This is a genomic window from Rhodococcus sp. HM1 (assembly GCF_023218075.1).
GTDB lineage: Bacteria > Actinomycetota > Actinomycetes > Mycobacteriales > Mycobacteriaceae > Rhodococcus.
The window spans coordinates 57672-115342 of record NZ_JALPTB010000008.1; the positions used below are offsets into that span (position 1 = coordinate 57672).

52 protein-coding genes (1 of these 52 only partly in view) are annotated in these 57671 nt (G+C 69.2%); 40 read left to right on the forward strand and 12 right to left on the reverse strand.

Going from position 1 to position 57671, the window contains the following annotated elements; all coding sequences use genetic code 11:
* Positions 1-190 precede the first annotated feature (190 nt).
* From M1M07_RS06740 to M1M07_RS06855, 24 genes are all read left to right on the forward strand, one after another.
* Entirely contained in the window at positions 191-583 is a 393-nt protein-coding gene (locus M1M07_RS06740) for an SAV_6107 family HEPN domain-containing protein (protein ID WP_248673638.1), read from the forward strand.
* Positions 584-767: 184 nt separating this feature from the next.
* The gene (locus M1M07_RS06745; protein WP_197254121.1) at positions 768-1187 is read left to right on the forward strand and encodes a DUF3040 domain-containing protein; all 420 of its coding nucleotides are present in this window, start codon (positions 768-770) and stop codon (positions 1185-1187) included.
* 486 nt (positions 1188-1673) lie between these two features.
* Positions 1674-2105 carry a division/cell wall cluster transcriptional repressor MraZ gene (gene mraZ, locus M1M07_RS06750; protein ID WP_068160088.1) on the forward strand — a complete coding sequence of 144 codons (432 nt, stop codon included), beginning with the start codon at positions 1674-1676 and terminating at the stop codon, positions 2103-2105.
* A gap of 244 nt (positions 2106-2349) precedes the next feature.
* Positions 2350-3375, forward strand: a complete 1026-nt coding sequence (gene rsmH, locus M1M07_RS06755; protein WP_197254123.1) for a 16S rRNA (cytosine(1402)-N(4))-methyltransferase RsmH — start codon at positions 2350-2352, stop codon at positions 3373-3375.
* 3 nt (positions 3376-3378) lie between these two features.
* Positions 3379-4155, forward strand: a complete 777-nt coding sequence (locus tag M1M07_RS06760; protein ID WP_231611088.1) for a hypothetical protein — start codon at positions 3379-3381, stop codon at positions 4153-4155.
* A 134-nt stretch (positions 4156-4289) separates the two neighbouring features.
* Positions 4290-6059, forward strand: a complete 1770-nt coding sequence (locus M1M07_RS06765) for a penicillin-binding protein 2 (RefSeq protein ID WP_248673673.1) — start codon at positions 4290-4292, stop codon at positions 6057-6059.
* A gap of 235 nt (positions 6060-6294) precedes the next feature.
* Positions 6295-7881 carry a UDP-N-acetylmuramoyl-L-alanyl-D-glutamate--2,6-diaminopimelate ligase gene (locus M1M07_RS06770; RefSeq protein WP_248673639.1) on the forward strand — a complete coding sequence of 529 codons (1587 nt, stop codon included), beginning with the start codon at positions 6295-6297 and terminating at the stop codon, positions 7879-7881.
* Positions 7878-9419: a UDP-N-acetylmuramoyl-tripeptide--D-alanyl-D-alanine ligase gene (murF, locus tag M1M07_RS06775; RefSeq protein ID WP_197254127.1), complete on the forward strand. Its 1542-nt coding sequence runs from the start codon at positions 7878-7880 to the stop codon at positions 9417-9419. The genes M1M07_RS06770 and murF overlap by 4 nt, the downstream gene beginning before the upstream one ends.
* Positions 9416-10495, forward strand: a complete 1080-nt coding sequence (mraY, locus tag M1M07_RS06780) for a phospho-N-acetylmuramoyl-pentapeptide-transferase (protein WP_197254128.1) — start codon at positions 9416-9418, stop codon at positions 10493-10495. The genes murF and mraY overlap by 4 nt, the downstream gene beginning before the upstream one ends.
* A gap of 4 nt (positions 10496-10499) precedes the next feature.
* A complete protein-coding gene (gene murD / locus M1M07_RS06785) occupies positions 10500-12023 on the forward strand; it encodes a UDP-N-acetylmuramoyl-L-alanine--D-glutamate ligase (protein ID WP_197254130.1) in 1524 nt (507 codons plus the stop codon).
* Positions 12024-12097: 74 nt separating this feature from the next.
* Positions 12098-13561 carry a putative lipid II flippase FtsW gene (gene ftsW / locus M1M07_RS06790; protein ID WP_248673674.1) on the forward strand — a complete coding sequence of 488 codons (1464 nt, stop codon included), beginning with the start codon at positions 12098-12100 and terminating at the stop codon, positions 13559-13561.
* Positions 13558-14700, forward strand: a complete 1143-nt coding sequence (gene murG / locus M1M07_RS06795) for an undecaprenyldiphospho-muramoylpentapeptide beta-N-acetylglucosaminyltransferase (RefSeq protein WP_248673640.1) — start codon at positions 13558-13560, stop codon at positions 14698-14700. The genes ftsW and murG overlap by 4 nt, the downstream gene beginning before the upstream one ends.
* Positions 14697-16229 carry a UDP-N-acetylmuramate--L-alanine ligase gene (gene murC / locus M1M07_RS06800; protein ID WP_197254134.1) on the forward strand — a complete coding sequence of 511 codons (1533 nt, stop codon included), beginning with the start codon at positions 14697-14699 and terminating at the stop codon, positions 16227-16229. Before murG ends, murC begins: the two co-directional genes overlap by 4 nt.
* A 77-nt stretch (positions 16230-16306) precedes the next feature.
* Positions 16307-16960, forward strand: a complete 654-nt coding sequence (locus M1M07_RS06805; protein ID WP_197254158.1) for a cell division protein FtsQ/DivIB — start codon at positions 16307-16309, stop codon at positions 16958-16960.
* 195 nt (positions 16961-17155) lie between these two features.
* Complete coding sequence (gene ftsZ / locus M1M07_RS06810) at positions 17156-18343, forward strand: cell division protein FtsZ (protein ID WP_197254136.1); 1188 nt, start codon at positions 17156-17158, stop codon at positions 18341-18343.
* Positions 18340-19086: a peptidoglycan editing factor PgeF gene (gene pgeF, locus M1M07_RS06815; RefSeq protein ID WP_248673641.1), complete on the forward strand. Its 747-nt coding sequence runs from the start codon at positions 18340-18342 to the stop codon at positions 19084-19086. Before ftsZ ends, pgeF begins: the two co-directional genes overlap by 4 nt.
* On the forward strand, positions 19083-19823 hold the full coding sequence (locus tag M1M07_RS06820) for a YggS family pyridoxal phosphate-dependent enzyme (protein ID WP_197254170.1): 741 nt from the start codon (positions 19083-19085) through the stop codon (positions 19821-19823). Before pgeF ends, M1M07_RS06820 begins: the two co-directional genes overlap by 4 nt.
* Before the next feature lie 32 nt (positions 19824-19855).
* Complete coding sequence (locus M1M07_RS06825; protein ID WP_197254171.1) at positions 19856-20527, forward strand: cell division protein SepF; 672 nt, start codon at positions 19856-19858, stop codon at positions 20525-20527.
* 111 nt (positions 20528-20638) lie between these two features.
* Entirely contained in the window at positions 20639-20929 is a 291-nt protein-coding gene (locus M1M07_RS06830; RefSeq protein ID WP_072813817.1) for a YggT family protein, read from the forward strand.
* A 255-nt stretch (positions 20930-21184) separates the two neighbouring features.
* On the forward strand, positions 21185-22036 hold the full coding sequence (locus tag M1M07_RS06835; RefSeq protein ID WP_197254173.1) for a DivIVA domain-containing protein: 852 nt from the start codon (positions 21185-21187) through the stop codon (positions 22034-22036).
* Between the two features lie 43 nt (positions 22037-22079).
* Positions 22080-22301 (forward strand): hypothetical protein, encoded by a 222-nt coding sequence (locus M1M07_RS06840; protein WP_197254175.1) that lies wholly within the window; start codon positions 22080-22082, stop codon positions 22299-22301.
* A gap of 315 nt (positions 22302-22616) precedes the next feature.
* The gene (gene ileS, locus M1M07_RS06845; RefSeq protein WP_248673642.1) at positions 22617-25793 is read left to right on the forward strand and encodes an isoleucine--tRNA ligase; all 3177 of its coding nucleotides are present in this window, start codon (positions 22617-22619) and stop codon (positions 25791-25793) included.
* Positions 25794-25877: 84 nt separating this feature from the next.
* The gene (locus M1M07_RS06850; protein ID WP_248673643.1) at positions 25878-27215 is read left to right on the forward strand and encodes a DNA polymerase IV; all 1338 of its coding nucleotides are present in this window, start codon (positions 25878-25880) and stop codon (positions 27213-27215) included.
* A 135-nt stretch (positions 27216-27350) separates the two neighbouring features.
* Complete coding sequence (locus M1M07_RS06855) at positions 27351-27848, forward strand: hypothetical protein (protein WP_197254233.1); 498 nt, start codon at positions 27351-27353, stop codon at positions 27846-27848.
* Between the two features lie 89 nt (positions 27849-27937).
* Here the strand turns inward: M1M07_RS06855 and M1M07_RS06860 are convergent, their stop codons facing one another.
* Positions 27938-28828 (reverse strand): hypothetical protein, encoded by an 891-nt coding sequence (locus M1M07_RS06860; RefSeq protein ID WP_231611116.1) that lies wholly within the window; start codon positions 28826-28828, stop codon positions 27938-27940.
* Positions 28829-28954: 126 nt separating this feature from the next.
* Here M1M07_RS06860 and lspA point away from each other — a divergent pair, with 126 nt between their 5' ends.
* The 6 genes from lspA to rarD all read left to right on the forward strand — a co-directional run bounded on the left by lspA (position 28955) and on the right by rarD (position 34382).
* Positions 28955-29554, forward strand: coding sequence for a signal peptidase II (gene lspA / locus M1M07_RS06865; RefSeq protein WP_197254179.1), 600 nt, complete (start codon positions 28955-28957; stop codon positions 29552-29554).
* 17 nt (positions 29555-29571) lie between these two features.
* Positions 29572-30480, forward strand: a complete 909-nt coding sequence (locus M1M07_RS06870; protein WP_197254234.1) for an RluA family pseudouridine synthase — start codon at positions 29572-29574, stop codon at positions 30478-30480.
* 9 nt (positions 30481-30489) lie between these two features.
* Entirely contained in the window at positions 30490-31134 is a 645-nt protein-coding gene (locus M1M07_RS06875; protein ID WP_248673675.1) for a hypothetical protein, read from the forward strand.
* Positions 31135-31199: 65 nt separating this feature from the next.
* The gene (locus tag M1M07_RS06880) at positions 31200-31547 is read left to right on the forward strand and encodes a hypothetical protein (protein ID WP_197254180.1); all 348 of its coding nucleotides are present in this window, start codon (positions 31200-31202) and stop codon (positions 31545-31547) included.
* 176 nt (positions 31548-31723) lie between these two features.
* On the forward strand, positions 31724-33400 hold the full coding sequence (locus M1M07_RS06885; RefSeq protein ID WP_248673644.1) for a hypothetical protein: 1677 nt from the start codon (positions 31724-31726) through the stop codon (positions 33398-33400).
* 55 nt (positions 33401-33455) lie between these two features.
* Positions 33456-34382 carry an EamA family transporter RarD gene (rarD, locus tag M1M07_RS06890; RefSeq protein ID WP_248673645.1) on the forward strand — a complete coding sequence of 309 codons (927 nt, stop codon included), beginning with the start codon at positions 33456-33458 and terminating at the stop codon, positions 34380-34382.
* Between the two features lie 19 nt (positions 34383-34401).
* On the opposite strand, the gene M1M07_RS06895 is transcribed toward rarD, so the two are convergent.
* The 4 genes from M1M07_RS06895 to M1M07_RS06910 form a co-directional block, all read right to left on the reverse strand.
* The gene (locus M1M07_RS06895) at positions 34402-34785 is read right to left on the reverse strand and encodes a hypothetical protein (protein WP_248673646.1); all 384 of its coding nucleotides are present in this window, start codon (positions 34783-34785) and stop codon (positions 34402-34404) included.
* A 423-nt stretch (positions 34786-35208) separates the two neighbouring features.
* Entirely contained in the window at positions 35209-35973 is a 765-nt protein-coding gene (locus tag M1M07_RS06900) for a hypothetical protein (RefSeq protein WP_248673647.1), read from the reverse strand.
* Between the two features lie 785 nt (positions 35974-36758).
* Positions 36759-38072, reverse strand: coding sequence for a hypothetical protein (locus M1M07_RS06905; protein ID WP_248673648.1), 1314 nt, complete (start codon positions 38070-38072; stop codon positions 36759-36761).
* Complete coding sequence (locus tag M1M07_RS06910) at positions 38069-38428, reverse strand: hypothetical protein (RefSeq protein ID WP_248673649.1); 360 nt, start codon at positions 38426-38428, stop codon at positions 38069-38071. The genes M1M07_RS06905 and M1M07_RS06910 overlap by 4 nt, the downstream gene beginning before the upstream one ends.
* Before the next feature lie 219 nt (positions 38429-38647).
* Here M1M07_RS06910 and dnaE point away from each other — a divergent pair, with 219 nt between their 5' ends.
* From dnaE to M1M07_RS06925, 3 genes are all read left to right on the forward strand, one after another.
* Complete coding sequence (dnaE, locus tag M1M07_RS06915; RefSeq protein WP_248673650.1) at positions 38648-42184, forward strand: DNA polymerase III subunit alpha; 3537 nt, start codon at positions 38648-38650, stop codon at positions 42182-42184.
* Between the two features lie 114 nt (positions 42185-42298).
* Complete coding sequence (locus M1M07_RS06920) at positions 42299-43687, forward strand: NAD(P)/FAD-dependent oxidoreductase (protein ID WP_248673651.1); 1389 nt, start codon at positions 42299-42301, stop codon at positions 43685-43687.
* Positions 43688-43755: 68 nt separating this feature from the next.
* Complete coding sequence (locus M1M07_RS06925; RefSeq protein WP_248673652.1) at positions 43756-45333, forward strand: FMN-binding glutamate synthase family protein; 1578 nt, start codon at positions 43756-43758, stop codon at positions 45331-45333.
* Positions 45334-45343: 10 nt separating this feature from the next.
* Here the strand turns inward: M1M07_RS06925 and M1M07_RS06930 are convergent, their stop codons facing one another.
* Complete coding sequence (locus M1M07_RS06930; RefSeq protein ID WP_248673653.1) at positions 45344-45568, reverse strand: hypothetical protein; 225 nt, start codon at positions 45566-45568, stop codon at positions 45344-45346.
* 117 nt (positions 45569-45685) lie between these two features.
* On the opposite strand from M1M07_RS06930, the gene M1M07_RS06935 reads away from it, so the two are divergent.
* Positions 45686-46120: a nitroreductase family deazaflavin-dependent oxidoreductase gene (locus M1M07_RS06935; protein WP_248673654.1), complete on the forward strand. Its 435-nt coding sequence runs from the start codon at positions 45686-45688 to the stop codon at positions 46118-46120.
* A gap of 31 nt (positions 46121-46151) precedes the next feature.
* Here the strand turns inward: M1M07_RS06935 and M1M07_RS06940 are convergent, their stop codons facing one another.
* Positions 46152-47411, reverse strand: a complete 1260-nt coding sequence (locus tag M1M07_RS06940; protein ID WP_248673655.1) for a M23 family metallopeptidase — start codon at positions 47409-47411, stop codon at positions 46152-46154.
* Positions 47412-47570: 159 nt separating this feature from the next.
* Here M1M07_RS06940 and ilvA point away from each other — a divergent pair, with 159 nt between their 5' ends.
* Complete coding sequence (gene ilvA / locus M1M07_RS06945) at positions 47571-48923, forward strand: threonine ammonia-lyase IlvA (protein WP_197254205.1); 1353 nt, start codon at positions 47571-47573, stop codon at positions 48921-48923.
* 49 nt (positions 48924-48972) lie between these two features.
* Here the strand turns inward: ilvA and M1M07_RS06950 are convergent, their stop codons facing one another.
* Both M1M07_RS06950 and M1M07_RS06955 read right to left on the reverse strand, forming a co-directional pair.
* Complete coding sequence (locus tag M1M07_RS06950) at positions 48973-49275, reverse strand: hypothetical protein (protein WP_248673656.1); 303 nt, start codon at positions 49273-49275, stop codon at positions 48973-48975.
* Positions 49276-49330: 55 nt separating this feature from the next.
* Positions 49331-49921 (reverse strand): TetR/AcrR family transcriptional regulator, encoded by a 591-nt coding sequence (locus M1M07_RS06955; protein WP_248673657.1) that lies wholly within the window; start codon positions 49919-49921, stop codon positions 49331-49333.
* 110 nt (positions 49922-50031) lie between these two features.
* On the opposite strand from M1M07_RS06955, the gene M1M07_RS06960 reads away from it, so the two are divergent.
* Positions 50032-51540 (forward strand): MFS transporter, encoded by a 1509-nt coding sequence (locus M1M07_RS06960; RefSeq protein ID WP_248673658.1) that lies wholly within the window; start codon positions 50032-50034, stop codon positions 51538-51540.
* A gap of 7 nt (positions 51541-51547) precedes the next feature.
* Here the strand turns inward: M1M07_RS06960 and treZ are convergent, their stop codons facing one another.
* The gene (gene treZ, locus M1M07_RS06965) at positions 51548-53296 is read right to left on the reverse strand and encodes a malto-oligosyltrehalose trehalohydrolase (protein WP_197254213.1); all 1749 of its coding nucleotides are present in this window, start codon (positions 53294-53296) and stop codon (positions 51548-51550) included.
* Positions 53297-53401: 105 nt separating this feature from the next.
* Between treZ and M1M07_RS06970 the strand changes: the two genes are divergently transcribed.
* Positions 53402-54040, forward strand: a complete 639-nt coding sequence (locus M1M07_RS06970) for a TetR/AcrR family transcriptional regulator (RefSeq protein ID WP_197254215.1) — start codon at positions 53402-53404, stop codon at positions 54038-54040.
* A 30-nt stretch (positions 54041-54070) separates the two neighbouring features.
* On the opposite strand, the gene M1M07_RS06975 is transcribed toward M1M07_RS06970, so the two are convergent.
* Complete coding sequence (locus M1M07_RS06975; RefSeq protein ID WP_248673659.1) at positions 54071-54484, reverse strand: YchJ family protein; 414 nt, start codon at positions 54482-54484, stop codon at positions 54071-54073.
* Positions 54485-54548: 64 nt separating this feature from the next.
* On the opposite strand from M1M07_RS06975, the gene M1M07_RS06980 reads away from it, so the two are divergent.
* Positions 54549-55169 (forward strand): FHA domain-containing protein, encoded by a 621-nt coding sequence (locus tag M1M07_RS06980; RefSeq protein WP_197254225.1) that lies wholly within the window; start codon positions 54549-54551, stop codon positions 55167-55169.
* 21 nt (positions 55170-55190) lie between these two features.
* On the opposite strand, the gene M1M07_RS06985 is transcribed toward M1M07_RS06980, so the two are convergent.
* Positions 55191-56093 carry an alpha/beta fold hydrolase gene (locus M1M07_RS06985; protein ID WP_248673660.1) on the reverse strand — a complete coding sequence of 301 codons (903 nt, stop codon included), beginning with the start codon at positions 56091-56093 and terminating at the stop codon, positions 55191-55193.
* A 110-nt stretch (positions 56094-56203) separates the two neighbouring features.
* Between M1M07_RS06985 and M1M07_RS06990 the strand changes: the two genes are divergently transcribed.
* Positions 56204-56692 carry a TIGR00725 family protein gene (locus M1M07_RS06990; RefSeq protein WP_248673661.1) on the forward strand — a complete coding sequence of 163 codons (489 nt, stop codon included), beginning with the start codon at positions 56204-56206 and terminating at the stop codon, positions 56690-56692.
* A gap of 121 nt (positions 56693-56813) precedes the next feature.
* Positions 56814-57671, forward strand: the 5' portion of a protein-coding gene (locus M1M07_RS06995) for an ATP-binding cassette domain-containing protein (protein WP_248673662.1). Its footprint extends 105 nt past the window's final position; only the first 858 of its 963 coding nucleotides appear in the window; its start codon is at positions 56814-56816; the stop codon falls past the right edge of the window.

Consider the following 57671-nt stretch of genomic DNA (forward strand, 5'->3'; position numbering starts at 1 on the left):
CGATATGTCGGTGGGTCCAGCTATATTGAATACGTCGAACGCATGTTCGACAACGGTGATCCGGTGATGTTCGAGGGAAGCGAACATCCCCGGATCACCCACCCGAGTCACGGGGAGGTGAGTGATGGTCGTGCCACAGGTTGCCGACGGGGGAGCAGGGTTCGGACGTCGAGGCTGCGTAACGCGTCCGGTGTCCTCGCGGGCGGCGACGATGCTGCGCCGGGCCGACGAGTTGCTGTCCGAGGCCGCCGGGACCCGCGACGCCGCGGAACGCTTCCAACTCGCCTACCTCGCCGCGCTGCGGGGAGCGGGGGCCGTGCTCGCGGTCGCCGAGGTTCGCGCCGGTCAGGTGGTCCGGCGCGCCCGGACCCGAAACGCGTGGGTGCTCATGGCGAAGGCGGATCCGGGATTCGCGCGCTGGGCGTACTTCTTCGCCGACCGCTCCGAGACCCGGGCTGCGATCGAGTCCGGCATCACACGGACGCTGCCGGCCGACGAGGCCGACAGGTTCTACGGCGAGGTCGGGTCGTTTCTCCACGAGGTGGAGGATTGTCTCTCCGATCGTGTGACCGTTCCCGAGTGAGCGCGGGACCTTCGGCGCCGGGCCGCGGGGACGTTCGGAAGCCCGTGCGGGACTCCGTGTCGGAGTTGGTGGTCCAGCGCATGATGTACTCGTATTATGAGAATCAGGCGGCCGTCAAAGTCGGCCCCCCGTCGTTTCCACCGGAGGAATCGGCGGCCACCGTTTTAGTGCCGGGGGAGGTACCGTGCCACTCTCCGAGCACGAGCAGCGCATGCTCGATCAGATCGAGAGCGCGCTCTATGCTGAGGATCCCAAGTTCGCCTCGACCGTCCGAGGCAGTCGGTTGGGCATGGCAGGCAGCCGTCGACGGCTGCAGGCCGGTGCGCTGTTCGTAGTGGGTCTGGCGTTGTTGATCGCGGGTGTCGCCCTGCCGGTGAAGCCGGGCGGGTTCCCGATCATCAGCCTGCTCGGCTTTCTTGTGATGTTCGGCGCGGGCGTTCTGCTCCTCGTCGGAGGTCGGCGCGGAAAGCCGCTCGGTGATGCTCCTCGCGGGGGCGGATCCGGTTCCGGGCAGGGAACCCGGGCCCGAGGGAACCGCAAATCCACCGGTGGGTTCACCCATCGGATGGAGGAACGCTTCCGGCGGCGTTTCGAACAGGAATAGCTGCGAGTTCGCCCACGAGTAGAAGGCAGTCCGCGAAACGGCGCGACCCCATGTAAAGGGGTCGCGCCGTTCGTCGTCTCGGGGATGCCGCGACGTGCGTCACGTGCGTGCCGGGCGCGATGCGCGCATCGCCCCGTATTTACCCCTCGGATTCACCCCACCCGACTCCTCCCACATCGCCCCACCGAGCTGCGGGACGCCTCCGAGTCGGTCCGGAGCGGTCGCATCGACCTGGGGTTTTCCGGTGTCGATCGGAGCCGGCCGGGGACGCGCACGGCCGGTGGCTGCCGCGGAGACCTGCCGACCCGAAAACGCCCCACTCCACCCCACCTCCGTTGAGCAGCGATTTCGGGTGAAACGCCCGGCGATTCGGGCCCGTAATTGGTTGAACGTGGGGCAAAGTGGGGTACTGTGGGTCGCGGCGGAGCGGCTCGGGTTGCCCCGCCGGAGACGAATGGTCCGGCCGACTAGGGCGGGGGGTGGCGAGTGTTTCTCGGCACCCATACCCCGAAGTTGGATGACAAGGGTCGGCTCACGTTGCCGGCGAAGTATCGAGACGAACTGGCGGGAGGGCTGATGATCACCAAAGGGCAAGACCACAGCCTGACCGTGTTTCCGCGCGACGAGTTCGCGGCGCTCGCGGAGCGGGCCGCTGCCGCGTCGCGCAGCAATCCGCAGGCGCGCGCATTCCTGCGCAGCCTCGCGTCCGGCACCGACGAACAGCGACCCGACGCGCAGGGCCGGATCACGCTCTCCGCGGCACACCGCAAGTACGCCGGGCTCACCAAGGACTGCGTCGTGATCGGGGCGATCAAGCACCTCGAGATCTGGGACGCGACGGCGTGGGAGACCTACCTCGCCGAACACGAAGAAGAGTTTTCGGAGGCGAGGGACGAGGCGCTGCAAGACATCCTGTAAACCGCTGCTTCGGTCGCGCGGCGAGTGCCGCGAGGCCTCTGCCCGAGGCCGACCCTGACGCACTTCCCCAGCGCCAGGTTCGGCAACGGAGCCCTGACGCACTTCCCCAGCGCCAGGTCCCCGAATCGGACAGAGACCTCGATGCATTCGCCGCCCGCGTATCGGCACGCCGACGACCGTCCACCGATCGAACCCCACGTCTCGATTCGTTTCCCGAATCGACCGAACAGGAAGCGCAGGAAACATGGTGGACGGCGAGGACGACGCGAAATCCGGTGCAGCCGGTGACGTCCCCGCCGAAGGTTTCGCGCATGTTCCCGTGCTGCTCGAACGCGCCGACGAGCTGCTCGGTCCGGCGATCGAGGCGATGGGCCCCGGTGGTGAGGGTGCCGTGTACGTCGACGCGACCCTCGGTCTCGGCGGGCACTCGGAGCACTTCCTGCGTACCTACCCGGGATTGCGTCTGATCGGTCTCGACCGCGATCCGGACGCCTTGGCCATCGCGAAGGCGCGCCTCGCGCCGTTCGCGGACCGGACCGATTTCGTCCATACCCGCTACGACGGGATCGCCGACGCGCTCGAAGAGTGCGGACTCGATCGGATCGGGTCGGTCCACGCGATCCTGTTCGATCTCGGGGTGTCCTCGATGCAGCTGGACGAGGCCGGCCGGGGCTTCGCGTACTCGCAGGACGCGCCGCTCGACATGCGGATGGACCCGACCGTCGGCATCACCGCCGCCGACGTGCTCAACACGTACAGCCACGGCGACCTCGCCCGCATCCTCAGCACCTACGGGGAGGAGCGGTTCGCGGGGAAGATCGCCTCCGAGATCGTGCGGACGCGCGAGAAGACGCCGTTCCGGACCAGCGGGCAGCTCGTCGAACTGCTCTATCGGACGATCCCGGCCGCGTCGCGCCGCACCGGCGGTCATCCCGCCAAACGCACGTTCCAGGCGCTGCGGGTGGAGGTCAACGCCGAACTCGACTCGCTCCGGGCCGCTGTGCCGGCGGCTCTCGACGCGCTCGCCGTCGGCGGGCGCGTGGTGTTCATGTCGTACCAGTCCCTCGAGGATCGGGTGGTCAAGGCGGAGCTCGCTCCGCGCTCGAAGTCCCGGAGCCCCGAGGGGCTGCCCGTGGAACTGCCCGGGATGGGACCGGAACTGAGAATCCTCACCCGGGGTGCGGAGAAGGCCTCCCCACAGGAGGTGGAGCGCAATCCACGCTCGGCGCCCGTACGCCTGCGTGCCGCAGAACGAATCGCCAGGAGGTAACCGATGACCGTTCAGGTGGCATCCCCGCTCCGTCGTTCGGCGCGATCCACGGCGGCGCAGCGCGCGTACCAGCGGCGGAACCAGCGCGCCGCCCACCTCGGTGTGACCGGCGAGTCGCGGGGCGCGACCACGGCGACGCAGCAGCCCACGGTGGCGACCCGGATCCCGTTCGTCGCAACGATCCTCGCGCTGCTCGGCGTCGGCATGGCCGTCACGCTGCTGCTGACGACCCGCGCGGCGGAAGACTCCTACCAGCTCAGCGCCGCCCGGGCGCACAACGAGACCCTGCGGCAGGAACGCGCGGTTCTGCAGCGCGACGTGGAAGCCGGGAACTCGGCGCCCGTGCTCGCGGTGAAGGCCGCCGAACTCGGCATGATTCCGACCGGGGAGGTCGCGCGCCTGGTCGTCGGTGAAGACGGCTCGGTCCGGGTCGTGGGGACGCCGACCGCGGCGAACGGCGCACCGGCGGCGCCGTTGAACGCCCCGACCGCGGCCGACCGCACCGGGCCCGCGCCGCTGGCCGGCAGTGCGGGAACCGAGAATCCGCGGCCGCTGTCGCTGGGTGGTGACCGATCGGAGAACCCGGCCCCGGTGCCGGCCCCGGCACGGGCGGAAGCCCCCGCGCCCGCGGTGGCACCCGCACCTGCACCGGCAGCCGCACCTGCGCCGACGGAGCCCGCCGCCACGCCGGAGACCGGTAATGCGGCCGTCGCGCCGCCGCAGGCGGAACAATTGATGCCCGTGAACCCGACGACGCAGTCCGAGGACGGGCGCCGGTGAGCCGAGGCGCTCAACCTCGCAGGCCCTCGAGCAGCCGCACACCCGCACCCCGCCGCCCGGCCCAGGCCGGACGTGCGGGGTCTCGCCGGACTGCGGCCGCGACGTACACGACCGAATTCGGATTCCGGAACAGGATCGGGCGCGCCGCCATGTTCGGCGCCCTCGGGCTCACCGCCGCGATGCTGCTGTGGGTTCAGGTCGTGCAGGCCCCGAGTCTCACCGCGGAAGCGGCGAACCAGCGCACGACGCGTCTGGTCGAACCCGCCACCCGGGGGACCATCGCCGATCGCAACGGGGCCCCGCTGGCCTACACGATGGAAGCGAAGGCACTCACCTTCCAGCCGCAGCGCGTGCGCGCCGAACTCGACGAAGCACACGCGAAGGACCCGTCGAAACCGGAAACCGGCGAATACCTGAAGGGCGTCGCGAAGACGGTGCACGAAGCCCTGGGCGACGCCGCACCCGAGAAGGACGTGCTGGCAAAGCTCGAGAGCGACGAAACATTCGTCTACCTCGCGCGCGGCGTCGATCCCGGGGTGGCCGCGGCGATCGTCGACGAGTACGACAAGGTCGGCCTCGAACGCCAGGACATCCGCCTGTATCCGGGTGGGTCCCTCGGCGCGAACATCGTCGGTGCGACCGGCTGGGACGGTCACGGCCTGCTCGGCCTCGAATCGTCGATGGATTCGGTCCTGGCCGGCACCGACGGTTCGTCGACCTACGACCGGGGATCCGACGGAGCCGTGATCCCCGGCAGCTGGCGCGACCGTCAGGCCGCCGTCGACGGGTCGGCGGTCGAACTGACCATCGACGCCGACATCCAGTACTACGTCCAGCAGCAGGTGCAGCGTGCGAAGGAACTGTCGGAGGCGAAGAACGCGTCCGCGGTCGTCCTGGACACGCAGACCGGCGAAGTGCTCGCGATGGCTAACGACGGCACGTTCAATCCGGCCGTCGGCATCGACAAGCAGCCCGACGCGCAGCTCGGCAACCTCGCGGTGAGCTCGCCGTTCGAACCCGGCTCGGTCAACAAGATCATCACCGCCGCGGCCGCCATCGAGGACGGGGCGACCACGCCCGACGAGGTGCTGCAGGTACCCGGCTCGATCACGATGGCCGGCGTCAGCGTCAAGGACGCGTGGGACCACGGGGTCGTGCCGTACACGACCACCGGTGTCTTCGGGAAGTCCTCGAACGTGGGCACGCTGATGCTCGCCCAGCGGGTGGGGGAGGACCGTTTCGCACAGATGCTCGAGCTGTTCGGGCTCGGTCACCGCACCGATGTCGGATTGCCGGGCGAGTCCGACGGCCTGGTCCCCAGCCGGGAACAGTGGTCCGGCGGTACCTTCGCGAACCTGCCGATCGGGCAGGGACTGTCGATGACGCTGCTGCAGATGGCCGGGATCTACCAGACCATCGCCAACGACGGCGAACGCATCGCACCGCGCATCGTCCGCGCGACGATCGCCCCCGACGGCACCCGAACCGAGACACCCCGACCCGAACCGGTCCGGGTCATCGGGGCGCAGACTGCCGCCACCGTCCGGGACATGTTCCGCTCCGTCGTGCAGGACGACACCGGCAACCAGCGCGGCACCGGCACACCCGCGGCGATCGAGGGCTACCAGATCAGCGGCAAGACCGGCACCGCCCAGCAGATCGACCAGAACTGCAAGTGCTATTCGAACTCCGAATACTGGATCACCTTCGCCGGAATCGCCCCGGCCGACGACCCGCGGTTCGTGATCGGGATCATGCTCGACGCGCCGAAGCGCAGCGCCGACGGCAGCGGTGGTCAGTCCGCGGCACCGTTGTTCCACAACATCGCCGCATGGATGTTGCAGCGTGAGAACGTGCCGCTGTCGCCCGACCCGGGCAGCAAGCTGATCCTGCAGGTCGACTGAGCGGTGACCCTGTTCGAACGGCGGTGCCGGTGTCGGTAACGTGTCACGGCGGGAAGCGTCCCGTCACCGCGGACGAACAGCGACCGGCAGGCCGCTGCGGCAGAGCGAGAGGAACCTGGTGCCTGTGCCCCCGAGTCCGGATCCGTCCCCTCCCACGGAGGGGCTGAGACCCGAACATCCACCGGCGACTCGGCTCCGGGAGCTGGCAGACGCGGTCGGCGCCCACCACACGATCGTGGTCCCGGACGATTACGGGGGCACCGCCGATCCGGCGGACACCGTCACCGGCATCGACCTGCGTGCCCAGGCCGTGCAACCCGGCGACCTGTTCGCGGCGCTTCCCGGAGCCCACGCGCACGGCGCCCAGTTCGCCGCGACCGCACTCGAACGCGGCGCGGTCGCGGTGCTCACCGATTCGGCGGGACGCGACCTCGTCGCCGCGACGGTCACCGCCCCCACGCCCGTCCTCGTGCACGACGACCCGCGGTCGGTGCTCGGTGCGGTCTCCGCCGCCGTCTACGGCCACCCCTCGCGCCGGATGCAGGTCATCGGCATCACCGGCACCTCCGGCAAGACCACCACCGCGTACCTCGTCGAAGCCGGGCTGGTCGCCGCCGGCCGCTCCACCGGGCTCGTCGGGACGGTCGAGACCCGCATCGCGGGCCGTCGCGTCCCCAGCGCGCTCACCACCCCCGAGGCACCGCAACTGCACGCGCTGTTCGCCGCGATGCTCGAACGCGGCATCGACACCGTCGTGATGGAGGTGTCGAGCCACGCCCTGGCTCTCGGCCGGGTCGGCGGCGTCGGATTCGCGATCGGCGCGTTCACCAACCTGTCGCAGGACCACCTGGACTTCCACAAGGACCTCGACGACTACTTCGCCGCGAAGGCCCTGCTGTTCGCCGCGGGGTCGCCGCACAGCGCGGCACGGGCCGTGGTGTGCGTCGACGACGAGTGGGGTGTCCGGATGGCCGAGATCGCTCGCGCCGCCCACCCCGGCCCCGCCGACCCGAGCGCTGTCGCCACCGTTGCCACGTCCCCGACCGCACCGGCCGCGGACTGGACCGCGACCGCTGCGACCGCCGAGACCGACGGCTCCCAGTGCTTCACCCTGACCGGACCCGACGGCACCGCGCACCGGGTACGGGTTCGGCTGCCCGGCCACTACAACATCGCCAACGCCGCCCTGGCCACCGCGGTGTGCGCCGCCGCCGGTGTCGACCCGGACACCGCCGCCGAGGGCATCGCGTCGGTGTCGGTCCCCGGCCGGGTCGAACTCGTCGACCGTGGCCAGGACTTCCTGGCCGTCGTCGACTACGCGCACAAACCGGCCGCGCTGGAAGCGGTGGTCGCCACCCTGCGGGGCCGCAGCAGCGGACGCATCGCGGTGGTCGTCGGTGCCGGGGGGGACCGCGACCGCGGCAAACGCGCCCTCATGGGCGCCGCCGCGGCCCGCGGCGCCGAACTCGTCGTCGTCACCGACGACAACCCGCGCACCGAGGATCCCGCGACCATCCGCGCGGCGTTGCTCGACGGAGCCCGTTCGGTGCCGGACGCCGAACGCGGCGAGATCCTCGAGATCGGCGACCGCGCCGCCGCGATCGAAACGGCGGTCCGCTGGGCCCGCCCCGGCGACATCGTGCTCGTCGCCGGCAAGGGACACGAGCGCGGCCAGGAGATCAACGGGGTCAAGTACCCCTTCGACGACCGGGAGGTGCTGGCGGACGCTCTCGAGCGTCTCCGGGCCCTGCGCCCGGCACACGCAGCCGACGAATCCGGCCGGAACGGCACGGGCGTCACCCGAGATGGAGGAACAGCATGATCCCGATGACCCTGGCCCGCATCGCGGAGGTCGTCGGTGGGACCCTGCACGACGTGGACGACCCGTCGACGGAGGTGACCGGCACCGTCGAGTTCGACTCGCGGCGGATCGGCCCGGGTGGGCTGTTCCTCGCGCTGCCCGGCGCCCGATCCGACGGACACGACCATGCTGCTGCGGCCGTCGCCGCAGGTGCGGTCGCCGTGCTGGCCGCCCGGCCGGTCGGCGTCCCGGCGATCGTGGTGCCCCCGGTTCCGCGGACCGAGACCAACTCGCTCGCCTTCGAACACGACACCGACGGCTCCGGCGCGGCGGTCCTCGCGGCCCTCGGCCGGCTCGCGCGGGCCGTCGTCGACGACCTGACCGCCACCGGCCTGACCGTCGTGGGCGTCACCGGGTCCGCCGGCAAGACGTCGACCAAGGATCTGCTGGCTGCGGTGCTGGCGCCACTCGGCGAGGTCGTCGCCCCACCCGGATCGTTCAACAACGAACTCGGCCATCCGTGGACGGCACTGCGCGCCACCCGCGACACCCGCTACCTGGTGCTCGAGATGTCGGCGCGCGGCCCCGGCCACATCGCGGCCCTGGCCGCGGTGGCACCCCCGCGCATCGGCGCCGTGCTCAACGTCGGCACCGCGCATCTCGGCGAGTTCGGATCGCAGGAGGTCATCGCGCAGACCAAGGGTGAGCTCGTCGAGTCGCTGCCGTCGGTCGCCGACGGCGGTGTCGCGATCCTCAACGCCGACGACCCCCTGGTCGTGAAGATGGCCTCCCGCACGAACGCCCGCGTCGTCTTCGTCGGCAGCAGTCCCACGGCCACGGTGCGCGCCGAGAACGTGCACCTCGACGACTCGGCGCGCGCGTCGTTCACGCTCGTCGTCACCGATCCCGACGCCGAGGGCGGCCGGCGCAGCGCCGACGTCACGCTGGCCGTGCACGGCGAGCACCACGTCGGCAACGCGCTGACCGCCGCCGCGACCGCCCTCGAATGCGGCGCGACCCTCGAACAGATCGCGGCCGCGCTCGGCGGTGCCGCGCCCGTGTCGGCGCACCGCATGGCGGTGCGGACCCGCGCCGACGGTGTCACCGTCATCGACGACGCCTACAACGCCAACCCCGATTCGATGCGGGCCGCGCTCAAGGCGCTGGTGACCATGGCACGCGCCGGGGACACGCCGCGGCGGACGTTCGCGGTGCTCGGCGAGATGGGGGAGCTGGGCGACGACTCGGTCGTGGAACACGACCGCATCGGCCGCCTCGCGGTGCGCCTCGACGTCACTCGGATCATCGCCGTCGGCGCGACGCGCCCGGTCCGCGGCCTCTTCCAGGGCGCGGTGATGGAAGGATCCTGGGGCGAGGAAGCCAGCCACGTTCCGGATGCGGACGCGGCGATCGCACTTCTCGAAGACGAACTCGAACCGGGCGACGTCGTCCTGGTGAAGGCGTCGCAGTCGGTCGGCCTGTGGTCGGTCGCGGACGCGGTTCTCGGTGCCGGAACCGGGAACACTGATTCTGGTGTGGAAACGGAGGCTGCACGGTGAGACAGATCCTTTTCGCTGCCGGCATCGCGCTGGCGGTGTCGATCCTGCTCACGCCGGTGCTGATCAAGGCGTTCACGCGGCAGGGCTTCGGCCAGGAGATCCGCGTCGAGGGGCCGCAGAGCCATCAGGCCAAGCGTGGCACCCCCACGATGGGTGGCGTCGCGATCCTCGCCGGCCTGTGGGCCGGGTACTGGGGATCGCATCTGATCGGTCTCGGATACGACGCGGAGGGCCCGACCGCGTCCGGTCTGCTGGTGCTGGGCCTGACCACCGCGCTCGGCGGCGTCGGATTCCTCGACGACTTCATCAAGATCCGCAAGCAGCGCAACCTCGGACTGAACAAGACCGCCAAGCTGGTCGGCCAGCTCATCGCCGCGGTCGCGTTCGGCATCCTCGCGCTGCAGTTCCGCAACGACAGCGGCCTGACCCCCGGCAGCACGCATCTGTCCTACGTCCGCGACATCGCCACGGTATCGATGGGCTCGGTCGTCTTCATCCTGTTCGTGTACCTGTTGGTCAGCGCCTGGTCGAACGCGGTGAACCTGACCGACGGCCTCGACGGTCTCGCGGCCGGCTCGATGAGCCTGGTGCTCGGCGCCTACGTCATCATCACGTTCTGGCAGTACCGCAACTCCTGTGTCGCCGAACCGGGCAAGGGCTGCTACGACGTGCGTGACCCCCTCGATCTGGCGCTGCTGTGCGCGGCCGGCGCCGCGGCCTGCATCGGGTTCCTGTGGTGGAACGCGGCCCCGGCCAAGATCTTCATGGGCGACACGGGTTCGCTCGCGCTCGGAGGCATGCTCGCCGGCCTGTCGGTCACCACCCGCACCGAGCTGCTCATGGTCGTCATCGGTGCGCTGTTCGTCGCCGAGGCCGCGTCGGTGGTCATCCAGGTGGCCGTGTTCCGGTCCAGCCGCAGGCGCGTGTTCCGGATGGCGCCGTTCCACCACCACTTCGAGCTCGGAGGCTGGGCCGAAACCACGGTCATCATCCGGTTCTGGTTGCTCGCGGCCATCGCCTCGGCCGTCGGCATGGCCCTGTTCTACAGCGAATATCTATCGGCGATCGGGGACTGACGCGGTGACGCACGAACTGGAATGGCTGCGCGGGACCCGGGTGCTCGTCGCGGGCGCCGGGATCTCCGGACGTGCCGTCGTCACCCCGCTCACCGACCTCGGGGCGCAGGTGACGGTCACCGACCGCAACGCCGAGGCCCTCGAACGCTGCCGTGAACTCGGCGCCGACACCGTCGGTCTCGACGAGCTCGTCGCCGAGGCCGAGGCACATCCGGAGGCGCTGCGCCGGTTCGCGCTCGTGGTCACGAGCCCAGGGTTCGCGCCCGACGCGCCGCTGCTCTCGCACGCCGCCGGTGCCGCGGTCCCGATCTGGGGCGACGTCGAACTGTCCTGGCGGATCGACCGCGCCGAGATCTACGGTCCGCCCCGCCGCTGGCTCGTGGTGACCGGAACCAACGGCAAGACCACCACCACGATGATGCTGCACGCGATCCTCGAGGCCGCCGGTCTGGCGTCGGTGGCCTGCGGCAACATCGGCCTGCCGATCCTCGACGCGCTGCGGCGCACCGAGCCGCGCGCCGAGGTCCTCGCCGTCGAACTGTCGTCGTTCCAGTTGCACTGGGCGCCGTCGGTGCAGCCCGAGGCAGGGGTCATTCTCAACATCGCGGAGGACCATCTGGACTGGCACGGCGGCATCGAGGGATACATCGACGCGAAGGCCCGCGTGCTCACCGGCACCGTCGGGGTGCTCGGCCTCGACGATCCGATCGCCGGGGGCCTGCGCGACCGGTCCCAGGCCGTCGTCACCGTCGGATTCACCCTCGGCTACCCGCAGCGCGGGGAACTCGGCATCAGCGGCGATGTCCTGGTGGATCGCGCCTTCGCGGATTCGGCCGTGTTGGCGGCCGTCGCCGACGTCTCGCCCGCCGGGCCCGCCGGGCTGTCCGACGCGCTGGCCGCCGCGGCGCTCGCCCGGTCGATCGACGTACCGGAATCCGCGGTCCACGACGGCCTGCGCCGCCACCGGGTCGGGCCGCACCGCGCCGCGCCCGTCGGTACCGTCGACGGCGTCGAGTACGTCGACGATTCCAAGGCCACCAACCCGCACGCGGCGCGCACGTCGCTGCTGGCGCGCGAGAGTGTGGTCTGGGTGGCCGGTGGGCTGCTCAAGGGTGCCCAGGTCGACGACCTCGTCGCGGAGGTTGCGCCGAGGCTGCGCGCGGCGGTGTTGATCGGCCGTGACGCCGACCGGATCGCCGAAGCGCTGGCGCGACACGCCCCGCAGGTCCCCGTCGTCCACGTCGACACGCGCGACGATGGATCGGTGACCAGCCCCGAGTCTTCCGGCGCCGTGCGCCGGGTCCCGTTGCCGGGTGCCGACGGCCCCGCCGCGATGCAGGTCGTGGTGCGCGAGGCCGCGGCGCTGGCGTCGCCGGGTGACGCGGTGCTGCTGGCCCCGGCCGCGGCGTCGCTGGACATGTTCGCGGACTATGCCGAGCGCGGCCGCAGCTTCGCGGCGGCCGTCGAGTCGCTGCAGGGCGTCGAACAGCAGGGTTCCGAACAGCACGGGGGCGGGTCGGAGGGGTGACCACCACCGCGCCCGGCGGTTCGCCGGCATCCACCCAGACCGCCGCGACCGCGCGAGGCCGCGTCGGGCAGTGGATGGCCCGGCCGCTCGCGTCCTTCCACCTGGTCGTCACGATCGCGGTGCTGCTCACCGTGCTCGGCCTGGTGATGGTGCTGTCCTCGTCGAGTGTCGAGGCGGTCGCCAGCGACGGATCCGCCTACGGTCTGTTCACCTCCCAGGTGATCTTCGCGATCCTCGGTTTCGTGGTGTTCTACATCGCGCTGCAGGTGCCGGTGCGGATGCTGCGCAGGTTGTCGTTCCCGGCGCTGGCTGCGACCGTCGTGATGCTCGCGCTCGTGCTCATCCCCGGCATCGGCACCGAATCGCAGGGCACGCGAGGCTGGTTCGTCATCGCCGGCATCTCCATCCAGCCGTCCGAGCTGGCGAAGATCGCGTTCGCGGTGTGGGGCGCGCACCTGCTCGCGACGCGCCGCGGCGAACACAGCACGCTCAAGGACATGCTGGTCCCGCTGATCCCCGCGGCGCTGCTCGTGACCATTCTGATCGTGCTACAGCCCGACCTCGGCACCACCGTCTCCCTCGCGATCATCGTGCTGGCCCTGCTGTGGTTCGCCGGCCTGCCGCTGCGCGTGTTCCTCGGGATCGTCGGCACCGCAACCGCACTGGCGGTCGTCCTCGCCCTCACCGCCGGATACCGCTCGGCGCGTGTGCGAGCGTTCCTCAACCCCGGCGAGGACCCGCAGGGCATCGGCTACCAGGCGCGGCAGGCGAAGTTCTCCCTCGCGGACGGCGGTATCTGGGGCCGCGGCCTGGGACAGAGCCGCGCCAAGTGGAGCTATCTGCCCAACGCGCACAACGACTTCATCTTCGCGATCATCGGCGAGGAACTCGGCTTCCTCGGCGGGGTCGCGGTCATCGGCCTGTTCGGTCTGTTCGCGTACGTGGGCCTGCGCATCGCGATGCGCTCGGTCGATCCGTTCCTGCGGCTGCTCACCGCGACCGCCACTACCTGGATCATCGGGCAGGCGTTCATCAACATCGGTTACGTCGTCGGACTGTTGCCGGTGACGGGCCTGCAGCTCCCGCTGGTGTCCGCCGGCGGTACGTCGACCGCGACGACCCTGCTCATGTTCGGGTTGATCGCGAACGCCGCACGTCACGAACCGGAGGCGATCGCGGCGCTGCACGCCGGTCAGGACGGCCGTTTCGGCCGGTTGCTGCGCCTCCGCAAACCGGAGGCGTACCTGCCGATCCGGGCGGCGGCGACGCGGGCGCCCGGACCCCGGCGCGGCTCCGCTCCGGCTCGGGGCCGGGCCGAGCGCGACACGAAAGCGCGCGCTGCCGACCGGCGCACGGGCCGCACCCGTGCTGCGAACGACACCCAGCGGGGGACCGGCCGCACAGCCGAGGACCGGACGGCCAAGGGACGCACAGCTAACGACCGCACGGCGAACGGCGGTCGTCGATCGAACGCCGCTCGCAGGTCGAACGGCGACGGCAGAGACCGAAGAACCGGAGAGCGAGGAAATCGTAGGTGAGTGGGGAGCAGTCCGCCCTGTCCGTGGTGGTGGCCGGCGGGGGCACCGCCGGGCACATCGAACCCGCCCTGGCGGTGGCCGACGCGATCCGGGCGCTGGTACCCGATGCGACCGTGACGGCGTTGGGCACCGAACGCGGCCTCGAGACGAAACTGGTCCCGCAGCGTGGCTACCCCCTCGAACTGATCCCGCCGGTCCCGTTGCCCCGCAAGCCCACGATGGACCTGCTGAAACTGCCCGCCCGGGTGATCGCGTCGGTACGGCGCACCCGCGAGGTCCTCGACCGGGTCGACGCCGATGTCATCGTCGGCTTCGGCGGGTACGTGGCTCTGCCGGCCTATCTCGCTGCCGGTTGCGGCCGTCGCCGCATCCCGGTCGTCGTGCACGAGGCGAATGCCCGCGCCGGCATCGCCAACAAGATCGGTGCGCTGCGGGCGTCCCGGGTGCTCGCGGCCGTCCCGGGCTCGGGCATCGTCCGCCGCGGTGACGCCGAGATCGTCGGGATCCCGGTCCGCGCGTCGATCACCGGCCTGGATCGGGCGGCGTTGCGCGCCGAGGCCCGCCGGCACTTCGGGCTTCCCGCCGAGGGACCGGTGCTGCTGGTGTTCGGCGGTTCGCAGGGCGCACAGTCGCTCAACGCCGCAGTCTCCGGGGCCGCCGCCGAGCTCGCCGCAGCCGGGATCTCGGTGCTGCACGCGCACGGTCCCAAGAACACCCTCGACGTGCCCGAACACCCCGATCACGACCGATTCCCCTACGTGGCGGTGCCGTACCTCGAACGCATGGATCTGGCGTACTCCGCGGCGGACGCGGTGATCTGCCGATCCGGTGCCATGACCGTCGCCGAGGTGTCGGCGGTGGGGCTGCCGGCGGTGTACGTGCCGCTTCCGCACGGCAACGGCGAGCAGGAACTCAACGCCCGTCCGGTCGCCGCGGCCGGGGGTGGGATGATCGTCTCGGACGCCGACCTGACGCCGGCGTTCGTGGTGGACTCGGTGATCCCGCTTCTCGCCGACGTGCAGCGGCTCACCGAGATGGGGCGCCGCGCCGCCGGAGCGGGACACCGCAGCGCGGCAGACGAAGTCGCCCGGATCGTGCTCGACGTGGCCGGTGCGGGCACGAACAGGAGTGATCGATGAGCGAGCAGCTACCCGCCGAACTGGAGCGGGTGCACATGGTGGGGATCGGCGGAGCCGGAATGTCCGGCATCGCGCGGATCCTGCTGGCTCGCGGCGGCCAGGTGTCGGGATCGGACGCGAAGGAGAGCCGCGGAGTGCTGGCCCTCCGCGCGCGGGGGGCTACCGTCCGCATCGGGCACGACGCGAGCGCCCTGGACCTGCTCGAGGGTGGACCGACCGCGGTGGTGACCACGCACGCCGCGATCCCGAAGGACAATCCGGAACTGGTCGCGGCGCACGAGCGGGGCATCCCCGTGCTGCTGCGCCCGGCGGTGCTCGCCTCGCTGATGCGCGGACACCACACGTTCCTGGTCTCCGGCACCCACGGCAAGACGTCGACGACGTCGATGCTGGTGGTCACGTTGCAGCACTGCGGGTTCGATCCGTCGTTCGCGGTCGGCGGCGAGTTGAACGAGTCCGGCACCAACGCCCATCAGGGCAGCGGCGACGTGTTCGTCGCCGAGGCCGACGAGAGCGACGGATCGCTGCTGCAGTACGAGCCGAACGTGGTGATCGTGACGAACGTCGAGGCGGATCACCTCGACTTCTTCGGCACCCCCGAGGCGTACACGCAGGTGTTCGACGACTTCGTCGGCCGGATCGCGCCCGGTGGGCTGCTCGTGGTGTGCCTGGACGATCCGGGTTCGGCGGCACTGGCCCGCCGCGTCGTCGAGCGTGACATCCCGGGACTGCGCGTCGCCGGGTACGGCTCGGCCGACACGATCGGCACCGGCGACCACGCCGACGGTGTCCCGGTCGCGGTCCGGCTGGTCGCATGGGAGGCCAAGGACGTCGGCGGTGTCGCCGAATTCCACCTCGCCGGCGAGGACGCCCCGCGCACGGTTCGGCTGTCGGTACCCGGCCGCCACATGGCCCTCAACGCGCTCGCGGCCCTGGTCGCGGCGCTCGAGGCCGGCGCCCCGGTCGACGAGGCCATCGAGGGCCTGGCCGGATTCGGTGGCGTGCACCGGCGTTTCCAGTACAGCGGCCGTGAGCACGGTGTGCGGGTGTTCGACGACTACGCCCACCATCCGACGGAGGTGCGGGCCGTGCTCGCCGCCGCCGCGGAACTCGTGGCAGGCGAACCGCTGCGGTACGCCGAATCCGGCACCGAACGCCCCCGCGTGATCGTCGTGTTCCAACCGCACCTGTACTCGCGGACCGAGACGTTCGCCGAGCAGTTCGGTTCGGCGCTCGACCTCGCGGACGAGGTGGTCGTCCTCGACGTCTACGGTGCGCGCGAAGAACCGATCCCCGGCGTGAGCGGCGCCCTGGTCGCGCAGGCGGTGTCCAAGCCGGTGCACTACCAGCCGGATCTGTCCCTGGTGCCGCGTCAGGTGGCACAGCTGAGCCGCCCCGGCGACATCGTCATCACGATGGGTGCCGGTGACGTGACGATGCTCGGACGGCAGATCCTCGACGCGCTGCGCAGCAAGCCCGGCCGGTTCCGGTCGGGTCCGGTCGACGGATCGGGGTCGGGCCGCCCGTGACCGAGACACCGACCCGGTCCGCCCGGCGACGCACGACACGCGCGGCCGCGCGGCGGCCTTCCGGCCGGTCGGTCCGGCTGCGCACGGTGCTCATCGGTGTCGGCGTGGTGATCGGCGTGCTGGCGATCATCGCGGTCGCGTGGCTGTCGCCCCTGCTGTCGGTGCGCACGGTCGAGGTCGTCGGTGCCGAGACGATTCCGCGGGAGGACGTGCTCGCGCAGCTCGCCGTCGCGGAGGGAACCCCGCTGCTGCGGGTCGACACCGCCGCCGCGGCGCAACGCGTGGCGGAGTTGCCGCGTGCCGCGGAGGTGCGGGTGCAGCGCGTCTATCCGTCGACCGTGCGGGTCACCGTGACCGAACGGGTCGCCGAGGTGTACTTCGAGGCGCCCGACGGGACGCATTCGGTCGACGCCGAGGGTGTCGACTTCGCGGTGGAGCCGCCGCCGATGCAGACACCGCGACTGGTCACCGCGACCCCCGGTACCGGCGATCCGGCGACCGTGGCGGCGCTCGAGGTCCTCGGCGTGTTGCCTCCCGAGCTGCGGTTCCAGGTGACGGAGGTGGCCGCGGCGTCCCCGACGGACATCTCGCTGACCCTGCTGGACGGCCGGGTCGTGGTGTGGGGTGGAACCGACCGGTCGGACCGGAAGGCGGCGGTCGTGACCCACCTGCTCACCCAGCCGGGACAGACCTACGACGTGGCCGCTCCGGACCTGCCGACGGTGCGGTGACGTGATGCGCGGAAATTCGTGGCGAGTCGTCGGCGCGTCTGCTGGCATATGGCGGTCGCAGTGCCATAGCGTTTCGCCTCAGTCCGGTTACTTGACATAACCTTCAACCTGTGGTTGAGGGTTTGCCCGGTAGCTCAACATGTACGAGACATCGATCGATCGAAGCGTGACCCGAAACCAGGAAGGCGAGAGCCCATGACGCCCCCGCACAACTACCTCGCCGTAATCAAGGTCGTCGGTATCGGCGGTGGCGGCGTGAATGCGGTCAACCGCATGATCGAGCAGGGACTCAAGGGAGTCGAGTTCATCGCCGTCAATACCGACGCGCAGGCTCTCCTGATGTCCGATGCCGACGTCAAGCTCGACGTGGGACGCGAACTGACCCGCGGTCTGGGCGCCGGCGCCGATCCCGAGGTCGGCCGCAAGGCCGCCGAGGACCACAAGGACGAGATCGAGGAGGTGCTCAAGGGCGCCGACATGGTCTTCGTCACCGCCGGTGAGGGCGGTGGCACCGGTACCGGTGGTGCACCCGTCGTCGCCAGCATCGCGCGCAAGCTCGGTGCGCTGACCGTCGGTGTCGTGACCCGGCCGTTCTCGTTCGAGGGCAAGCGCCGCGGCAGCCAGGCCGACACCGGCATCCAGACGCTGCGCGAATCGTGCGACACGCTCATCGTGATCCCCAACGACCGGCTGCTCCAGCTCGGCGACGCCGCCGTCAGCCTCATGGATGCGTTCCGTTCCGCGGACGAGGTGCTGCTCAACGGTGTTCAGGGCATCACCGACCTCATCACCACCCCGGGTCTGATCAACGTCGACTTCGCGGACGTGAAGGGCGTCATGTCGGGCGCCGGCAGCGCCCTCATGGGCATCGGTTCGGCGCGAGGGGAGGGCCGGGCCATCAAGGCTGCCGAGGCCGCCATCAACTCGCCTCTGCTCGAAGCGTCCATGGAAGGCGCCCGCGGCGTGCTGCTGTCCATCGCCGGTGGCTCCGACCTCGGTCTGTTCGAGATCAACGAGGCGGCCTCGCTCGTGCAGGAAGCCGCGCACATCGACGCCAACATCATCTTCGGCACGGTGATCGACGACTCACTCGGCGACGAGGTCCGGGTCACCGTCATCGCGGCCGGATTCGACGGTGGGACCCCGGCCCGACGCCCGGTCGAGGCACCCGCCCAGCCGGCCGCCCGTACCGGCACGATCAGCCCGGCTCGCGCGGGGGAACTCGGCCGCAGCGAGCGGGCCGAGGAAGCCGTCCGTGAGCCGGCGCCCACCGCCGGCGCCGGAGCCGTCGGCGCGCCCGGCAGCGTCCAGCCGCGTCCCGTGCCCGTCGACGACGAGGACGGCGACGACGACGTCGACGTGCCGATCTTCATGCGACGGTGACGGTGTCGCAGAGGACGCTCCGCGCACGCAGGGTCGTCACCACGCGTGCCGGCGGCGTGTCCGCACCCCCGTACGACTCGTTCAACCTGGGCGACCACGTCGGTGACGACCCGGCCGCCGTCGACGCGAACCGCCGCCGCCTCGCGTCGGTGATCGGGCTGCCGTTCGAGCGGTTCGTGTGGATGGAACAGATCCACAGCCGCAACGTCACCGTGGTGGACGGTCCGGTCGACGGCCCGGTGCCCGCCACCGACGCGCTGGTCACCCGCGAGGTCGGTCTCGCCCTCGTCACCCTCAGCGCCGACTGCGTGTCGGTGCTGCTGTCCGACGAGGAGGCCGGCGTCGTCGCCGCCGCCCACGCCGGCCGGATCGGGGCCCGCATCGGGATCGTGCCCAAGGTCGTCGAAGCGATGGTCGATCTCGGGGCGCGCCCCGAGCAGATCGGCGCGTTCCTCGGACCGGCCGCGAGCGGCCGTCACTACGAGGTTCCCGCGGCGATGCGCGACGACGTCGAAGCGCACCTGCCCGGCAGTGCCACCCGCACCGTGAAGGGCACCCCCGGCCTGGACCTGCGCGCCGGCCTGCGTCGCCAGCTGCTGTCGCTCGGCGTCGCCGCGGTCGCCGAGGACCCGCGGTGCACCATCGAGGACACGATGCTCTTCAGTCACCGGCGCTCCGCCCCCACGGGCCGGCTCGCGTCGGTGATCTGGCTCGAGGAACAGCCGTCGGAGCACCCCGAATGAGCGAAGACGGAGCCACGGACGCTCGGCGCGCCGAGCTCGCCGAGGCCCTCGCCGCGGTGTGTGCCCGACTGGACGAGGCGGCCCGGGCCGCCGGCCGCGCGCCCGGCGACGTGGCCCTGCTGGTGGTGACCAAGTACTTCCCGGCCTCCGACGCGATCCTGCTGCACGAACTCGGATGCCGATCCTTCGGCGAATCCCGGGAACAGGAGGCCACGCCGAAGATCGCCCGGTTCCGTGAATCGGTCACCGACCCCGGCGTCGCCTGGCACATGATCGGCCGCCTGCAACGCAACAAGGCGCGCGCGGTGGCCCGGTGGGCGCACACGATCCATTCGGTCGACAGCATCCGGCTCGCCGACGCCGTCGCGGCCGGAGCGCGCGCCGCGCAGGAGTCCGGTGATCGCACCACACCGATCCGGGTATTGCTGCAGGTCAGCCTGGACGGCGACCCGCAGCGCGGCGGGGTGGTCGCGGCCGATCTGGAAGCCTTGGCGGCCGCGGTGGCCGGCGCGGACGGGCTGGAACTGGCGGGGTTGATGGGGGTGCCGCCGCTCGGCTGGGACCCCGACGCGGCGTTCGAGCAACTCGCGCGCCTGCACGAGCAGGTCCTCCGGAACCACCCGGAGGCGACCGAACTGTCGGCCGGAATGTCCGGTGATCTCGAGCAAGCGGTTCGGTGGGGTTCGACATGCGTGCGTGTCGGAACCGCGGTGTTGGGCCGACGACCGTTAGCCTGATCTTCAACCGCCGCGCGAGGGAAGGGCGATCGATGAGCACACTCCACAAGTTCAAGGCCTACTTCGGGATGGTGCCGCTCGAGGACTACGAGGACGACTACCTCGATGATCCGGCGAGCGTCCGCCGTGAACGCGACCGCGAACGTGAGTACAACGATCCGTCGTATTCCGGTGGATACGGTCCCTCGCACCGGGACGAGTACCCACAGTCGCGTCGGGACGAGCCCGTCCACGACTTCCCTCAGGACGATTTCGATCGGTACGAGGCGCCGGCCCGCCCGGCACGGGTCGAGCCGATCTCCGCGCGCGTACCGCGCGCTGCTGCTGCTCCGAATCGCGCTCCCGGCCGATCCTCGCTGGCGGGGGAGTCGCGACTCGAACGCACCGAGGCGCGCCGCGGTGCCCTGTTCGACGAGGGAGGCCCGTTGTCGAAGATCACCACTCTGCGCCCGCGCGACTACAGCGAGGCCCGCACCATCGGGGAGCGGTTCCGAGACGGCACCCCGGTCATCATGGATCTCGTCGAGATGAGCAACGCCGACGCGAAGCGACTCGTCGACTTCGCGGCCGGGCTGGCGTTCGCGCTGCGCGGCTCGTTCGACAAGGTCGCCACGAAGGTGTTCCTGCTGTCGCCGGCCGACATCGACGTTTCCGCCGAGGAGCGCCGGCGCATCGCCGAGACGGGCTTCTACAGCCAGCAGTGACCGTCGGCGAGGCGGACCCCGGTCTGCGAAACGCCCGGCGCACGGTGCAGATCACCGTGCCCCGGGCGTTTCGGTTTTGATGGATCCGTCTTCGTCGGGCAGAGTGGGCGGGTGGCCGTATTCGAGGTGCTCTGGTTCCTGCTCTTCATTTTCTGGCTCCTGTTGATCGGGCGAATCATCGTCGAGTTCATCCGAACCTTCGCCCGGGACTGGAAACCGACCGGTTTCGTCGTCGTCGTACTCGAAGCGATCTTCACGGTCACGGATCCGCCCGTGAAGCTGCTCCGGCGACTGATTCCCCCGCTTTCCCTGGGGGGCGTGCGGCTCGATCTGTCGATCATGGTCCTGCTGTTCATCGTCTATTTCCTGATGGCGTTCATCCCGCGCGGAGGCATGGCCTGATGGCCGACACCCGCGTTGCACAGGCTGCGCCGACGCTGCTCTGTGCCAGAATGGAATGCCATATACAGTGGGGTCGATACGCGTGACGCATTGCAGGTATCGACAACACTGTGCTTTCGGCAGGGTCGTCGAAACCGACGGAACTGCGGATATACACACGACTGCGCATATCGACCTGATTGTCGATTTCGACACGAATGTGGATATCGCTGAACGCTGATTGACCGCTTACACGACGCGTGAAGGGACCCTTCCATGCCGCTGACACCAGCTGATGTGCACAATGTCGCGTTCAGCAAGCCTCCGATCGGGAAGCGTGGCTACAACGAGGACGAGGTCGATGCTTTCCTCGACCTCGTCGAGCAGGAGCTGACGACCCTCATCGAGGAGAACGCCGACCTGCGCCAGCGGGTGGCTGAGCTCGACCAGGAACTTGCCGAGGCGAAGAAGAGCGCGCGCTCGGGTGGGCAGGTGCCGTCCGCAGCCGCGAAACCGGAACCCGCGCGAGTCGTGGAGACTCCGAAGCCGGAACCGGCCCCGGTTCCGGCGCCCGCTCCCGCACCGGCTCCCGTGGCTGCCGCCCCGGCCGGCGACTCCAGCATGCAGGCCGCCAAGGTGATCGGTCTCGCGCAGGAGATGGCGGACCGGCTCACCAGCGACGCCAAGGCCGAGGCCGAGGAACTCGTGCGCAACGCCCGAACCAACTCCGAGCAGCTGGTGTCGGATGCGCGGACCCGCAGCGAGGCGATGATCGCCGACGCGCGCCAGAAGTCCGAGGCGATGCTCGCCGACGCCCGCACCCGCTCCGAGACCCAGCTGCGTCAGGCGAAGGAGAAGGCCGACGCGTTGCAGGCGGACGCGGAGAAGAAGCACACCGAGATCATGGCGACCATCAACCAGCAGCGTTCGGTGCTCGAGGGTCGTATCGAGCGGCTCAAGACGTTCGAGCGCGAGTACCGCGTGCGCCTGAAGTCGTACCTGGAGTCGCAGCTCGAGGAGCTCGAGCAGCGTGGCTCGGCGGTGCCGGTCGACGGTGACGAGGACACGTTCAACGGGTCGAACTCGTCGTCGTTCGGTTCCACCTCGTTCGCCAAGGGCGGCAACTGATCGAGCACCGGGCCTGGTGCCGGACGTCGGATGAGGATTCGACGTGCTCGTGGTGACTCTCGTTCTCGCGGCCATCGGATTCGGCCTGCTGGTCATCGCGCTGATGACGGGGTCGGTCGCCTGGGCCTGGGCCTGCATCGTGGTGTGTGTGGTGGGAGCGGTCCTGCTCCTGGTCAGTCTGCTGACCAGTTCGCGTACCGCTCCCGCCGCGCCCACCGATCGACGGTCGCGGCGGCGCGACAGCGACCGTGATCGAACCGACTGACCGCACGTCCTACAATGGATGAATCCCGGTTCCACCGGGGTGGATGAATCCCGGTTCCACCGGGATGGACGAAACCCCGGCACGTCCGGGGCGGCGACGATCCGGCCATCACCGGGGAGCCTTCGGAAGAACGGTTGGCCCGCCACCGGCGGGGCAACTCAGTAGAACCGAACGGGTGGGCCCGTCACAGCCTGCACGAGTGGCCCGTCCGGTCCCGACCGGGCGGCGCAAGCGGGGTGGTACCGCGGTCGCAGCGCACAGTGCGCGGTGATCGTCCCCGTGCCGAGCACGTCCAGGCACGGAGGAGCCCCCGCAGTGACCGAGAATCCCGCAGCGACCGGCAACGCTGCACCCAGCGCAGACGCACCGACCCCGGCAGGCGGATACCCGCGCGTCGACTACGGCGTCGCGAAGGATTCGGGCGTCGATTTCCCCGATCTCGAGCAGCGCGTTCTCGCCCGCTGGGCGGAGGACGACACGTTCCGGGCATCGCTCGCGCAGCGCGAGGGTGCCGAGGAGTTCGTCTTCTACGACGGCCCGCCGTTCGCGAACGGCCTGCCGCACTACGGGCACCTGCTCACCGGCTACGTCAAGGATCTGGTGCCGCGCTTCCAGACGATGCGCGGCAAGAAGGTGGACCGCCGCTTCGGCTGGGACTGCCACGGCCTGCCCGCCGAGCTCGAGGCCGAGAAGCAGCTCGGAATCAAGGACAAGTCCGAGATCGACACGATGGGCCTGGCCGAGTTCAACGCGTACTGCAAGCAGTCGGTGCTGCGGTACACGGGGGAGTGGCGCGACTACGTCACCCGGCAGGCCCGCTGGGTCGACTTCGACAACGACTACAAGACCCTGGACCTGGACTTCATGGAGTCCGTCATGTGGGCCTTCAAGTCCCTGTACGACAAGGGCCTGATCTACCAGGGCTTCCGGGTGCTGCCGTACTCGTGGTACGAGCAGACGCCGCTGTCCAACCAGGAGACCCGGCTCGACGACGCCTACAAGATGCGTCAGGACCCGGCCGTCACCGTCGACATGGTGCTGCGCGCCCCCGGCACCGAACTCGACGGCGCCAACGCCCTGATCTGGACCACCACCCCGTGGACGCTGCCGTCGAACCTCGCGATCGCGGTGCACCCGGAGATCACCTACGTCGCGGTGCGGGTGGCCGGCGAGACCGAATCGAAGACCTACCTGCTGGCCAAGGACCGCGTGGGCCACTACGCCCGCGAACTGGGCGACGAACCGGAAGTGCTCGCCGAGTACACCGGCGCCGACCTGGTCGGCCTCGCCTACGAGCCGCCGTTCGACTTCTTCACCGGCCGTGACAACGCGCACCAGGTGATCGCCGCCGACTACGTCACCACCGAGTCCGGCACCGGCATCGTGCACATGGCTCCCGCCTTCGGTGAGGAGGACATGGAGTACTGCCAGCGCAACGGCATCGAGCTGGTGCAGCCGCTGGATCCGGGCGGCAGGTTCACCTCGATGGTGCCGCCGTACGAGGGCCTGCAGGTCTTCGACGCGAACCCGGTGATCATCAAGGACCTCAAGGCCGCCGGCAAGCTGCTGCGGCACGAGACCATCGAGCACTCCTACCCGCACTCGTGGCGTTCCGGCCAGCCGCTGATCTACATGGCGGTGCCGTCGTGGTTCGTCGCCGTCACCCGGTTCCGCGACCGCATGGTCGAGCTGAACCAGGAGATCACGTGGGTGCCCGAGCACATCCGTGACGGCCAGTTCGGCAAGTGGCTCGAAGGTGCCCGCGACTGGAACATCAGCCGCAACCGCTACTGGGGCAGCCCCATCCCGGTGTGGGTGTCGGACGATCCCGCCTACCCGCGCGTCGACGTGTACGGCTCGCTCGACGAGCTCGAGGCGGACTTCGGGGTGCGCCCGGACGATCTGCACCGGCCGATGATCGACCAGCTCACGCGACCCAACCCGGACGACCCGACGGGCCGTTCGACGATGCGCCGCGTGCCCGAGGTGCTCGACTGCTGGTTCGAATCCGGGTCCATGCCGTTCGCGCAGGTGCACTACCCGTTCGAGAACCAGGACTGGTTCGAGACGCACTACCCGGGCGATTTCATCGTCGAGTACAACGGGCAGACCCGCGGCTGGTTCTACACGCTGCACGTGCTCGCGACCGCGCTGTTCGACCGGCCCGCCTTCAAGTGCGTCGCCGCGCACGGCATCGTCCTCGGTGACGACGGCCTGAAGATGAGCAAGTCCAAGGGCAACTACCCGGACGTCAACGAGGTGTTCGCGCGCGACGGCTCCGACGCGATGCGCTGGTTCCTCATGTCCTCCCCGATCCTGCGCGGCGGCAACCTCGTCGTCACCGAGCAGGGCATCCGGGAGGGCGTGCGGCAGGCGCTGCTCCCGCTGTGGAACGCGTGGAGCTTCCTGCAGCTGTACGCGTCGAAGCCGGGCACGTGGCGCACCGATTCGCCGCACGTGCTCGACCGGTACATCCTCGCCAAGCTGGCCGAGACCCGCGACGTGATCACCGAGGCACTCGAGGTGGTCGACATCGCCGGTGCGTGCGACGAACTGCGCACGTTCTGCGACGCCCTGACCAACTGGTACGTGCGACGTTCCCGGAACCGGTTCTGGGACGAGGACACCGACGCGATCGACACCCTGCACACCGTCCTCGAGGTCGTCTCCCGCCTCGCGGCGCCGCTGCTGCCGATGGCGTCGGAGGTGATCTGGCGTGGCCTGACCGGTGGCCGCTCGGTCCATCTCGCGGACTGGCCCGAGGCCGGCGACATCCCTGCCGACCCCGAACTCGTCGCCGCGATGGACGAGGTGCGGGCGGTGTGCTCGACCGTCCTGTCGCTGCGCAAGGCCCAGCACCTGCGGGTGCGGCTGCCGCTGCCGAAGGTCACCGTCGCCACCCCGGGTTCGGCGAGCCTCCAACCGTTCGTCGAGCTGATCGGCGACGAGGTCAACGTCAAGCACGTCGAGCTCACCGACGATGTCGAGGCGCACGGCCGCTTCGAGGTCGTCGTCAACGCGCGGGCGGCCGGTCCGCGTCTCGGCAAGGACGTGCAGAGGGTCATCAAGGCCGTGAAGTCCGGCGACTGGACCGAGACCGCCGACGGCACCGTGACCGCCGCCGGGATCGCGCTGCTGCCCGAGGAGTACACGAGCCGGCTCGTCGCCGCCGAACCCGAGTCCACCTCCGCGCTGCCCGGCGGCAGCGGTCTGGTCGTGCTCGATTCGACGGTCACCGAGGAACTCGAAGCCGAGGGCTGGGCGAAGGACCGCATCCGCGAACTGCAGGACGCGCGCCGCAACCTCGGACTCGAGGTGTCCGACCGCATCACGGTGACGTTCGAGGTGCCGGCCGACCGCGCCGAGTGGGCGGCCCGGCACAAGGACCTCATCGCAGGCGAGGTCCTCGCGACGACCTTCGAACTGGGGACCGCCGGCGACGCTGCCGTCGACCTCGGTGAGGGCGTGCGCGCGGCCATCTCCAAGGCATGACCCCCGCCTCGTGCGCGGTTTCGGTAGCACCAGCTACCGGAACCGCGCACGAGGACGGTCGGTGCCGCGAACTACCCTGAACCGGTGCCCGTCACCGTGAACCGGCGCTGGGTTCTCCACCTGGACCTCGACGCGTTCTTCGCGTCCGCCGAACAGCTGACCCGGCCGACCCTTCGTGGTCGGCCGGTACTCGTCGGTGGGCTCGGCGCGCGCGGCGTCGTCGCCGGCGCCAGCTACGAGGCCCGCGTGTTCGGGGCGCGGTCGGCGATGCCCATGAGCCGTGCCCGCCGGCTCGTCGGGCCGTCCGCGGTGGTCCTGCCCCCGCGCGGCATCGTGTACCGGAACCTCAGCGACGCGGTCTTCGAGACGCTGCGCTCCCACGTGCCGGTCCTCGAGACGCTGTCGATGGACGAGGCGTTCGCCGAGCCACCCGAACTCGCCGGCGCGAGCGTCGCCGAGGTCGAACGGTTCTGCGCGCACCTGCGCAGGACGGTGCTCGAGCGGACCGGTCTGGTGGCCTCCATCGGGGCCGGCTCGGGCAAACAGATCGCCAAGATCGGCTCCGGCCTCGCGAAACCCGACGGCATGCTCGTCGTGCGACCCGACGAGGAACGTGCCCTCCTGCACGGCCTGCCGGTCCGCAAGCTGTGGGGGATCGGGCCGGTCGCCGAGGACAGGCTGCGGCGGCTCGGCATCGACACCATCGGCGACTTCGCGGCCCTGCCGGTCGCCGAGGCCGCGTCCATCCTCGGCACCACCGTCGGACCCGGGCTGCACCGGCTGGCCAACGGCATCGACGACCGCCCGGTCGCCGAACGCGCCGAAGCGAAACAGGTCAGTGCCGAAACAACTTTCGCGACCGACATCGTGACCATGAGCGACCTGCGGCAGGCTGTCGCCGGGAGCGCGTCCGCCGCACACAACCGGCTACGGAAGGACGGACGTGCCGCGCGCACGGTGGTGCTCAAACTGCGCAAGGCCGATATGAGTATTCTCACGCGATCCTCGACGCTGCCGTACGCCACCGAGGACCTGCCGACGCTGACCGGCGCGGCGCAACGACTCGCCCTCGACCCTCTCGAGATCGGGCCCATCCGGCTGGTCGGCGTCGGTTTCGCGGGACTGTCGGCAGTCCGGCAGGACTCGCTGTTCCCGGAACTGGACCGATCGGCCGAGGACGACGAGGCCGACTCCGGGCCGCGACCGGTACTTCACCAGCGCGCCGAGGAACCGCGGTCACGATGGCGTCCGGGCACAGATGTGAGCCACCCCGAGTTCGGGCACGGCTGGGTTCAGGGCGCCGGACACGGACGGGTGACGGTGCGATTCGAGACCCGCACCACCGGCCCCGGACCGGCCCGGACGCTCCCCGAGGACGATCCGGCGCTCGTCGTCGCCGACCCCCTCGCCAGCCTCGCCTGAAGAAGTCCCGGCTCTCATGGAGTTCTTATCGCCGCCGGGTACGCTGGCCCCCGATCCGCTGTCCCGGTGGAGCATCCGCTGCTGGATGACCCGAGCACGATCCCGTGCACGATCGAGAACGAGAAGGACGAGAAGTTGAAGCTTCGCAAGATCACCGTCGCCACGGTGGCACTGGCCGCCGCCCTCACGATGTCCGCCTGCAGCTCGGACGAAGGTGACAGCACGACCACGACCGCGAAGACCACCACGGCTGCCACCACCACCACGGCCGAGGCCGCCGCGTACCCGCCGGTGCCGACCGTGGAGGACCTCAACGCCATGCTGGCGCAGGCGTTCGACGAGACCGTCCCGGCCGACCAGAAGGTCGACCTGGTCGAGGGCGCCGCTGCCGACCCGAGCCTGATCGATCAGGTGGCCGCCGCCGCCAAGCAGGCCGGTGCCCAGGTCACCGTCCTCGACGTCAACGACAACGAGAACGGCACCGCCACCGCCGGTATCGAGACCAAGATCGGCGACCAGGTCGCCACCGGCACCGTCGACTTCGTCGCCGAGGACGGCGTGTGGAAGCTGTCGAAGAACAGCGCGTGCGGCATCGTCGCCATGGCGTCGCTGCAGTCGCCTGCCTGCGCCTGATCTTCCGGGTACCTGCTCTTTTCGAACGCAGCGAGGGCCGGAGCGGACAACCGCTCCGGCCCTCGCCGTGTTCACACCGGGGCACCCGATCAGGGTTGACCTGCCTGCCAGTGCACCCGGTCCTGCAGGGACTGTGCGAGCTTGGTGGTGCCTTCGGGATCGCTGTAGGCCTGGTCGCCGGCCAGTGTCAGTTCGCCGTCCACCGGAAGCGGTTGTGCCGGGTCGATCGTGAGGATTCCGTCCCCGGCCATCGTGAACGAATCGATGTTCAGATGTCCGGCCTCGTTGGGCAGCTCCCACGCCGAGTCCCGGGGCGTCTGCGCGATGTTCACCCGCACGGTGAACCGATCGCCGTCCCGTGCCACCAGCGTCGCCGTGCTCACCTGGTCGAGCGTGATACCGCTCATCACCTGCTGGTGGATCTCCCACACCGCACCGACACCGATCGGGACGTCGGGGAACGAGACCATCCGGTACACGGCCTGATAGAACGCCTGCTCGATCGCGGCGCGCGCGGCGTCGGGCGCGTTCGGGGCCGGACGCAGCCGCAGCGCGCTGACGGCGCCGGTCGGCCCGAGCGTGAGACCCGCCCCGGACCCGGACGCCGCCGCGAACGCCGACATCAGGGCCCCGTCGGGGGAGGTCGCGTCGCCCAGCGTCAGATCCACGACGGTGCTGGGATCTCCGTTCGACACCGCCCGCGTGACCGTCGCCGTCAGCGGCAGTGTGACCTCCGGCGACGAGAAGTCCTGGCGGGGCTGATCACCGATCTGCTGGAAGACCTGCGAGCTGGTGGTCAGGTCGATGTGCTGGACCGTGTCCAGGGCCGGCGTCACCCGGATCACGTCGCGAGGTTCGGCACCCGGGTCGAGGACCGTCGTCGTCACCGCCGACACCGGCACGGTGACCTCGGTGGACGTGGGACCGATGTCGGTCGCCGCGTCCGGGGAACTGCTGCACCCGGCGACAACGGCGGTCAAGGAGAGGACAGCAGCGAGCGCGCGGGGCCTCGGGGGAGCGAATCTGGACAGCACTGGCACGTCCCCCAGGGTAGCCACGCAGGGTGGGGTGGCCGTCGTCTCGCCGGGGTGAGGGATGATGGCACGGTGACCGACGACGCCGCCCGCAAAGATCCCAGCCTCGAAACACCGGGGCCGAACGCCGCCCCCGCGCCGGCCGGACGCCGGCTGATCGCGCTGTTGGGCGTGGCTGTCGTGGTCTTCGCGCTCGACCTGATCACCAAGGTTCTCGCCGTCGCCCACATCGATCCCCGCGATCCGATCTCGATCATCGGCGACACGGTGACCCTGACGCTGGTGCGCAACCCCGGCGCAGCGTTCTCCATGGCGACCGGCATGACGTGGGTGTTGACGATCGTCGCCATCGCCGTCGTGATCGGTGTCGTCAAGATCGGCCGCACTCTGCGGTCCGGATGGTGGGCCCTGGGTCTGGGCCTCGTGCTCGGTGGCGCACTCGGTAATCTTGTCGATCGGATCTTCCGTTCACCCGGCCCTCTGCAGGGACACGTCGTGGACTTCGTGTCGGTCGGATGGTGGCCGGTGTTCAACGTCGCCGACTCGGCGATCGTGTGCGGAGCGATCCTGCTCGTGGCGCTCACCGTGTTCGGGATCGATCCGGACGGGTCGCGCGCGGGCAAAGCGAACGACGCGGACGCAGCCGAGGAAACGGAAAAGGGAGCACGCTAGTGAGAGAAACCCGGGCGATGCCCGTACCGGACGGGCTCGACGGGATGAGGGTCGACGCGGGACTGGCCAGGCTGCTCGGGCTGTCGCGGACCGTGGTCGCCGCGCTCACCGAGGAAGGCGCGGTACTCGTCGACGGTACGCCCGCCGGCAAGTCGGACCGGCTGTCCGCCGGATCGTGGCTCGAGGTGGAACTGCCCGAGCCCCCGAGGCCGCTGACCATCGAGGCGCAGCCCGTGGAGGGCATGGAGATCCTGTACGCCGACGACGACATCGTCGCCGTCGACAAGCCTGTCGGTGTCGCCGCGCACGCCAGCGTCGGCTGGACCGGCCCGACCGTCATCGGCGGACTCGCCGCCGCCGGATTCCGGATCTCCACGTCCGGTGCCCACGAGCGCCAGGGCATCGTCCACCGCCTCGACGTGGGTACCTCCGGTGTCATGGTGGTGGCCACCTCGGAACGCGCGTACACGGTGCTCAAGCGGGCCTTCAAGCAGCGCACCATCGACAAGCGGTACCACGCGCTCGTGCAGGGACACCCGGACCCGAGCAGCGGCACCATCGACGCTCCCATCGGCCGGCACCGCAGCAGCGACTGGAAGTTCGCGGTGACCGCGGACGGCAAGCCCAGCATCACGCACTACGACACCGTCGAGGCGTTCCAGGCCGCGAGCCTGCTCGACATCCACCTCGAAACCGGGCGCACCCACCAGATCCGGGTGCACTTCTCGGCGCTGCGGCACCCCTGCTGCGGCGATCTCACCTACGGCGCCGACCCGCGTCTCGCTGCCCGACTCGGACTCGAACGGCAGTGGCTCCACGCCCGGTCGCTCGGATTCGCGCACCCCACGCAGGGCCACTGGATGGAGATCACCAGCAAGTACCCCGCAGACCTCGAACATGCGCTGGCCGTGCTACGCGATGCCTGAGTCGTCGTGATCCGTCGGGTACTTCCGTGGGTGTGCGTGGCACTGCTGGTGCTCGCCGTGCTGCTCGCGGGGGTCCTCAACCCGGTGCGGCCCGCCTCGGTGCGTTCGGACGCCCTCGGTCCGGATTCGGGTGAACTCGTCGCCGAGTATCTGAGCCGTGCCGCCGAGAGCCTCGACGACCCGACCGACGCGAGCGTCCCGCGCTGGGCCCTCGTGTCGTTCACCGAGCCGGTCGACGTCGCTGCCGTCGCGGAGCTCGGCGCCGGCATGCGGGTCGCGCAGGTGCTGTTCCGGGTCCCTATCGACCGGGTGCAGACCCCGTTGGTGACGGTCGCGGTGCCGCAGCATCCGGAAGCACTGCGCCGCGCACCGTCCGTCGCGGCTTCACGGTTGCAGGTCCCGGCGAGCGGGAACGATCGCGCCGCGCGGGTTGCGGCGGTGTCGGCCGAGCGGCTCGCCGCCGGCTGCGCGTGCGTCGTCGGGATAGTCGTGTGGGCGGCTCCGGAGGACCTGCGGACGCTCACCGACGACGCCCGCGTGCGGGCTGTGGAGGCGTTGCCGGCCGACGCGGTCGCGGGACGGTTTGCGGTGTCTCCGCTGCTGCCCGAGCAGGTGGAGGTCGTGGCACCGGGACCCGACGACGGCGAACCCTGAGACACGGCACACTGGAGAGAGGTCCCGCCACGCCGGCGGGCTCGTCTCCGCCGAGGAGGTCCGTGATGGACAACGACCGGCCGTTCGGATTCGACCCCGACGACATCGACCGCGTGATGCGGGAAGCGGGTGAGCAGTTCCGGCAGTTGCAGGAGCAGTTCGTCAGGTTCCTCGGGCAATCGAGCGGCTCGGGGCCGCGTCGTGCCCCGGAACCCGAAACGACCGGCAGCGCGGGTGACGGCGTGTGGGCGGTCTACTCGGTCGACGCCGAGGGTTTCGCCCGGGTCGAGCAGGTGTATCGCACCGAACTCGACGCGCTGCGTGCCCACAAGAACAACACGGATCCGAGCCGGTGCGTTCGCTTCCTGCCCTACGGCGTGAGCGTCGGCGTGCTCGACGAGACCGACGACTAACCCCTCGGTGTGTACTTGTGGCGGTTGGAGCCGCCAAATGTGCACACCAGGCGCGCAGCGCCCAGCCGCCGAGACAGAAGGCAGCCGCGCGCGACCGGCGCCGCGCGGCTGTCAGCCGCGACGGCGGGAACGCTGGCAGGTGGTCCAGGCTGCTCAGGGGCTCTACTCTCGGCCCCATGACAACAGACGACTTCGGGGCCTCGACATCGGATCTCGCAGAGAGCCTCGGTGTTCCCGAGGATGCGGTGCTCGCCGCGACCGGATTCGTGACACTCGTCGGTGGCTGCAGCGGCGACCCAGAAGCCGGCGACAGATTCGCCGAGACGTTCTCCCTGTACGGTCCGGACCTGTTCCTCGATCTCGCCGACCCTGCTGTCGTCACCGCCGTCTATGACCGCGTGCTCGAGTTCCAGGCCTTCGACACCGAGCCGATCGGCCGTGCAGCGGATTGGCTGATCGAGCACGGTCCGCGGCAGGTCGCTGCCGCTGCACACTGGATCGCCGGGGCCGCCGCAGGCTCCGGGCACATCGAGGACGCGGAGGGACACTACCTCCGTTCCCTCGCGGCCGACAGCGACTTCGGACCGGCGCTGCTGTACCTGGCACAATACGAATCCGACCGTGGCAACGCCGAACGGGCGTTGGCTCTGTACGGGCGGTTGGAGGATGGACGCGAACATCCGATGTATCAGCTGCTGTCCGGCTACCGCGCGAACAGGGACTACAGCCTGGCGGAGCGTGCCCGCTGGCTGTACGCGAAGATCGGCCAGTTCGTGGAGCTGTCGCACTGGCGTATCCGGGCCGTGGAGTTGGCGTTGGTGCGCGCGTCCTACCTGCCGGGCGGTCACGAGAACCCGTCACTCGGCCTCGACGACTTCGTCTGGGATGTCGCACTTTTCGAAACCGGAGCGTTCGCCGAATTTCTGAGGACCCGGGGGAGACTGCTGCCCGACGACGAACAGCTGCTCGCGCAGCAGTGGCTGCTCATCGGCAGATCCCTGTTCGAGGTCGACGCTGTCCGGCCAGGATCGGGTATCACGATGCGAGATCTGCGCACCGGTGATCGCATCGACGTCACCGAGAGGACCGCCAGCCGGCAGGTGAAGCCAGGGGAGCTGTATTGCACGCGGATCGTGCCCGTCGGCGACGGCCTCTGGAACATCTTCGGAGGCGCCGAAGCGGTCGCCCTTCCACAACGCGGACCGCTGATGGCGTTGCTCGACGATGACGAGACAGACCCGGAAGAACTCGTATCGTGCCTCAGCGCCCGTTTCGCGCCGCCTCGACTCGTGACGGCCGGCGGAGAACCGATGGTCTTCTGCACCGCCGAGTTCACGGTGCCTTCCTCGACGACCCTTCGGCGCAAGCTCAGCCGTCGCTTCGGTGCCGCTAGCGGCGACGAGTGGGCGTGGATCGACGGCGAGCGCGTACTCGGTGTGGTGCGCCTGGACCGCACGGGAGAGCCGTGGACGCTGACCGTCGAGGCGATGAGCGAATTCGACTTCGACGACATGATCGAACTGGTCGTCGCAGCGGCGCCGAACGCACGCGAGGTCACCGAGTCACGAACCCCGGCTGCGGAGATGTTGGCGCAGGCGCAGCAGTCCGCGTCGGAGGTTCCCGGCGACCTCGACGACGAGGAGCTCGCGGCCATGCTCAACGAGCGGATCCGCGAATACGAGCAGGCGTGGCTCGACGAACAGATCCCCGCGCTCGACGGGCTGACCCCGCGGCAGGCCGCCGCGGACCCGACGCGCCGCGACGACCTGATCCACCTGCTCGGCACGCTTCCCGCCGAGGAACGACCTGGTGCCATGAGCGCGCGGCGGCTTCGCGAAGCCCTCGGTCTCTGAGGCGGTACCTGTCGCGTAGTCGGCCGGTACCGTCGCGGAGGAATAGGGTTGGCGGGTGACCGCCGTCGACCGTAGTACCAACAACGTCGGAGTCCTGTGCGGGATCGGCGCCTACCTGGCCTGGGGTATGTTCCCTGCGTTCTTCGGGCTTCTGGCGCCGGCCGGCGCGGTCGAGATCCTCGCCCACCGGGTGTTGTGGACGCTGCTGCTCATGCTGTTGTTGCTCGCGGTACTGGGCAAGCTCGGCACCTTGCGCGGACTGGGTCTTCGAACGTGGGCGCTGGTCGCGGCCGCGTCGGCGGCGATCGCCGTGAACTGGGGAACCTACATCTACGGCGTGACGTCCGGCCGCGTCGTGGAAACCGCGCTCGGATACTTCATCAACCCACTCGTCAGTGTGCTGTTCGGCGTGCTGTTCTTCCGGGAACGGTTGTACCGAGCGCAGATCGCGGCGTTGCTGCTTGCCACGATCGCGGTCGTCGTCATCACCGTCGACTACGGGCGCCCGCCGATCATCGCGCTTACGTTGGCGCTGTCGTTCGCGTTGTACGGCGTGATCAAGAAGATCGTGCCCCTCGACCCGCGCACTTCTCTCACCGGGGAGGGAGTGGTCGCGGTACCGTTCGCGCTCGGCTATCTGGTGTTCCTCACGGCGACAGGCACCGGCACATTCCTGACGGAGGGCCCTGGCCACGCGTTTCTGCTCGTCTCGGCCGGTCTCGTCACCGCAGTTCCGTTGCTGTTGTTCGGGGCGGCGGCGCAGCGGGTGCCGCTCGCGACATTAGGAATGCTGCAGTACCTGACGCCGAGCCTGCAAATGGCTTGGGGTGTGCTGGTTCTGCACGAGGCCATGCCCCCGTCGCGATGGATCGGGTTCTCGCTGATCTGGGTGGCGCTCGTCATCTACAGCGCGGATGCGCTGAGGCGGGCTCGTCGCGCGCCGCGCCGCGTGATCGTCGACGACGTAGACGTCGAGCGTTGACCGTCGGGGTTGGGCGCGGTCAGTGCGTCGGATCCGGCCATCCCGGATAGGGCGGCAGGGTGGGGTACGGGGCTGTGAACATTTCGTTGTTCCGTTGAGGTCTGGTTTCGGGCGGGTCGGGAAACTTCGGCTCGCAGGCGAGGTTGTCGTCGAAGCTTCCTGTCGAGAAGGCGTGTCGCGTGATAGTCCAATCGCCGAACATGTCCTCCTGGGGCGCACGTGCGGGACCTTCGGTAATGCGTACTTGTTCGGGGTCTTCTTCGGATGGGGAGGACAGGTCGATGACGAACGGGCTCGGGATTCTCCAGCCGTGATTGGAATACGTTCCGTCTGGAACTTCGGTCATGAGCGAATAGTTCCCCTGGCAGACAATTGCCCTTGCGCCCGTGTCGGTTTCCTCCATCGAAAGAATGTGGGCGTAGAAGGTGCCGACCACAGGAAACGGGTTGAAATTCGACCGGTCGTTGATGTCTCGCCTGGGAGGGTCGTACGAGAGGTTTCGGGTGGCGTCCTCATATCCGGGGTAGCCGGCAGCTGTGGAGTGAGCGAAGCTGGCGATGTAGTAGGACTCCAGGTAGGCACGTACGGCGGTTTCGGGGGAGCCGAAGAGGTCGATGTCGGGTTCGGCGCTCCAACGGTAGTTGTATTGGACGAGATCGGGAAGTGTGTACGGCGCAGGCGCTTCGGGTGGCGCGATCGCCGTGATTCACGGTGCATCCCGAGATGGTGAGTGTAGCGGCGACAAGCGCGATCACGCGTTTGCGAATCGGTCCTGGTGATGACTCTGCGGCAGCAACTAGTCGTATCGCCGACGTCTGATCGCTCGTCACTGGGAACTCGACCATCCGGGGTAGGGCGGCAGGGTCGGGTAAGGGACTGTGAATGTTTCGTTGATACGTTCGGGTCTTGTTTCGGGTGGGTCGGGAAACTTGTGCTGGCAGGCGAGGTTGTCGTCGAAGTTTCCCGTCGAGAAGGCGTGTCGCGTGACGGTCCAACCGCCGAACACGTCGTTTTGGGGTGTGCGTTCCGGGCCCTCCGCGTAGCGCGCTGTGTCTGTGATCCCGGTAGATCCTGGCGTGAACTCGATTTGCATTGCGGTCGGTATCCGCACCCCGCGATTGGTGTATGTGCCGTCGCGACGTAGGTCCATCAGGGAATAGTCACCTTCGCAGACAACTGCCTGCATACCGAAGGCGTTCCGTTCGATCGACAGCAGATGTGCATGAAAGGTGCCGACGATGGGAAGTGGGTTGTAATTGGTTCGGTCGTTGATCGCTCGATGACGTGGGGGGTCGTATGCGACGTCCTCTGTGGCGTTCTCGAACCCGGGATAACCCGCCGCGGTTGAGTGCGCGAAACTCGCAATGTAGTAGGACTCGAAATAGGCGCGAACGACCGTTGCGTCAGGGCCGAGCAGGTTGATACCGGACTCCGCGCTCCAGCGATAGTTGTACTGAACCACATCCGGGAGTTGGTAGCGCGCAGATATTTCGGACTCCGATGTATCTTGGCCGGTGCTGCAGCCGGATACGTGGAACGCCGCGGCAGCTGCAACACACGCGATACTGAGTCGGGTTGCGATTCGGGTCATCGATCCACATCCTGCCGAGCATTTTCGAATGCGGAGAAGAAGGCCTCCAGAGGGAGGTCGGCGGCCGTTAGGGCGTCATGCGTTCTCGTGCTGAAGTGGGTCAATTCGGTGTCTGGGCGTTCGCCTTCGATCTCGGTCAACGTTTGCAGCCGACCGTCCTCGGTTGTGTACTCGGTCCACGCCGAGTCTGCGGGAAGGCGCCCACCATTGGCGGCTTGCACGCCGAGCGCCATGTTGTAGTAGGAGGCCGTACGATGTGTCCGTCGATGCATTCGCCGTCATCGATTCGATCCGGTCGGCCGTGCTCATATACGCCTCGCGCACCGATGGCGATGCGACGTCGATGCCTGTCGCCAGGAACGGACCCGCCACCGGGACGAACGAAGCCGACCCGTACAGGGCCGCTTTCGCGCTGTCGAACACCAACCCTCTCCTGTCCAGTGCATCCTCGGCGTCGTTTCGCCGGTTCTCCAGTTCGAGGTCGAGTCCGGCTTCGACCACGCCGGCCAACCGTCCCGCCCACACTCCGTAATGGATTCGCGAATCGGTGTTCGTTGCACCGGATGTCGCCCACACCTGCTCCAGCGACGCGACCGACGTCGATGCCTGTGCTGTCAGGTGCCCGGCCGCGTCGACGTCGCTCGACAGCACTGCGTAGAGCAGTGGCGCGTTCCGGAAGCCGAGTGCCCCGTATCCGTGTGTTCCGGTCTCCTCACCGGGAACGCCGACCATATCGGCCAGATAGGGTGCCACGGCTTTTGCGAGCCCTTGCGTCACAGCGGGATTCAGCTCACCGATCGACTTTCCGTCGGAGCCGGGAACGTCGAGCAGTTCCCCATGATGTTCGGACAGCAATTGCGAAAGGCCGAAAGCGGTTTCGCCTGCGCGCGTGGCATGTTCGATCGCCGCGGGGTCGTCACCGGTCGCCGTTGCATCGTCCGCAATCCACTCGAACATCCTCGCCACCGCGGGCTCGCCGGAATCCGACCAATCATGTTGCAGGAGAGGAAGTATCCGATCTTCGCGGCTGTCCGGATCGACCACCATCTCGTGCACGCTCTCCTGGTCACGTCCACCGGCGGCGACCAGATGCTCGAGGAGGCCGTCGAACGTCGTCGATCCGGCGTCCCGCAGTTCGATGGCGCTTCGGACTGCGCGAACCGGTCGAGCAGACCCGAGTCCGGAACGGCGGTGAGAAACACCGGGGGATTGCCCACCAGGACGCCGGTCGTGGCCGGCTTGTCGAAGAATTCCGCCACCCCTGCCGGCATACCTCCGGAGCCGGTCTCGGGTCCGGAGGCGAGCGCCAAACCGTTCGCCAGGAGCCGCTGCCCTTCCGCGGACCCTTCCATGCTCACCTGCTCGGACAGTTTCACGAATCCGTCGACCCCGAGCGTGCCGTACAACTCCCGCACATAGTCGAGCGTTGCCTGGGACATCACGATGTGTTCCCCACGCGCCAGGGCTTCGAGCTGTTCGGCGGTGGGTTGGATTCCGCGCAGGTCACGCAGCAGATTGTCGATGTCGGCGGCGGTCAAGTGCGCGCCGCCGGTGATCTTCACCGCGAGTTCGCGGGCTTCGAGGCCGGACGTTCCGAGCTGTTCGGGGACGAGTGCGCGCAGGGCATCGAGGGCGTTCCGGACCGCTCGGGCAGCGTCGGCGTCGGCGTCGGTCAGGGCGGTCACCGCTTGGCCGACCCGCCAGCGCCAGTAGTCGACCTCCTGAGGATCCTCGACGGACCCTGCCGCGACCTGCCAGTCGTCGCCGACGGAGGCGCCGGCAGCGTGGGCTGCGGCGACGGTGTCGAGCAGGTGGGTTCTCGCCGCGCCGATGCTTCCCAGTGCGGACCGGTACGCCCCGCCGACGGTCTCCACACCTTCGGCGCACCGGAGCATCCGGCGGCTTTCGAACTCGGCGCGTTCCTCCGCGGCTACCTGCGCATCGCTGACCCAGTAGTCGTGGTCGCGCATCAGCGACACATCGCGATGGACCGAGCGGGCGATGGCGGCGAGCCGCCGCTGCGCTCCGTCGATCGCGTCCGCGGTTCCGCCCAGGTGCTGTGGTTGCCACCTCGCCACGGACGTCTGCGTCGGCGTCACGCGACCTCCCCGGCATTGCGGATGAGGGACGCGAACTCGTCCTCGGCGATCACGTAGCCCTGCGCACCGCCCCCGGCGATGTAGGCCATCTGGTCGATCGGCCCGGCGAGCACGTCGAAGGCCCCCGCCAGCACAGCGACCGCCTCCGCCGAGACCGCGGCGAGCTGCGACCCCTCCAGCGAATGCGGCAGCTGCTCGAGGTCGTACCACGGGCCGGTCCGGTGGGAGTTTCCCGCGCGCCGGACCTCGTCCGCGTGGTTCATGAAGGTGGTGGCGAGCGTGGCGAGCATCTCCGGATCGACCTTCACCGCCACCGCCCGCCCCGGCCTGGAGCACAGCCCGGAGAACGCACGCACGCCGAACAGAACAAGATCACCATCGCCCCCCTGTGGTGTCGGGTTCACCCCCGATCGCAGGGTCCCCCGACCCCGACGCAGAGGGCAGCTTACACACGGGTGTGTGACGGTCACCATGCCGGGAACGAAGACCCGCAGGAGGCGCGGTGTGGCTGACCGAACACGTCGCCGTGGAGGCCTACACTCATCGGTGCCCACTGACTTCCGGGAGTGACACGCGTGGCTGACTCGTTCGTTCATCTGCACAACCACACCGAGTACTCGATGCTCGACGGTGCCGCGAAGGTCGGGCCCCTGTTCAAGGAGGCCGAACGGCTCGGGATGACGGCGGTCGGCATGACCGACCACGGAAACATGTACGGCGCGAGCGAGTTCTACAACGCCGCGAAGAAGTTCGGGATCAAGCCGATCATCGGCATCGAGGCGTACATCGCCCCGGAGTCCCGGTTCAACACCAAGCGTGTGCTGTGGGGCGATCCCAGCCAGAAATCCGACGACGTGTCCGGCTCGGGTTCCTACACCCACATGACGATGGTCGCGGAGAACGCGACGGGCCTGCGGAACCTGTTCAAGCTGTCCTCCCTCGCCTCCATCGAGGGTCAGCTCGGCAAGTGGGCCCGCATGGACGAGGAACTCATCGCCGCGCACGCCGAGGGCATCATCGCCACGACGGGCTGCCCGTCCGGTGAGATCCAGACGCGGCTGCGTCTCGGTCACGACCGCGAGGCGCTCGAGGCCGCCGCGAAGTGGCAGGAGATCTGGGGCAAGGACAACTTCTTCCTGGAACTGATGGACCACGGCCTGTCCATCGAGCGGCGCGTCCGCGAGGGCCTGCTCGAGATCGGCCGCAAGCTGGGTATTCCTCCGCTCGCGACGAACGACTGCCACTATGTCACGAAGGATGCCGCCGAGAACCACGAGGCGCTGCTGTGCATCCAGACCGGCAAGACGCTCTCGGATCCGACCCGCTTCAAGTTCGATGGTGACGGCTACTACCTCAAGTCCGCCGAGGAGATGCGTGCCATCTGGGACTCGGAGGTTCCCGGCGCATGCGACAACTCGGTGCTCATCGGCGAACGCGTGCAGTCCTACGACGACGTGTGGAAGCACCGCGATCGCATGCCGATCTTCCCGGTGCCCGAGGGACACACCCAGGAGAGCTTCCTGCGCCACGAGGTGATGCGCGGCCTGGAGCGTAGGTTCCCGGGCGGCCCGCCGGAGGAGTACCTCGCCCGCGCCGACTACGAGATCGGCGTCATCAACGAGATGGGATTCCCCGCCTACTTCCTCGTGGTCGGCGACCTCATCAACCATGCCCGTGAGGTCGGCATCCGGGTCGGCCCGGGCCGTGGTTCGGCCGCCGGTTCTCTTGTCGCCTACGCAATGGGCATCACGAACATCGACCCGATCCCGCACGGTCTGCTGTTCGAGCGGTTCCTCAACCCCGAACGTGTCTCCATGCCCGATATCGATATCGACTTCGACGATCGTCGCCGCGGCGAGATGGTGCGCTACGCGTCGGAGAAGTGGGGCAACGACAAGGTCGCCCAGGTCATCACGTTCGGCACCATCAAGACCAAGGCCGCCATCAAGGACTCGGCGCGCGTGCAGTTCGGTCAGCCCGGCTTCGCGATCGCCGACCAGATCACCAAGGCGCTGCCGCCGCCGATCATGGCGAAGGACATCCCGGTCTCCGGCATCACCGACCCCAATCACGAGCGGTACAAGGAGGCCGCCGAGGTTCGCGCGCTGATCGACTCGAACCCGGACGTGAAGAAGATCTACGAGACCGCGCTCGGCCTCGAGGGACTGATCCGCAACGCCGGCGTGCACGCCTGCGCGGTCATCATGTCGTCCGAGCCGCTGATGGATGCGATCCCGGTGTGGAAACGCGCCCAGGACGGCGCGATCATCACCGGCTGGGACTACCCGTCGTGCGAGGCCATCGGCCTGCTGAAGATGGACTTCCTGGGCCTGCGCAACCTCACGGTGATCGGCGACGCGATCGAGCTGATCAAGGAGAACCGCGGGATCGACATCGACCTCGACACCCTCCCGCTCGAGGACGAACCGACCTACGAACTGCTTGCGCGCGGCGACACGCTAGGCGTGTTCCAGCTCGACGGCAGTGCCATGCGTGACCTGCTGCGACGCATGCAGCCGACCGGCTTCGACGACATCGTCGCCGTCCTCGCGCTGTACCGGCCGGGTCCGATGGGCATGAACGCCCACAACGACTACGCGGACCGCAAGAACAATCGGCAAGAGGTCAAGCCGATCCATCCGGAACTCGAGGAACCGCTGCGCGACATCCTGAAGGACACGTTCGGTCTGATCGTGTACCAGGAGCAGATCATGCAGATCGCGCAGAAGGTCGCCGGGTACAGCCTCGGCCAGGCCGACCTGCTGCGTCGCGCGATGGGTAAGAAGAAGAAGGAGATCCTCGACGAGGCCTACGACGGCTTCGCCGAAGGCATGCGGAACAACGGCTTCTCGCAGCCGGCGATCACTGCGCTGTGGGACACCGTTCTGCCCTTCGCCGGCTACGCGTTCAACAAGTCGCACGCCGCCGGCTACGGTCTCGTGTCCTTCTGGACCGCCTACCTCAAGGCCAACTACCCGGCCGAGTACATGGCCGCGCTGCTCACCTCGGTCGGTGACGACAAGGACAAGGCCGCGCTGTACCTGGCGGACTGCCGCAAGATGGGCATCACCGTGCTGCCGCCGGACGTGAACGCCTCGCGCGTCGACTTCGCCGCGGTCGGCGAGGACATCCGATTCGGTATGGGCGCGGTGCGCAACGTCGGTGCGAACGTCGTCGCGTCGATCATCAAGGCCCGTGAGGAGAAGGGTGCGTTCACCGACTTCTCCGACTATCTCGGCAAGATCGACACGCTGGCCTGCTCGAAGAAGGTCACCGAATCGCTCATCAAGGCCGGCGCGTTCGACTCGCTCGGTCATCCCCGCAAGGGCTTGATGCTCGTCCACGCCGACGCGATCGACGCGGTGATGAGCACCAAGAAAGCCGAGGCCATCGGCCAGTTCGACCTGTTCGGCGGCGCCGACGCCGACGAGTCGGTGACGTCGGTGTTCAACGTGAAGATCCCCGACGAGGAGTGGGACACCAAGCACCGGCTCGCGCTCGAGCGGGAGATGCTCGGCCTGTACGTCTCGGGACACCCCCTCAACGGCATCGAGCACGTGCTCGCCGCGCAGGCGGACACCCAGATCCCGGCAATCCTCGAAGGCGACATCAAGGACGGCACCCAGGTCACCGTCGGCGGCATTCTCGCCTCGGTGAACCGGCGCATCAACAAGAACGGTCTGGCCTGGGCGTCCGCGCAGATCGAGGACCTGTCCGGTGGCATCGAGGTGCTGTTCTTCCCGCAGTCCTACTCGGTGTACGGGATGGACGTCGTCGAGGACTCCGTGGTCCTGGTCAAGGCACGCGTGTCGATCCGCGACGACCGGATCTCTCTCATCGCCAACGACCTTGCGGTACCGGATCTTTCGCAGATCGGTGTCGCCAAGCCGCTGTCGGTGTCGATGCCGACGCGGCTGTGCACACCGGACAAGGTGGGGGCGCTCAAGAACGTCCTGACCCGCCATCCGGGCACCTCGGACGTCCACGTGCGGCTGATCTCCGGTACCAAGGTCACCTTGCTCAAGGTCGACGACAGCCTGCGGGTGGAACCGTCGTCGGCGTTGATGGGCGATCTCAAGGCGCTCCTCGGCCCGGGCTGCCTGGCTACTTAACCCGCCCGCGCGGTAGCGCCCGGAAACTCGAGTAGGGCGCTACTCGCGCGCTCCGGCGACCGCCGGACCAGCATCGAATGCGTATCACTCGGGCATTCATGCGAGGCGAAGATCATGAACAGGATCGGCGGTCGGGCGGTTGTTCTCGGGGGCAGTATGGGCGGGCTGTTGGCCGCCCGCGCGCTGGCCGAGTTCTACGACACGGTGACCGTGGTCGAGCGGGACGTGCTTCCCACCGGGCCGGAGAACCGGCGCGGGGTGCCGCAGGGGCGGCATGTCCACGCGCTGCTCGCGTCCGGAGCGGAGGCGATGGACGAACTCCTGCCCGGGCTGCTCGACGATCTGGCCTCCGAGGGTGTTCCGCAGATCGCGTACGGTGACATGGCTGGTGTCCACCTCGCCTTCGGCGGGCACACGTTCGGGAAGAGGGATCGTGTGCGGGACGGGTTCGCGACGTACCTGCCGAGCAGGTGCTTCCTGGAGAGCCGGGTGCGCAGTCGGATCCGCGAGTTGCCGAATGTCACGATCCTCGACGGCCACGGTGCCGGAGAGCTCACCACCACGGCCGATCGCCGTCGGGTCACCGGTGTACAGGTGGGCGGTGGTGGGAGCGCCCGGACACTCCGCGCGGATCTCGTGGTCGACGCCCGGGGACGCGGGGCCCGCACCCCGGCGATTCTCGAGGGCCTCGGCTACGGCCGCCCCGAGGAAGAGCACCTCGTGGTCGACGTGACGTACTGCAGTCGGTTGTTGCGCATTCCGCCCGGCATGCTGCGGGAGAAGATGGTCATCGTCGGACCGCAACCGGGGCGCCCGACCGGGATGGCATTGTTCGCCTGCGAGAACGATACGTGGATGTTCACGGAAACCGGGATGGTGGACACGGAACCGCCGACCGACCTCGCCGACACGATCGAGTTCGTCGAGTCGTTCACTCCGGCGCATGTGGTCGCTGCGCTTCGTTCGGCCGAACCGCTCGGTGCCGTCGCGAGACATCGCTACCCGTCGAGCCAATGGCGGCACTACGAACGCATGAGCCGGTTCCCGGCCGGGCTGCTCGTCTTCGGTGACGCGGTCTGCAGCTTCAATCCGATCTACGGGCAGGGCATGACCGTTGCGGCTCTCGAAGCCCTCGAGCTGCGAAAGTGCTTGCACCGCAGTGATTCCGACATTGCCGGCCGGTTCTTCCGGGCGGCCGCCCGGCCCGTCGGGGCGGCATGGAAGTTCGCGATCGGTGCCGACCTGTCGCTGCCGGAGGTCGAGGGACCGCGACCGTGGGGTGTCAGGATCGGCAACGCCTACGTCGATCGGGTCCTCACCGCCGCCGAGACCGACACTGCGGTCGCGATGCGCTTCCTCCGAGTCAGCAGCCTGTACGACCCGCCGCGGAACCTGGGGCACCCGGCCGTGCTGGCCCGCGTCTGCGCGGCCAATCTCCGGCGTCGCCGGCCGTCCACCTCGTCCGTGGATCGAGCGGGCACGTCCACCGTGACCGCGCACTGAGTGCGAGCCGACGGGACGGTATCGCCTTTCCCGACGTGCGGTGCCCGCAACGGACCTACCGTGGATTCATGGACTGGTCGAAGGCTCTCGGAATCCCGGCTGCGGCGCTGGCCGCGGTGGCGTCGTACGACCTGCTCCAGCGTCGGCACGCGCTGCTGAGGAACTTCCCGGTCCTCGGTCACGGGCGGTATCTGCTCGAGGCGATCGGTCCCGAACTGCGTCAGTACATCGTCACCCGCAACGACGAGGAGCGGCCGTTCACGCGCGACCAGCGGCACTGGGTGTATGCGGCGTCGAAGCGGCAGAACGACACGTTCGGCTTCGGCACGGACAACGACGTCGAGTTCACCGACGGGTACACGATCATCAAGCACCGCACGTTCTCCCGGATCCCGCCGTCCGGAGCGCCGCACAGCGGTGAGGGACTGGCGATTCCGTCGGCGAAGATCCTCGGCGGGCCGCGTGGGCGGGCGAAGGCGTTCCGGCCGGAATCGTTCGTCAACGTCTCGGGAATGAGTTTCGGATCGTTGTCGGGTGCGGCGGTGGTGGCTCTGAACAAGGGGGCGGCTGCCGCCGGCTGCCTGCACAACACGGGGGAGGGCGGACTGTCGCGGTACCACCGCAACGGTGCCGACCTGATCTTCCAGATCGGCACGGCCTACTTCGGCTGCCGCGACAGCGAGGGCCGTTTCGATCTCGACCGGCTCGTCGCGCTCACCGAATCGGCACCGGTGAAGGCGATCGAGATCAAGCTGAGCCAGGGCGCCAAACCGGGTCTCGGTGGTCTGCTGCCCGGCGCCAAGGTCACCGAGGAGATCGCCGAGATCCGCGGCGTTCCGGTGGGTCGAGACGTGGTGAGCCCGTCCCGGCACACGGCGTTCCACGACGTCGACAGCATGCTCGATTTCGTGGAGAAGGTTGCCTCGGCCACAGGTCTTCCCGTCGGGATCAAATCGGCGGTCGGCGATCCGACGTTCTGGCAGTTGCTCGTCGACGCGATGCGCGACGGTGACCGTGGCGTCGACTTCGTCACCGTCGACGGTGGCGAGGGCGGTACCGGGGCCGCGCCGCTCGTGTTCACCGATTCGGTGTCGCTGCCGTTCCGCAGCGGATTCGCCCGGGTCTACCGGCTGTTCGCCCTGGCAGGGCTGGCAGAGCGTGTGACCTTCATCGGATCGGGCAAGCTCGGTGTTCCCGACAATGCCGTTGCCGCAATGGCACTCGGTTGCGACATGGTGAACGTTGCTCGCGAGCCCATGTTCGCGGTGGGCTGCATCCAGGCGCAGAAGTGCCACACCGACCGGTGCCCAGCCGGTGTGGCGACCCAGAATGCTTGGCTGTCAAGAGGTTTGGATGTTCCGTCGAAGGCCGATCGGGTCGAGCAGTATCTACGGGCGCTGCGCCGGGAGGTGTTCAAGGTTGCGGAGGCGTGCGGCGTGGCGCATCCGAGCCTGATCACCACCGAGGACGTCGAGGTCGCCGACGGAAACCGGCATTCGGTGACCTTCTCCGAGTTGTACGACTACCGGGAGGGCTGGGGCCTGCCCGGTATCGCCGACCGCGACGAGATCACCCGCATCATGGCGGCGACCGCCGCGCAGCGCCCGGGTGACACCGGATCGCACGGCGCGAAGACGAAGCCCTAGAAGACGAACTCTAGCTGCGGCGGTAGTACGCCAGGCGACCCCACCAGGTCGCGGTGGCTGCGGCCGCCGCCGAGAGTACGGCGGTCTGTCCGGATCCGGTGATGAGGAACAGCGTGAGCAGCACCAGGAAGCCGACGACGAGGGCTTCGAGCTTGTACAGCGGCCACTCGGTGCCGGCGAGGTCGACTCCGGCCACGCTCCGGGCCCGAGGGGCCGGACTGTCGAGAGTGGTCATCACGAGGCTCCTACGGTGCTGAAAAGTCTGTCATCAGGGTAGTCGCAGTCGAGAATTCGGGTCAACGAACTTTTTGCCCCGGGTGTGTCGGATCACAGATACGTGTTGACTGTCGGTATGCCTCTCATCGGAGAATACGAACCCAGCCCGGCGAAATGGGCCGCCGACCAGGTCGAGAAGTACGAATCCTCGGACGGTGCCGAGGGGAACACCATGCAGGGCCGGCCGGTGGTCATCCTCACCACCCGGGGCGCCAAGAGCGGCAAGTTGCGCAAGACGCCGCTGATGCGCGTCGAACACGAAGGCATCTACGCAGTCGTCGCCTCGCTGGGCGGTGCACCGAAGAACCCGACCTGGTACTACAACGTCGTCGCGAATCCGCACGTGGAGCTGCGGGACGGTGCCGAGGTGAAGGACATGACCGCACGCGAGGTCCACGGCGACGAGAAGGCCGTGTGGTGGAAACGCGCGGTCGAGGCGTTCCCCGCCTACGCCGAGTACCAGAAGAAGACGGACCGGCAGATACCCGTGTTCGTGCTCGAACCGAGATAGGGGACCGACGGCCGCACACCACGGCGCGCCATTAGTCGAAGTCGACGACGGTCAGCACGAGCGGCAGGGCGTCACGACGCGGCCCGGGGTTCGGCTCGTCGAGCAGTTCGCCGCTCGCGGCGTCCAGCGTTCCCACGACGCTGAACTCGTCGAGCACGAACGGGACGTTGTCGGACGAGAAGATGAGCGGCGTGCGGCTCAACTGGAAGTGCAGGTGGGCCGCCGACGAGTTGCCCGAATTGCCGAGCCGGGCGATCTCGTCCCCGGCGGACACACGGTCTCCGACCTCCACCCTGGGAGAACCGGGAGCCAGATGGTAGTAGACGGCGAACAGGTCTGGGGCCAGTTCGAGGGCGACCATGTTGCCGCCGAGGTCGGCAAGCGTGAAGCCCGGACCGAGGGGCAGCTTGCCGGGCGGCGTGTCGGGAACGGATGCGTGGACGGCCACGACGGTGGCGTCGGCGACCGCGAGCACCGGGGCGCCGTAGGCGAGGTAGTTCTCGTTCTGTGCCGGATCCCCGTCGACCTCGACGCCCGGCTCGTAGCCGTGCTCACGGGTCGCCGCGACGTCGATCCGGCTCACGTCGATCGCGAACCGCTCGGCCCCGTTGATCCGGCCGCCCACCGGGAGCAGGACGTTGCGATGCGCGTTGAGGGTGCAGCATCCGTTCTCGACGATCCACCCCTGCCCGCGGAGCGGTGCGCCGACGACGACCGGCTCCTCGGTCGAGATCGTCACCGTTCCGCCCGTCTGCGTCACCTCGTCGGGCCAGAGAACCGCGACGCCGCCGTCGCCCGATTCCGGGGAGCCGAACGAGGCGGTGATCCGATGCGTGACGGTCGCGGGAACGGCATCCCGGCTGGGATAGGTGTCGTCGAGCACCAGCAGGGCGGTCTTACCCGCCGGGATCCGGATCGCCGGGTCGCCGTCCGCGACGGGTTCCGCACCGCCGTAGTCGGCGAGGATCATCGTCCGGGCGGCGACCTCGTCCTCCGTCAGCGAGGCCACGACCTCGCCGTCGGGGGTGAGCGTCTCGACCGACGTGATGACGGCGGGCCGCGGGGCGAAGTTCAGCACCGTCAGCTCGTAGGCCACGTGGAAGAGTTCGTCCGAGCCCGGAACGGGGATCGGGTCGGGTGCCACCACGCCGATGACGAGCGGGGAGATCTCGTCGGTTCCGACTGCCTCGTCGGACGACGATCCTGCCGGACCGCTCTCGGGCGTCGACGTCGGCGATGCCTCGCCGCCCGGGAGCAACGTGCAGGCCGCGACGACCCCCGCACTCGCCACGAAGACCATTGCCGATCGGACTCGCCCGATCCATACCGGCCCAGGCATGTCGTCAGTAGACCGTGTGCGCTGCGAATCCGCAAGCGATTGTCAGCGCAGATCGTCGCGGTCACGTGACCTGCTTTGGATGATCGGCGAGGCGGGTGGCAGCATTGACGGGTGACCACCTACCCGCACACCGCTGAACCGACTCGGACGCCCGTTGTGAACGTGGCCGACATCGACGCGGCGGCGGAGCGAATTTCCCCGGCGGTGGCACCGACTCCCCTCGAACATTGCCCGCGCCTGTCCGCGCTGACCGGCGCGAACGTCTACCTCAAGCGTGAGGACCTCACCCGGGTGCGGTCCTTCAAGCTGCGCGGCGCCTACAACGTGATGGCCCAGCTCAGCGACGCAGAACGGGCTGCCGGCGTCGTGACGGCCAGTGCCGGTAACCACGCGCAGGGCGTGGCGTACGCGTGCCGGTCGATGGGAATCAAGGGGCGCATCTATGTGCCCGCGCGTACCCCCAAGCAGAAGTGCGACCGGATCCGCGTCCACGGTGGCGAGTTCGTCGAGCTCATCCCGATCGGCGACACGTTCGATGCCGCGGCCGCAGCGGCCCGCGGCGATGTCGAGCGCACCGGTGCGACGATGGTCGCCCCGTTCGACGATGCGCGCACCGCCGCCGGGCAGGGCACGATCGCCCGCGAGATCCTCGCGCAGTTGCCGGCGGCACCGGATCTGGTCGTCGTGCCCGTCGGTGGCGGGGGGCTGTTGGCCGGTATCGCGGCCTACCTGCACGAGAAGTCGCCGACCACCTCGATCGTCGGCGTCGAACCGGCCGGTGCCGCGTCCATGACCGCCGCGCTCGTTGCGGGCGGTCCGGTGACGCTGCCGGAGGTCGAGCCGTTCGTCGACGGCGCCGCGGTCCAGCGGATCGGAAACGTGCCCTACGAGGTGGTGTCGCAGCTCGGCGCCGAGGTGGTGTCGCACTCGAGTCTGCCGTTGGTCGCGACGATCCGTCAGGACACGCTCGGCACTGCGGCGTTCGGGATGACCCAGGTCGACGAGGGCGCGATCTGCACCGCGATGCTCGAGCTGTATCAGAACGAGGGCGTCATCGCGGAACCGGCCGGTGCGCTGTCCGTCGCGGCGCTCGACCACATCGCCGCGGAGCCGGGATCGACGATCGTGTGCCTGATCTCGGGCGGCAACAACGACGTCTCCCGGTACGGCGAGATCATCGAGCGGTCGCTGGTGCACCGGGGACTCAAGCACTACTTCCTGGTGGATTTCCCGCAGGAACCGGGCGCGTTGCGGCGGTTCCTCGACGAGGTGCTCGGCCCGGACGACGACATCACGCTGTTCGAGTACGTCAAGCGCAACAACCGTGAGACGGGCGCGGCGCTGGTCGGCATCGAACTCGGCGCCGCCGACGGTCTGGCACCGCTGCTGGCACGCATGGATGCGTCCCGGCTCGAAGTGCAACGCCTCGAGCCTGGATCACCGGCCTACCGGTACCTGACCTAGGCGCCGGGCACCGGGACGCCGGGCACCGGGGGAGGGACGGTGTTCAGTCTCACCAGGGGCTGCACACCAGCCACGGTCCGAACCAGAAGCAGTCCCCGCGCCAGGGGTTGTCCCAGCGGTTGTTCCATCCGCGGTCCCAATCCCGGCCGCGATCGTGGTCCCTCCTGTTCCAATCGCCCTTCCCGTTCCAGTCGTTGTCGTGCCGGTCGGGATGCGGGTTGTCGTTGACGGGCTGCACGGCGCTCACCCCGGGTGAAGGGTCGAACGCCGGGGTCGCGGCGGCGATGCTGGCCGGTGCGACGAGAAGTGTGGTGGTGAGGAACGTACCCGCGAGAATTTTCTTGAGATTCATGACGATCACCTCGGCAGTGTGCCTGTAATCGACGGTACTCCTCGATGAGAAACTTTCAATTCTCTTGGCTACCTGCGGTTTCAGGGTCGCTGCGAGCGTGCTCCGGGTCTTCGGAATCGTCGCGGCGGAGCAGCCGAGCGACCACTCGGCGATGGAGATCGGGGTCGGTGCGCGGCAGGCCGAGCAACGCTCCGAGGTAGATGCCGTCGCCGACGAGTCGCACGATTTCGGCGTCGACGGGGTCGTCGAAGTCTGCCTGGAGTCCGTCGTCCCAGGACCGCATCACCTCGACGACGGCGCGCTGCACCTCGTCGTGCTGCCCGTCGGCGCTGCGCATCGCGGCGACCATGGAGCGGAACAGCGAGATCTCCGCGGCCTCACCCAGGTCGTCCGGATAGGACAGGTACCACTCGGCGACCCGGGTGCCTCCCGCGACGGCCTCGGCGAGTCGCTCGTCGCTGCGGGCGCCGAGCCGGCGCACCATGGCGGCGAGCATCGCTTCCTTGGTCGGGAAGTGGTAGAGCAGGCCACCTTTCGAGACACCGGCGGCCGCGGCCACCGCTTCGAGAGTGACCTGGGCGACGCCGACGTCGAGCAGTGTGCGTTCGAGTGCGTCGAGGATCCGGTCGCGGGTGTCGGAGGCCATGGTGTGAGCCTAGTCAATCCGCTGTACCGGCCGGACGGTTCGTTGCTACTCTGAAAATCACTGTACCGGCTGGACGGTTAAGTAAATTCTCGAAGTCTCGGAAAGAAGTCATGCGCGAACACCCCGGCACCGCGACCATCCCTGTCCCCGTGAGGGCCGCCGCCCGCACCTGGCTGGGCCTCGCCGTGCTCGCGTGCGCCGTGTTGCTCATCGCGATCGACGCGACCGTGCTCGATCTCGCCCTGCCGTTCATCAGCGCCGATCTCGCCCCCACCGGGGTGCAGCTGCTGTGGATCATCGACGTGTACTCGTTCGCCGTCGCGGGCCTGCTCGTGACGATGGGCGTGCTCGGCGACCGCATCGGGCGCCGCCGACTGCTGCTCGTCGGCGCGACCGGCTTCGCCGCCGCTTCCGTGCTCGCCGCCTGGGCAGTCGGCCCCGAGATGCTCATCGCGGCACGCGTGCTGCAGGGCATCGCGGGAGCCACCCTGATGCCCGCGACCCTCGGCCTGATCCGGCACATGTTCGCCGACGCGCGCCAGCGCACGCTGGCGATCGGTGTGTGGAGCGCGATGGCCGCCGGAGGTGCCGCGGCCGGGCCGATCGTCGGCGGATGGCTGCTCGAGCACTTCTGGTGGGGCTCGGTGTTTCTCGTCAATCTGCCGATCATGGCGATCCTGGTGATCGCCGCGCCGCGCCTGATCCCCGAGTCCCGCGATCCGGCACCGGGCCGATTCGATCTCGTCGGGGCGATCGCGTCGCTGGCAGCGGTGTTACCGCTCGTCTACGCGATCAAGGAGTCCGCGCTGCACGGCCTGCAACCGGAATACCTCGTCGCCGGCGGTGTCGGCGTGCTCGCGGCCCTGTTCTTCGTCCACCGGCAGCGCACCACGTCGTCGCCGTTGCTGGACCTGTCGCTGTTTGCCGAGCGCACCTTCTCGACCGCCGTGGCCGCCAACCTGCTGTCGGTGTTCGCGCTCGCCGGGGTGCTGTTCTTCGGCTCGCAGTATCTGCAGCTGGTGCTGGACGTGAGCCCGCTGACCGCCGGACTGCTCATGCTCCCGGGTACCGCGGCCAGTGCGCTCGGCTCGCTCGCCGCCGGACCGCTGACCCGTCGCCTCCCGATCGGTGGGGTGCTGGCGGGTTCGCTCGCGGCTGCCGCAGCCGGTGCCGGGGCACTGCTGGCGCTCGGTGCCGACGGCGGTGCCGGGGTGTTCGTCGCCGGTTTCACCGTCGTCGGTGCGGGTGTCGGCGTCGCGCTGACGCTCACCACCGATCTCGTGGTGGCCGCAGCGCCACCGGACCGGGCGGGCGCGGCGTCCGCCGTGTCCGAAACCGCGTACGAACTGGGGATGGCGCTGGGCGTGGCGGTGCTCGGCAGCGTCGTCAGCGCGACCTATCAGGGCCGGCTCGCGGAACTGTTCGCGTCGACCGCGGGGCTCGACACGCTCGGCAATCTCGTGGAGACGGCACGGCACCTGCCGGAGTCCGCGGCCGGAGCGCTCCTCGTGGAGGGCCGTGAGGCGTTCGTCGCCGGAATGCACGGTGCCTCGGCCGCCACCGCCGTCATCCTCGCGGTGACCGCCCTGTTCGCGTGGAGGATGCTGCGGCGACGCTGAGAAGATGTCACCGTTCGTGGTGGTCGATTTCGCCCTCGAACACCGCGAACGAGTGGCCCGGGATCAGGGCAGCCGATCGGGTCCGGTTGACCACCGGTTCGTCCCACCACATCAGCGGAACACCGCCGACCGGAACGGTGACCGGATCGGCTCCGAGATTGCAGGCGACGCGAATCGTCCCGCGGTGCACGACGATCCAGCGTTCCTCCTCGTCGTAGTCGACCTGGAGGTTCTCGAGCCACGGATCCGTCAGCTCGGCGCGGGCCCGGCGCAACGCGAGCAGGTCCCGGTAGCACGCCAGCAGTCGCGCGTGCTCGGGCTCGGTGCGTTCGGCGCGATTCAGGACCGAACTCCGGAACGTCTCCGGATCCTGCGGGTCGGGCACGTCCTCGACGCCCCAGCCGTGTTCGGCGAATTCGCGCCTGCGGCCCTCGACGACCGCGGCGGCGAGTTCCGGTTCCGGATGCGAGGTGAAGTACCGGAACGGGGTGCCGGCACCCCACTCCTCGCCCATGAACAGCATCGGCGTGTAGGGGGAGGCCAGCACGAGCGCGGCCTTGACGGCGAGCTGTCCGTGATCGAGATACCTGCCCGGCCGGTCGCCGCGTGCGCGGTTGCCGACCTGATCGTGCGTGCACGTGTAGGCCAGCAGTGAACTGGCGGGGGTGCGGCGCACGTCGAGCGGGCGCCCGTGGATGCGACCGCGGAAACTCGAATACGTCCCGGCATGGAAGAAGCCGTGCTGCAGGGTGCGGGCGAGGCAGTCGAGCGAGCCGAAATCTCCGTAGTACCCTTGCCTTTCGCCGGACACCGCCGCGTGCACTGCGTGGTGGATGTCGTCGTCCCACTGCGCGTGCAGGCCGTAACCACCCGCCGAGCGCGGAGTGATCAGGCGCGGATCGTTGAGGTCGCTCTCGGCGATCAACGTCAGCGGGCGACCCAGATGTACGGACAGCCTGAAGGTTTCGGTCGACAGATCCTCGAGCACGTGGGTGGCGGTGTGGTCCACGAGCGCGTGGACCGCGTCGAGCCGCAGTGCGTCTATGTGGAAGTCGCGGAACCAGCGCAGGGCGTTGTCGATGATGTAGCGGCGCACCTCGGCGGATCCGGGGCCGTCGAGGTTCACCGTCTCACCCCAGGTTCCCGCGCCGCCGGTCAGATAGGGACCGAAACGGCCCAGATAGTTTCCGGACGGGCCCAGATGGTTGTACACCACGTCGAGTACGACTCCGAGTCCGCGCGCGTGCGCGGCGTCGACGAAGCGCTGCAGCGCGTCCGGCCCGCCGTACGGCTCGTGCACCGCGTACCAGAGCACCCCGTCGTAACCCCAGCCGTGGGTGCCGTTGAACGCGTTGACCGGCATGAGTTCGACGAAGCCGACCCCGAGCTCGACCAGTTCGTCGAGATGCTCGATCGCGGCGTCCAGCGTGCCGGCCTCGGTGAACGTGCCGATGTGCAGTTCGTAGACGACGCTGCCCGGGAGTTGCCGACCGGTCCACGACGAGTCCGTCCAGACCGCTGGATCGAGCCGGTGCAGCTGCGACAGGCCGTGCACCCCGTCGGGCTGGCGGGGCGAACGCGGATCCGGCAGCGCCGTCTCGTCCTCGTCCACGACGAAGCCGTAGCGGGCGCCGGGGGAGGCATCGACCTCGGCGCGCCACCAGCCGTGCTGGTCGCGTTGCATCGGATGGACGGTGCCGTCGAGGTGCAGACGGACGGACTCGGGGACGGGGGCCCAGACCTCGAAGGTGTGCACGGGTCCAGCATGCACGGTCTGCGAGATGCGCGCAGCTTCACCCGATTCGGATGCCCCCGATTCGGATGCATTCGGGATGCATCCGATGGGCTAGGGTTGCTCGCGATGTCCGAGAACACCGGGAAGAGGACGTACAGGTCCCCGCTTCGGGAAGAAGCCGCTCGTCGCACCCGCGCCGCCGTCCGTGCCGCGGGTGCGCGGCTCTTCGTCCGCGACGGCTACGTCAGCACCACGGTCAAGCAGATCGCCGACGAGGCCGGGGTCGCGGTCCGGACGGTGTTCACGGCGTTCCCCGGCGGCAAGTCGGAACTGTTCCGTGAAGCACTCGACGACGCGGTCGCCGGGACCGGTGACCCCGCCGTCCCGGCGCGACGGGAGGTCGCGCACGGGGGTTCCGACGCCGACCTGATCCTCGAGCACGTGGTCGGATTCGGCACCGACATGCTCGAACGGGCCGGCGGCCTGCTCATGACGTCGATCGAGTCCTCGGGCGCCGACGAGGACATGCGGCGCTTCGCGGACGAGGACGCCCGCGCGACCGCCGAGAACGCCCGCACCATCGCCGAGGGCCTGCGCGCGAGCGGCCTGCTCCGGGACGGGGTGAGCGTCGAGCACGCCGCGGACGTGCTCTTCACGCTCAGCTCGCCCCAGGTGCACGCGCTGCTGCGCCGAACGTGCGGCTGGGACGTCGAGCAGTACCGGATGTGGTTGACGGAGACCCTGCGCGCGACGCTGCTGCGCTGAGTTGCCGCTGCGCCGAGTTCGGGCGCCGGATCAGGGAAGGGCGTCGAGATACAACCAGCGGCCGTCCTCGCGCACGAATCGGCTGTGCTCGTGCAGTGTGTCCTCGACGCAGTTGTACGTGTAGTGGGCGCGGAACTCGACGGTGCCCTCGGTGTGCAGGAAACCACCGCCGGTCGTGCGCAGCACTTCGAGTCCCGTCCACCGCTGATCCGGATCCAGCTCGAGCCGGGTCGGACGGGCGCTCGGATGCCACGTGCGCTCGAGATACTCGGCGTTCCCGACCGCGAACGCCGTGTACCGGGACCGCATCAGCCGCTCGGCGGTCGGTGCGTCCGCGCCGTCGAGCAACGGGCCACAGCACTCCCCGAACGGCACTCCGCGACCACACGGGCACGGGGAATCAGCGGCAGGGACTCGGGTACGTCGACGGTTCACGACACCCATTATCGCGGCCCTTGCCGAGTCAATCGGTGACGGGCACGATGGATTCCGTCTCCGGGAGGTCGCAGTGAGCGTCGGTATCGAGTCACGACTGAGCTACATCGACAAGCAGGGCCGGCAACATCGTTTCGAACTGTCGCCCGTGACACCGCGTGTCACGATCGGCCGGTCACCGGACTCGGATGTGCCGTTCACCGGCGACGAGGAGGTGTCGCGGCTGCATGCGGTCGTCGAATGGCTCGGGACGCACTGGACGATCGTCGACGACGGATTGTCGCGCAACGGAACGTTCGTCAACGGTGAGCGCATCACCGGGCGACGGCGACTGCGGGAAGGCGACAGCATCCGTATCGGCTCTATCCGGTTGACATTCCAGGAGATCGGGGTCGGGCCGGACGAGGCGACCCGGGTCGCCTCGGAATTGCCGACGGTCCGCTCCGTCACCGAAACCCAGCGCAATGTGCTGGTCGCCCTGTGCCGCCCGTACAAGCACGGCGCCGCGTTCGCCACCCCCGCCTCGAATCAGGCGATCGCCGCGGAGCTCTACCTGAGCGTCGACGCCGTCAAGACCCACCTGCGCGCGTTGTTCACCAAATTCGGTGTCGAGGATCTGCCGCAGAACCTCAAGCGGGTGCGGCTCGCCGAGCTGGCCCTGCACAGCGGCGTCATCACCGAGCGGGATCTCTGAGACGACTCCCGGCCGGCCTGCTCAGGCGACCCTCCGCAGCAGGCCCGCCAGCGCCTGCGCGACCTCGTCGGCCCGCTCGCCGATCACCGAGTGCCCGGCCCCGTCGACACGCACCAGCTCCGCGAGCGGCAGCCGCGATGCCAGCCCGGACGACAACTCGAACGGGGTCCACTCGTCGGCGGAACCGCACAGCACCAGTGCCGGTACCGCCGCGAGCACCGTCAGGGCCGCCGACTCGTCGAGGGCCGCGAACGACCGCAGGAACCCGGCCATCGTCACCACCGACGTATCGCTGTGCAGGACCTTCAGCAACGCAGCCCAGCGACCCTCCGATCCCGGACGGTCCGCCGGCGGCACCAGCAACGCGCCGACGCGTCCCCCGAACCGGATCGTTCGCTGCATGATGCGCGGCGCCCGCGTCACCGCCCGGTGGAACAGCTCGACCGCCGGGCTGTGCAGGTACCGCCCGAGACCGGACCGGTGCAGATCGCCCGCTGCCGTCGCGATCAGGCCGATCCCTGCCACCCGGCGGCCGATCTCGTGCGGATGCTGCCGCGCGTACGACAGGATCGCCATGCCGCCCATCGAATGCCCGACCAGCACGACCGGGCCGGACGCCACCGCGTTCAGCACCGCCCCGAGATCCCGGCCCAGCTGCTCGACGGTGTACGTCTCGGCGGGAGCGCCACCGGAGCGGCCGTGCCCGCGGTGGTCGAAGAACACCATCCGCACCGACGAGCCCGTCAGCCGCAGAAGCGAATCCCGCAGCGGCGACCAGCTTTCCGTGTGATTGCAGTGACCGTGTACGAACAGGACCGTCAGCGGCGCGGTGGCGGCTCCGACCTCCCGGACGGCCAGCGGCACCCCGTCGTCCGCTAGTACCGTGACGCGCCGGACGAGCCGGGCACTGCGAATGGTGGTCATGGCGATCAGGGTGCGCCCGGCACCGCGGTGACCACGACCGATCCCGGCGGTGGAAGTCCGCAACCCCGGAGTGGACTCCACAACACCTTGGGTTGGTGGACAATCGAAAAATGCACGAGCAGCGGTATGTCGGCGTCGTCGGACCCGGCGACGCCACCCCGGAGCAGCGCCGCGTCGCCCGTCGCGTCGGCGGATTGCTGGCCGGGCGGCGCGCAGTGGTCGTGACCGGCGGATTGGGCGGGGTGATGGCGGCGGCGTCCCGCGGCGCGATCGAGGCCGGCGGCACCACGATCGGTCTGTTGCCCGGTGACGAACGGCTCGACGGCAACCCCTACCTGACGGTGTCGATACCCACCGGGATGGGGGAGATGCGCAACGCCCTGCTCGTGCGCAGCAGCGACGCGTTGATCGCGGTCGGAGGAAGCTGGGGCACCATGAGCGAGATCGCGCTGGCGGTCCGGACCGGTGTTCCCGTCGTGTCGATCGGGGGCTGGCAGATGCCCGGCCCCGGCGTGCTGGCCGTCGCCGACCCCGAAGAGGCCGTCGAATGCCTGCACGCCCTGCTCTGGCGCAAGGATCCGCTCGAAGGACGGCAGTAGGAGCTACCGGAAAGGGAGGTCGCCGAGGTGGTGGCGGACCACCTCTGGGGTGGGTATCGCGGAGGACGCGGGCGGGAGAGTGTGGACATCACGCCTTTCCGCCGTCAGCCAGGAGGACCCCGTGCCGGACCGTACACAGTCGCTGCTCGTCGAAGATGTCACCAAGAGCTTCGGCCCGGTCGAGGCATTGCGCGGAGTGAGCTTCGCCGCGGCCCCCGGTGAGGTGCTCGGGGTCCTCGGACCGAACGGGGCCGGCAAGACCACCGTGGTGAACATCCTCGCGACACTCCTGCGCCCGGATTCCGGGCGAGCCGTCGTCGCCGGGCACGATGTGGTCACCGACGCGGCCGGAGTCCGGCGATCGATCATGCTCACCGGCCAGTACGCCGCGCTCGACGACTCGCTCACCGGATTCGAGAACCTCGTGCTGTTCGCGCGGCTCCTCGGCATACGACGCCGCGCCGCCCGCGCCCGCGCCCGGGAACTGCTCGCGGAATTCGACCTGGATGACGCCGCGGACCGCCCCGTCGGCCGGTACTCCGGCGGCATGCGCCGCCGCATCGACATCGCCTGCGGCCTCGTCGTCCCACCCCAGGTGGTGTTTCTCGACGAACCCACCACCGGGCTCGACCCGCGCAGCCGGCAACGCGTGTGGGACCTGGTCGCCGGATTCAAGGCGCAGGGCATCACGACGCTGCTGACCACGCAATACCTCGAGGAAGCGGATCTGCTCGCCGACCGCATCGTCGTCGTGGATCGGGGTGTCGTCGTCGCCGACGACACCGCCGTCCGACTCAAGGACCGCGTCGGCGGCAGTTTCTGCGAGGTGGTGCCGCTGCGCCCCGGCGACGTCACCGCGATTGCAGACGTTGTCCGCACCCTCACCTACGGAGCGGTCGAGATCGGAGCCGACCGGGTCGCGGTGCCCGCACCCGACGGGGCCGGCACCCTCGCCCGGGTCGCCGCTGCGGTCGCGGCG

What these genes read in the sequence shown, in the direction of transcription:
- M1M07_RS06985 (WP_248673660.1), bottom strand. Translation starts at nt 56,093, where the DNA reads ATGACCACCATTCGCAGTGCCCGGCTCGTCCGGCGCGTCACGGTACTA.
- M1M07_RS06895 (WP_248673646.1), bottom strand. Translation starts at nt 34,785, where the DNA reads ATGGAGGAAACCGACACGGGCGCAAGGGCAATTGTCTGCCAGGGGAAC.
- M1M07_RS06925 (WP_248673652.1), top strand. Translation starts at nt 43,756, where the DNA reads ATGGACTGGTCGAAGGCTCTCGGAATCCCGGCTGCGGCGCTGGCCGCG.
- M1M07_RS06880 (WP_197254180.1), top strand. Translation starts at nt 31,200, where the DNA reads ATGGACAACGACCGGCCGTTCGGATTCGACCCCGACGACATCGACCGC.
- M1M07_RS06930 (WP_248673653.1), bottom strand. Translation starts at nt 45,568, where the DNA reads ATGACCACTCTCGACAGTCCGGCCCCTCGGGCCCGGAGCGTGGCCGGA.
- M1M07_RS06970 (WP_197254215.1), top strand. Translation starts at nt 53,402, where the DNA reads ATGTCCGAGAACACCGGGAAGAGGACGTACAGGTCCCCGCTTCGGGAA.
- M1M07_RS06975 (WP_248673659.1), bottom strand. Translation starts at nt 54,484, where the DNA reads ATGGGTGTCGTGAACCGTCGACGTACCCGAGTCCCTGCCGCTGATTCC.
- M1M07_RS06960 (WP_248673658.1), top strand. Translation starts at nt 50,032, where the DNA reads ATGCGCGAACACCCCGGCACCGCGACCATCCCTGTCCCCGTGAGGGCC.
- M1M07_RS06825 (WP_197254171.1), top strand. Translation starts at nt 19,856, where the DNA reads ATGAGCACACTCCACAAGTTCAAGGCCTACTTCGGGATGGTGCCGCTC.
- rsmH (WP_197254123.1), top strand. Translation starts at nt 2,350, where the DNA reads ATGGTGGACGGCGAGGACGACGCGAAATCCGGTGCAGCCGGTGACGTC.
- murC (WP_197254134.1), top strand. Translation starts at nt 14,697, where the DNA reads ATGAGCGAGCAGCTACCCGCCGAACTGGAGCGGGTGCACATGGTGGGG.
- M1M07_RS06935 (WP_248673654.1), top strand. Translation starts at nt 45,686, where the DNA reads ATGCCTCTCATCGGAGAATACGAACCCAGCCCGGCGAAATGGGCCGCC.
- M1M07_RS06950 (WP_248673656.1), bottom strand. Translation starts at nt 49,275, where the DNA reads ATGAATCTCAAGAAAATTCTCGCGGGTACGTTCCTCACCACCACACTT.
- M1M07_RS06820 (WP_197254170.1), top strand. Translation starts at nt 19,083, where the DNA reads ATGAGCGAAGACGGAGCCACGGACGCTCGGCGCGCCGAGCTCGCCGAG.
- M1M07_RS06955 (WP_248673657.1), bottom strand. Translation starts at nt 49,921, where the DNA reads ATGGCCTCCGACACCCGCGACCGGATCCTCGACGCACTCGAACGCACA.
- M1M07_RS06920 (WP_248673651.1), top strand. Translation starts at nt 42,299, where the DNA reads ATGAACAGGATCGGCGGTCGGGCGGTTGTTCTCGGGGGCAGTATGGGC.
- M1M07_RS06870 (WP_197254234.1), top strand. Translation starts at nt 29,572, where the DNA reads ATGCCCGTACCGGACGGGCTCGACGGGATGAGGGTCGACGCGGGACTG.
- murF (WP_197254127.1), top strand. Translation starts at nt 7,878, where the DNA reads ATGATCCCGATGACCCTGGCCCGCATCGCGGAGGTCGTCGGTGGGACC.
- ftsW (WP_248673674.1), top strand. Translation starts at nt 12,098, where the DNA reads ATGGCCCGGCCGCTCGCGTCCTTCCACCTGGTCGTCACGATCGCGGTG.
- M1M07_RS06760 (WP_231611088.1), top strand. Translation starts at nt 3,379, where the DNA reads ATGACCGTTCAGGTGGCATCCCCGCTCCGTCGTTCGGCGCGATCCACG.
- M1M07_RS06835 (WP_197254173.1), top strand. Translation starts at nt 21,185, where the DNA reads ATGCCGCTGACACCAGCTGATGTGCACAATGTCGCGTTCAGCAAGCCT.
- M1M07_RS06900 (WP_248673647.1), bottom strand. Translation starts at nt 35,973, where the DNA reads ATGACCCGAATCGCAACCCGACTCAGTATCGCGTGTGTTGCAGCTGCC.
- M1M07_RS06885 (WP_248673644.1), top strand. Translation starts at nt 31,724, where the DNA reads ATGACAACAGACGACTTCGGGGCCTCGACATCGGATCTCGCAGAGAGC.
- M1M07_RS06990 (WP_248673661.1), top strand. Translation starts at nt 56,204, where the DNA reads ATGCACGAGCAGCGGTATGTCGGCGTCGTCGGACCCGGCGACGCCACC.
- ftsZ (WP_197254136.1), top strand. Translation starts at nt 17,156, where the DNA reads ATGACGCCCCCGCACAACTACCTCGCCGTAATCAAGGTCGTCGGTATC.